The organism is Natronococcus pandeyae (assembly GCF_008122205.1).
Classification (GTDB): domain Archaea; phylum Halobacteriota; class Halobacteria; order Halobacteriales; family Natrialbaceae; genus Natronococcus; species Natronococcus pandeyae.
Genome location: NZ_PHNJ01000019.1, coordinates 1 through 57,553, shown reverse-complemented (window position 1 = coordinate 57,553; position 57,553 = coordinate 1). Strand labels below are relative to the sequence as shown.

General features: G+C 62.5%; 51 protein-coding genes and 4 pseudogenes (1 of these 55 cut by a window edge). 31 read left to right on the top strand and 24 right to left on the bottom strand.

Annotation, left to right across the window (positions count from 1 at the left end):
• On the bottom strand, positions 1–468 hold the beginning of the coding sequence (locus CV102_RS22895) for an aminomethyl transferase family protein (RefSeq protein ID WP_148860337.1). 918 nt of this gene lie to the left of the window's left edge; the window shows 468 of its 1,386 coding nt (coding positions 1–468); it begins with the start codon at positions 466–468; its stop codon lies beyond the left edge, outside the window.
• Positions 469–838: 370 nt separating this feature from the next.
• Between CV102_RS22895 and CV102_RS22890 the strand changes: the two genes are divergently transcribed.
• Together CV102_RS22890 and ilvA are read left to right on the top strand one after the other, a co-directional pair.
• On the top strand, positions 839–1,732 hold the full coding sequence (locus tag CV102_RS22890; RefSeq protein WP_148860336.1) for a bifunctional methylenetetrahydrofolate dehydrogenase/methenyltetrahydrofolate cyclohydrolase: 894 nt from the start codon (positions 839–841) through the stop codon (positions 1,730–1,732).
• Between the two features lie 4 nt (positions 1,733–1,736).
• On the top strand, positions 1,737–2,999 hold the full coding sequence (gene ilvA / locus CV102_RS22885; protein ID WP_148860335.1) for a threonine ammonia-lyase: 1,263 nt from the start codon (positions 1,737–1,739) through the stop codon (positions 2,997–2,999).
• A gap of 12 nt (positions 3,000–3,011) precedes the next feature.
• Here ilvA and CV102_RS22880 read toward each other — a convergent pair whose 3' ends face one another.
• A complete protein-coding gene (locus CV102_RS22880; RefSeq protein WP_148860334.1) occupies positions 3,012–3,368 on the bottom strand; it encodes a GRAM domain-containing protein in 357 nt (118 codons plus the stop codon).
• Positions 3,369–3,901: 533 nt separating this feature from the next.
• Between CV102_RS22880 and CV102_RS22875 the strand changes: the two genes are divergently transcribed.
• Complete coding sequence (locus tag CV102_RS22875) at positions 3,902–4,195, top strand: hypothetical protein (RefSeq protein WP_148860333.1); 294 nt, start codon at positions 3,902–3,904, stop codon at positions 4,193–4,195.
• A gap of 364 nt (positions 4,196–4,559) precedes the next feature.
• The gene (locus CV102_RS22870; protein WP_148860332.1) at positions 4,560–6,344 is read left to right on the top strand and encodes a BCCT family transporter; all 1,785 of its coding nucleotides are present in this window, start codon (positions 4,560–4,562) and stop codon (positions 6,342–6,344) included.
• Positions 6,345–6,413: 69 nt separating this feature from the next.
• Here the strand turns inward: CV102_RS22870 and CV102_RS22865 are convergent, their stop codons facing one another.
• Both CV102_RS22865 and CV102_RS26250 read right to left on the bottom strand, forming a co-directional pair.
• A complete protein-coding gene (locus tag CV102_RS22865) occupies positions 6,414–6,851 on the bottom strand; it encodes a universal stress protein (RefSeq protein ID WP_148860331.1) in 438 nt (145 codons plus the stop codon).
• Positions 6,852–7,053: 202 nt separating this feature from the next.
• Positions 7,054–7,206, bottom strand: a complete 153-nt coding sequence (locus CV102_RS26250; protein WP_187433088.1) for a hypothetical protein — start codon at positions 7,204–7,206, stop codon at positions 7,054–7,056.
• Between the two features lie 126 nt (positions 7,207–7,332).
• Between CV102_RS26250 and CV102_RS22860 the strand changes: the two genes are divergently transcribed.
• Positions 7,333–7,716: a hypothetical protein gene (locus CV102_RS22860; RefSeq protein ID WP_148860330.1), complete on the top strand. Its 384-nt coding sequence runs from the start codon at positions 7,333–7,335 to the stop codon at positions 7,714–7,716.
• Positions 7,717–7,736: 20 nt separating this feature from the next.
• Here the strand turns inward: CV102_RS22860 and CV102_RS22855 are convergent, their stop codons facing one another.
• Complete coding sequence (locus tag CV102_RS22855; protein ID WP_148860329.1) at positions 7,737–9,455, bottom strand: formate--tetrahydrofolate ligase; 1,719 nt, start codon at positions 9,453–9,455, stop codon at positions 7,737–7,739.
• Between the two features lie 340 nt (positions 9,456–9,795).
• On the opposite strand from CV102_RS22855, the gene folP reads away from it, so the two are divergent.
• The 4 genes from folP (at position 9,796) to CV102_RS22835 (ending at position 16,982) form a co-directional block, all read left to right on the top strand.
• Positions 9,796–12,261 (top strand): dihydropteroate synthase, encoded by a 2,466-nt coding sequence (gene folP / locus CV102_RS22850; RefSeq protein WP_148860328.1) that lies wholly within the window; start codon positions 9,796–9,798, stop codon positions 12,259–12,261.
• Positions 12,262–12,650: 389 nt separating this feature from the next.
• Entirely contained in the window at positions 12,651–15,185 is a 2,535-nt protein-coding gene (locus tag CV102_RS22845; RefSeq protein ID WP_148860327.1) for a GcvT family protein, read from the top strand.
• A 49-nt stretch (positions 15,186–15,234) separates the two neighbouring features.
• Positions 15,235–16,008: an electron transfer flavoprotein subunit beta/FixA family protein gene (locus tag CV102_RS22840; protein WP_148860326.1), complete on the top strand. Its 774-nt coding sequence runs from the start codon at positions 15,235–15,237 to the stop codon at positions 16,006–16,008.
• Positions 16,005–16,982 carry an electron transfer flavoprotein subunit alpha/FixB family protein gene (locus tag CV102_RS22835; RefSeq protein ID WP_148860325.1) on the top strand — a complete coding sequence of 326 codons (978 nt, stop codon included), beginning with the start codon at positions 16,005–16,007 and terminating at the stop codon, positions 16,980–16,982. The genes CV102_RS22840 and CV102_RS22835 overlap by 4 nt, the downstream gene beginning before the upstream one ends.
• A gap of 1,001 nt (positions 16,983–17,983) precedes the next feature.
• Here the strand turns inward: CV102_RS22835 and CV102_RS22830 are convergent.
• From CV102_RS22830 to CV102_RS22820, 3 genes are all read right to left on the bottom strand, one after another.
• A complete protein-coding gene (locus CV102_RS22830) occupies positions 17,984–18,199 on the bottom strand; it encodes a hypothetical protein (protein ID WP_148860324.1) in 216 nt (71 codons plus the stop codon).
• 177 nt (positions 18,200–18,376) lie between these two features.
• Positions 18,377–18,910: a YciE/YciF ferroxidase family protein gene (locus CV102_RS22825; RefSeq protein WP_148860323.1), complete on the bottom strand. Its 534-nt coding sequence runs from the start codon at positions 18,908–18,910 to the stop codon at positions 18,377–18,379.
• A gap of 84 nt (positions 18,911–18,994) precedes the next feature.
• Positions 18,995–19,900 carry an SDR family oxidoreductase gene (locus tag CV102_RS22820; RefSeq protein ID WP_148860322.1) on the bottom strand — a complete coding sequence of 302 codons (906 nt, stop codon included), beginning with the start codon at positions 19,898–19,900 and terminating at the stop codon, positions 18,995–18,997.
• A 361-nt stretch (positions 19,901–20,261) separates the two neighbouring features.
• On the opposite strand from CV102_RS22820, the gene CV102_RS22815 reads away from it, so the two are divergent.
• A complete protein-coding gene (locus tag CV102_RS22815; RefSeq protein WP_148860321.1) occupies positions 20,262–21,044 on the top strand; it encodes an HpcH/HpaI aldolase family protein in 783 nt (260 codons plus the stop codon).
• A 65-nt stretch (positions 21,045–21,109) separates the two neighbouring features.
• Positions 21,110–21,424, top strand: coding sequence for a hypothetical protein (locus CV102_RS22810; RefSeq protein ID WP_148860320.1), 315 nt, complete (start codon positions 21,110–21,112; stop codon positions 21,422–21,424).
• A 138-nt stretch (positions 21,425–21,562) separates the two neighbouring features.
• Here CV102_RS22810 and CV102_RS22805 read toward each other — a convergent pair whose 3' ends face one another.
• Together CV102_RS22805 and thrC are read right to left on the bottom strand one after the other, a co-directional pair.
• Positions 21,563–22,033 (bottom strand): nucleoside deaminase, encoded by a 471-nt coding sequence (locus CV102_RS22805; protein WP_148860319.1) that lies wholly within the window; start codon positions 22,031–22,033, stop codon positions 21,563–21,565.
• A gap of 721 nt (positions 22,034–22,754) precedes the next feature.
• The gene (gene thrC, locus CV102_RS22795; protein WP_148860318.1) at positions 22,755–23,933 is read right to left on the bottom strand and encodes a threonine synthase; all 1,179 of its coding nucleotides are present in this window, start codon (positions 23,931–23,933) and stop codon (positions 22,755–22,757) included.
• 95 nt (positions 23,934–24,028) lie between these two features.
• Here thrC and CV102_RS22790 point away from each other — a divergent pair, with 95 nt between their 5' ends.
• On the top strand, positions 24,029–24,454 hold the full coding sequence (locus CV102_RS22790; RefSeq protein WP_148860317.1) for a universal stress protein: 426 nt from the start codon (positions 24,029–24,031) through the stop codon (positions 24,452–24,454).
• Between the two features lie 44 nt (positions 24,455–24,498).
• Here the strand turns inward: CV102_RS22790 and CV102_RS22785 are convergent, their stop codons facing one another.
• From CV102_RS22785 to CV102_RS22770, 4 genes are all read right to left on the bottom strand, one after another.
• Positions 24,499–24,708 (bottom strand): hypothetical protein, encoded by a 210-nt coding sequence (locus CV102_RS22785; RefSeq protein ID WP_148860316.1) that lies wholly within the window; start codon positions 24,706–24,708, stop codon positions 24,499–24,501.
• Positions 24,709–24,892: 184 nt separating this feature from the next.
• On the bottom strand, positions 24,893–25,714 hold the full coding sequence (locus tag CV102_RS22780) for a fumarylacetoacetate hydrolase family protein (protein ID WP_148860315.1): 822 nt from the start codon (positions 25,712–25,714) through the stop codon (positions 24,893–24,895).
• Positions 25,711–26,058 (bottom strand): cupin domain-containing protein, encoded by a 348-nt coding sequence (locus tag CV102_RS22775; RefSeq protein ID WP_148860314.1) that lies wholly within the window; start codon positions 26,056–26,058, stop codon positions 25,711–25,713. The genes CV102_RS22780 and CV102_RS22775 overlap by 4 nt, the downstream gene beginning before the upstream one ends.
• Complete coding sequence (locus CV102_RS22770; protein ID WP_148860313.1) at positions 26,055–26,840, bottom strand: SDR family oxidoreductase; 786 nt, start codon at positions 26,838–26,840, stop codon at positions 26,055–26,057. The genes CV102_RS22775 and CV102_RS22770 overlap by 4 nt, the downstream gene beginning before the upstream one ends.
• A 422-nt stretch (positions 26,841–27,262) precedes the next feature.
• On the opposite strand from CV102_RS22770, the gene CV102_RS22765 reads away from it, so the two are divergent.
• On the top strand, positions 27,263–28,066 hold the full coding sequence (locus CV102_RS22765; protein ID WP_148860312.1) for an IclR family transcriptional regulator: 804 nt from the start codon (positions 27,263–27,265) through the stop codon (positions 28,064–28,066).
• A gap of 1 nt (position 28,067) precedes the next feature.
• On the opposite strand, the gene CV102_RS22760 is transcribed toward CV102_RS22765, so the two are convergent.
• Positions 28,068–29,366, bottom strand: a complete 1,299-nt coding sequence (locus CV102_RS22760; protein ID WP_148860311.1) for a DUF362 domain-containing protein — start codon at positions 29,364–29,366, stop codon at positions 28,068–28,070.
• Positions 29,367–29,491: 125 nt separating this feature from the next.
• Between CV102_RS22760 and CV102_RS22755 the strand changes: the two genes are divergently transcribed.
• From CV102_RS22755 to CV102_RS22745, 3 genes are read left to right on the top strand one after another with little or no spacing between them, the layout of a single operon-like run.
• Entirely contained in the window at positions 29,492–30,604 is a 1,113-nt protein-coding gene (locus CV102_RS22755; RefSeq protein ID WP_148860310.1) for a mandelate racemase/muconate lactonizing enzyme family protein, read from the top strand.
• A 23-nt stretch (positions 30,605–30,627) separates the two neighbouring features.
• Positions 30,628–31,845: a mandelate racemase/muconate lactonizing enzyme family protein gene (locus CV102_RS22750; RefSeq protein ID WP_148860309.1), complete on the top strand. Its 1,218-nt coding sequence runs from the start codon at positions 30,628–30,630 to the stop codon at positions 31,843–31,845.
• Positions 31,846–31,883: 38 nt separating this feature from the next.
• On the top strand, positions 31,884–33,104 hold the full coding sequence (locus CV102_RS22745) for an MFS transporter (protein WP_148860308.1): 1,221 nt from the start codon (positions 31,884–31,886) through the stop codon (positions 33,102–33,104).
• 128 nt (positions 33,105–33,232) lie between these two features.
• Here the strand turns inward: CV102_RS22745 and CV102_RS22740 are convergent, their stop codons facing one another.
• The 3 genes from CV102_RS22740 to CV102_RS22730 all read right to left on the bottom strand — a co-directional run bounded on the left by CV102_RS22740 (position 33,233) and on the right by CV102_RS22730 (position 37,843).
• The gene (locus tag CV102_RS22740; RefSeq protein WP_148860307.1) at positions 33,233–35,380 is read right to left on the bottom strand and encodes a TRAP transporter permease; all 2,148 of its coding nucleotides are present in this window, start codon (positions 35,378–35,380) and stop codon (positions 33,233–33,235) included.
• Positions 35,381–35,432: 52 nt separating this feature from the next.
• Positions 35,433–36,560, bottom strand: a complete 1,128-nt coding sequence (locus CV102_RS22735) for a TAXI family TRAP transporter solute-binding subunit (RefSeq protein ID WP_187433087.1) — start codon at positions 36,558–36,560, stop codon at positions 35,433–35,435.
• A gap of 101 nt (positions 36,561–36,661) precedes the next feature.
• Positions 36,662–37,843 (bottom strand): CaiB/BaiF CoA transferase family protein, encoded by a 1,182-nt coding sequence (locus tag CV102_RS22730; protein ID WP_148860306.1) that lies wholly within the window; start codon positions 37,841–37,843, stop codon positions 36,662–36,664.
• A gap of 627 nt (positions 37,844–38,470) precedes the next feature.
• On the opposite strand from CV102_RS22730, the gene CV102_RS22720 reads away from it, so the two are divergent.
• The gene (locus tag CV102_RS22720) at positions 38,471–39,016 is read left to right on the top strand and encodes a carboxymuconolactone decarboxylase family protein (protein WP_148860304.1); all 546 of its coding nucleotides are present in this window, start codon (positions 38,471–38,473) and stop codon (positions 39,014–39,016) included.
• Between the two features lie 906 nt (positions 39,017–39,922).
• Here CV102_RS22720 and CV102_RS22715 read toward each other — a convergent pair.
• A complete protein-coding gene (locus tag CV102_RS22715) occupies positions 39,923–40,891 on the bottom strand; it encodes an alpha-ketoacid dehydrogenase subunit beta (protein WP_148860303.1) in 969 nt (322 codons plus the stop codon).
• Positions 40,884–41,957 (bottom strand): pyruvate dehydrogenase (acetyl-transferring) E1 component subunit alpha, encoded by a 1,074-nt coding sequence (gene pdhA / locus CV102_RS22710; RefSeq protein WP_148860302.1) that lies wholly within the window; start codon positions 41,955–41,957, stop codon positions 40,884–40,886. The genes CV102_RS22715 and pdhA overlap by 8 nt, the downstream gene beginning before the upstream one ends.
• Positions 41,958–42,109: 152 nt before the next feature.
• Between pdhA and CV102_RS22705 the strand changes: the two genes are divergently transcribed.
• The 9 genes and pseudogenes from CV102_RS22705 (at position 42,110) to CV102_RS22665 (ending at position 51,768) form a co-directional block, all read left to right on the top strand.
• Complete coding sequence (locus tag CV102_RS22705; protein ID WP_148860301.1) at positions 42,110–42,277, top strand: FAD-dependent oxidoreductase; 168 nt, start codon at positions 42,110–42,112, stop codon at positions 42,275–42,277.
• A 65-nt stretch (positions 42,278–42,342) separates the two neighbouring features.
• Positions 42,343–43,209, top strand: coding sequence for a DMT family transporter (locus CV102_RS22700; protein ID WP_148860300.1), 867 nt, complete (start codon positions 42,343–42,345; stop codon positions 43,207–43,209).
• Between the two features lie 374 nt (positions 43,210–43,583).
• Complete coding sequence (locus CV102_RS22695) at positions 43,584–44,384, top strand: DUF3179 domain-containing protein (protein ID WP_148860299.1); 801 nt, start codon at positions 43,584–43,586, stop codon at positions 44,382–44,384.
• The gene (locus CV102_RS22690; RefSeq protein ID WP_148860298.1) at positions 44,381–44,953 is read left to right on the top strand and encodes a hypothetical protein; all 573 of its coding nucleotides are present in this window, start codon (positions 44,381–44,383) and stop codon (positions 44,951–44,953) included. The genes CV102_RS22695 and CV102_RS22690 overlap by 4 nt, the downstream gene beginning before the upstream one ends.
• Positions 44,954–45,198: 245 nt before the next feature.
• A complete protein-coding gene (locus tag CV102_RS22685) occupies positions 45,199–46,038 on the top strand; it encodes a prenyltransferase (protein WP_233710792.1) in 840 nt (279 codons plus the stop codon).
• Between the two features lie 89 nt (positions 46,039–46,127).
• A complete protein-coding gene (locus tag CV102_RS22680; protein WP_148860297.1) occupies positions 46,128–46,943 on the top strand; it encodes a DUF547 domain-containing protein in 816 nt (271 codons plus the stop codon).
• A 292-nt stretch (positions 46,944–47,235) separates the two neighbouring features.
• Positions 47,236–48,595 (top strand): annotated as a pseudogene (locus CV102_RS27305) (dihydrolipoyl dehydrogenase family protein).
• A 164-nt stretch (positions 48,596–48,759) separates the two neighbouring features.
• Entirely contained in the window at positions 48,760–49,527 is a 768-nt protein-coding gene (locus tag CV102_RS22670; RefSeq protein WP_148860296.1) for a response regulator, read from the top strand.
• A 135-nt stretch (positions 49,528–49,662) separates the two neighbouring features.
• Entirely contained in the window at positions 49,663–51,768 is a 2,106-nt protein-coding gene (locus tag CV102_RS22665; protein ID WP_148860295.1) for a PAS domain-containing sensor histidine kinase, read from the top strand.
• Positions 51,769–51,993: 225 nt separating this feature from the next.
• On the opposite strand, the gene CV102_RS22660 is transcribed toward CV102_RS22665, so the two are convergent.
• From CV102_RS22660 to CV102_RS22650, 3 genes and pseudogenes are all read right to left on the bottom strand, one after another.
• Complete coding sequence (locus CV102_RS22660; protein ID WP_148860294.1) at positions 51,994–53,031, bottom strand: patatin-like phospholipase family protein; 1,038 nt, start codon at positions 53,029–53,031, stop codon at positions 51,994–51,996.
• Complete coding sequence (locus tag CV102_RS22655; protein ID WP_148860293.1) at positions 53,024–53,887, bottom strand: SDR family oxidoreductase; 864 nt, start codon at positions 53,885–53,887, stop codon at positions 53,024–53,026. The genes CV102_RS22660 and CV102_RS22655 overlap by 8 nt, the downstream gene beginning before the upstream one ends.
• A gap of 128 nt (positions 53,888–54,015) precedes the next feature.
• Positions 54,016–54,442: pseudogene (locus tag CV102_RS22650) on the bottom strand (hypothetical protein); the annotation flags it as partial.
• A gap of 168 nt (positions 54,443–54,610) precedes the next feature.
• Between CV102_RS22650 and CV102_RS22645 the strand changes: the two are divergent.
• Both CV102_RS22645 and CV102_RS26860 read left to right on the top strand, forming a co-directional pair.
• A complete protein-coding gene (locus CV102_RS22645; RefSeq protein WP_148860292.1) occupies positions 54,611–55,105 on the top strand; it encodes a peroxiredoxin family protein in 495 nt (164 codons plus the stop codon).
• A 105-nt stretch (positions 55,106–55,210) separates the two neighbouring features.
• Positions 55,211–55,354, top strand: a pseudogene (locus CV102_RS26860) (hypothetical protein); the annotation flags it as partial.
• A gap of 66 nt (positions 55,355–55,420) precedes the next feature.
• Here the strand turns inward: CV102_RS26860 and CV102_RS26855 are convergent.
• Positions 55,421–55,684, bottom strand: a pseudogene (locus CV102_RS26855) (NAD(P)H-hydrate epimerase); the annotation flags it as partial.
• Between the two features lie 303 nt (positions 55,685–55,987).
• Here CV102_RS26855 and CV102_RS22635 point away from each other — a divergent pair.
• The 3 genes from CV102_RS22635 (at position 55,988) to CV102_RS22625 (ending at position 57,387) form a co-directional block, all read left to right on the top strand.
• Complete coding sequence (locus tag CV102_RS22635; RefSeq protein WP_233710790.1) at positions 55,988–56,455, top strand: hypothetical protein; 468 nt, start codon at positions 55,988–55,990, stop codon at positions 56,453–56,455.
• Between the two features lie 161 nt (positions 56,456–56,616).
• Positions 56,617–56,991, top strand: coding sequence for a peroxiredoxin family protein (locus CV102_RS22630; RefSeq protein WP_233710789.1), 375 nt, complete (start codon positions 56,617–56,619; stop codon positions 56,989–56,991).
• Positions 56,992–57,123: 132 nt separating this feature from the next.
• On the top strand, positions 57,124–57,387 hold the full coding sequence (locus CV102_RS22625) for a MarR family transcriptional regulator (RefSeq protein ID WP_148860289.1): 264 nt from the start codon (positions 57,124–57,126) through the stop codon (positions 57,385–57,387).
• The last annotated feature ends 166 nt before the right edge of the window (positions 57,388–57,553 follow it).

Below are 57,553 nucleotides of genomic sequence, written 5' to 3'. Positions count from 1 at the left end.
CAGCAGTACGGGATCGTTGAGGATGCCGCCGTCCTCGTTACAGAGGATGACGTACTTCCCGTGCATCGGTTCGATCTCGGTCGCGTCGCGGGTGATGACGTAGTTCGTCAGGGCCTCGGCGTCGGGGCCTTTCACCCGGATCTGGCGTTCGACGGCGACGTCCCACAGGGTCACGTGGTTGACCAGCGCGTCGTACTCCTCCATCATCCCGCCTTCTTCCGGTTTCAACATCCCGCGCGGGTGGTAGATCCGGTTGTAGACCGTCGCTCGCCAGGCGCCGTTCTCCACGAACGACTTGTGGAAGAACGGCGACTTCCGGACGCGCGTCGAGACGAGCATCTCGATCCCCGGATCGCCGGACTGGCGAAGGTTTCTCGGAAGGGTTCGGTCCGACTGATCGACGCTCGGATAGTTCGGGTGCTCCATACTGTTCTGACTGTCCTGCTCCGGTGGCTTGTTGCCAGACATTGGCACACACATAACCGCCGCAGACTATAAAAGTAGGAGTCAGCTGTCGTTACTGTATCCTCGATACCGGGGCGTAGGGGCGCCACAACGCCCGGAAACCGACGTTCCAATTTCGAAAACCGGTATCCGTGGATCGAGTTTCGTCCGACTACACATGATGGATCGGATATACGTTGTGGAGTTCGACCCGCGGGACCTCGAGATCCGCGCTCGATCCGGCAGGGACAGTGCATTGATAACGTTACACATTGCTAGCTCCCAGTATCGCCCAACGCGCACAGCCGGCCACGGGGCGGCGAGCGACACGGCGGTGAACGAGCATGATCTGCGACGCAACCAACACGGACGATACGAGAGCGGGTGAACGACCGTGACCCACGTCGTCGACGGCAACGCAGTGGCGAACCGAATTCGGGACGACCTCCGTAACTGCGTCGACGCCCTCGAGGACGAGGGCGTGACGCCAGGTCTCGCGACGGTGCTGATGAGCGAGGACGCTGCGAGCGAGACCTACGTCTCGATGAAACAGCGGGCCTGCGAGGACCTCGGTATCGAGGGAATCCACCGCGAACTCGATCCGGACGCCCCCGCCGACGAACTGCTCGAGATCGTCGCGGCGATGAACGAGGATCCCGACGTTCACGGCGTTCTCGTCCAGATGCCGGTTCCGGACCACGTCGACCGCGCGGCGGTGCTTCGAAGCGTCGATCCGCGCAAGGACGTCGACGGCTTTCACCCCGAGAACGTCGGGCGTCTCGTCGCCGGCAACCCGCGGTTCAAGCCGTGCACTCCCCACGGAATCCAGAAGCTCCTCGAGGCGGCGGACGTCGACACCGAGGGAAAGCACGCGGTCGTCGTCGGCCGATCGGACATCGTCGGCAAACCGATGGCGAACCTGCTCATCCAAAAAGCGCCGGGCGGAAACGCGACGACGACGGTCTGTCACTCCAGGACGGCGGATCTGGGGGCGAAGACCCGGGAAGCGGATATCGTGATCGCGGCCGCCGGCTACCCCGAACTGATCGACGGCTCGATGATCGACGAGGGCGCGACGGTGATCGACGTCGGCGTCAACCGCGTAGACGCAGATACCGAGAAGGGGTACGAACTCGTCGGCGACGTCGAGTTCGAGAGCGCGAAAGAGAAAGCCGACGTCATCACGCCGGTCCCGGGCGGCGTCGGCCCGATGACGATCGCGATGTTGCTGTACAACACGGTCGCAGCGGCCAGCAACCAGGCGGACGTTCCGGTCGAACTCCCGTGAGACGATGAACCGAGACGAACTTCCCGTCACGTTCGCCGACGTCGAAGCAGCCCGGGAGCGACTCGACGATCCGTCGGTCGTCAAGCGGACGCCGGTCGAGCGGAGCACGTCGCTCGAGGCGATGACCGGCGCAGCGGAAGTCGTGCTCAAACTCGAGCACCTCCAGTGGACGGGGTCGTTCAAGACCCGCGGGGCGTACAACAAGATCCAGCGCTGTCTCGAGGAGGGGGACCTCGAGCAGGTCGTCGCGGCGAGCGCCGGCAACCATGCTCAGGGCGTCGCCCTCGCCGCGACGAAACTCGGCGTCGACTCGACGATCGTCATGCCGACGGCCGCTCCCCAGACGAAGATCGACGCCACCCGTGGCTACGGCGGGACCGTCGAACTCGTCGGCAACGACTTCCAGGAAGCGACGGCCTTTGCGCGCGAGTTGGCCGCCGAGTCCGAGGCCGAGTTCGTCCACGCGTTCGACGATCCGGCGATCGTCGCCGGCCAGGGAACGCTCGGCCTCGAGATGGTCGAGGACGACCCCGAGATCGACACCGTCGTCGTGCCGATCGGTGGCGGCGGCCTCATTAGCGGGATCGCGACCGCGTTCGCCGAGCGTAGTCCGGAGACGCGGATCGTCGGCGTCCAGGCAGCGGAGGCGGCGACCGTTCCCGAGAGCCTCGACAAGGGCGCCCCGCAGACGCTCGAGTCGGTCGACACCATCGCCGACGGGATCGCGACGGGCGGCATCTCCGAGCTGACGCTCTCGATCATCGACCGACACGTCGACGAGGTCGTCACGGTGACGAACGGCGAGATCGCTGAGGCCGTCCTCGTGCTGCTGGAGCGAGCGAAACAGCTGGTCGAAGGGGCCGGTGCCGCCGCGGTCGCGGCGATCCGAAGCGACGCGCTCGACGTCGACGGTGAACGCGTGATGCCGTTGCTCTGTGGCGGCAACCTCGACATGACGATGCTCCGCGCGATACTCATTCACGCCCTGACGCACCGCGATCAGATCCTGCGACTGCGGGTCCACATCGACGACCGACCCGGGAAGATGGCGGAGCTCTCCGGCGTCATCGCCGACCACGGCGCTAACATCCAGACCGTTCGCCACGACCGCGCTCTCGAGGATCTGGACGTCGGCGAGGCCTACCTGATCTTCCAGGTCGAAACCAGCGGTGCGGGACACGCCCGAAACATCGTCGAGTCGATCGCCGACCACGGGTACGAGGTCGACGTGACGAATCGCGCGGCGGAGTCACCGCGAGACCGGTGATCTCGTCGGTCCTCAGAGCACGCGTCGAACGGTGTCGATTGCGTCCTCGAGTTCGCTGACGACGAACGACTCGTGGGTACCGTCTATCAGTTCGACGCGGAGGCTGTCGGCCGGAGGACCGTCGTCGCGATCGGCGGCGGCCACCCCGGTCACCCTCTCGACGTCCGCGACGTCGATACCGACCTTCTCCCCGCCGAGAACGGAGTCGACGAGGTGCGGACTGAACAGGAGTCGCTGGTCCGTCACGTAGAGTTTCCCTCCGAGCGGTCGCCGGTCGGATCGCAGATAGTTGACGTGGTAGGCGTCGACCGTCTCCTCGTCGGGGTTCCGGTCGTGGCTGGCGACCCACCACCCACCGATGGTTCCCATGCGTCGCGTTTCCACGCGGGAGGAGTAATAGATTTCTCAGGGTCCGTCCCCGGAATCTCGATCGACGCGCTCGCGTTCGAGACCGTCGCGGCCGGCTCCAATCCTCCGTGAATCGGGTGGCGATACTCGCCCGGAGTTCGCCGACCGGCGACGGACGACCGCGTTCGTCGTCGACGCGCGTCCGGATCAATCCGACGAGCGCGACGATCGAGATGACCCCGAACGAAGCGCCGGTCAACACCGCAGCCGTCCGGAGCGCCACGGCGCTCCCCGTGACCCGCCAAACTGTACTCCTCACTTGCTATAGTAGCCACTGACAGTCACTGCATACCTGATCGCACGATAGCTGTACGATCAGTGCGTAAATCGTTTCAGTTGTCACTATAGTGTTCGTTGCGTTGCTCCTCGAGGAGGGACTGAGCCTGCAAGAGTTAAAACCCGCCGCACGCCGCCGCTTTCGGCGGAGGCGGCCGAGGGAACGAGCGCAAGAGCCTTCACCGACGCCGTGCTACGTACTACCACTCGTGCTATCGATGGATCGCGGACGACCCTACTGTCACAACTGCGCGGCCGAACTGGAGGGAGACGAAACGGTCTGTCCCCACTGTTCGTTCGACCCTCGAGATACGGGGCTCCGAATCGCCCTCGCGATGCTTATCGGAACGGTACTGCTGGTCATGCTCACGGTCCTCTCGATTCCGCTCGTTCCCGTCGTCGGAGCGTATCTGGTGTTCGCGGCGTTTCTCCTCCTGGTGGCGTCCGGCGCCGTCTTCCTGCTCGCGTTCGCGGCCACCCCGTCCCGATTCAGCACGCTCTTCACCAGGTAATCGTCGAATTCACGGTCTGCTGCGATTGCAGTACCACCGATTTCCGTGGTGTCACTCGTGGCGCGTTCCTTCGCTTCCTTCTCGAGCTATCGTTCGACTCGTCAACGTACTATCACGTGAGTGACTATTCGAGTACAGAACTGGTCGGATTATACACAAAAAATGGTATTGCAGAGTACTGGTGGTAGAATTATCGGTTTCTCACTTGCAATATAGTGAGTAGGGAAACAATCAAGTCTCTGCACGAAGGGGTATCTTACTTGTGTGGTGTGTACACACGCATCACTCACGGCTACCGACCAAACCAGAGCCAAAACCATGACCACACGACGACTTACCGAGCGGCGTAACCGAGGGGTGGAGTATGGTAGATGACGACAACCCGTGGGGTGACCGACTGACGAAAGATTGGTTCGAGGCGGATACCGACGTAAAGCCGGGTGACACCAACGTCCAGGTGGCTGGCATGGACGTCCAGCCGCACGTATTCTTCATTTCTATCGGCGTGATCGCCGCGTTCATCCTCTTTACGTTGTTCTATCCGGGCGGCCTCATGGCGAACGCATTCGGAGAGGTGTTCGCGACTCCGGAGGGTGCCTTCGAGTGGTTACAGGGGGGGATCGCCGGTAACTTCGGCTGGTTCTACATCCTGTCTGTGAACCTGTTTATTGCCGTGGTCCTGTTCTTCGCGTTCAGCAGGTTCGGGAAGATCAGGCTCGGCGGCGTCGACGCCGAAAAGGAGTTCAGCGACATCTCGTGGATCGCGATGCTGTTCAGCGCGGGCATGGGGATCGGCCTCATGTTCTGGAGCGTCGGCGAACCGCTGTTCCACTTCGCCGATCCGCTGCTCGGCGCCGAAGGCGAGACGGCCGCCGGCGCGGAAGTCGGCATGGCGATCACGTACTTCCACTGGGGCTTCCACCCGTGGGCGATCTACGGACTCGTCGGCCTCGGCCTCGCGTTCTTCTCGTTCAACCGCGGCCTCCCGCTGACCTTCCGATCGGTCTTCTGGCCGGTCCTCGGCGATCGCATCTACGGCTGGCCGGGCCACGTCATCGACATCCTGACGGTGTTTGCGACGCTGTTCGGCATCGCGACCTCGCTGGGACTGGGCGCGATGCAGATCTCGGCTGGTATCTCGTTCCTGGGCGACGAGGTCGCCGGAACGGCAACTCCCGCGGGAACGGGAATGCAGGTCGCGATCATCGCGGTCATCACCGCGATCGCGCTCGCCTCCGTCTGGGCCGGACTTGACAAGGGCATCCGCCGGCTCAGCAACCTCAACGTTACGCTCATGCTCGTGATGTTGTTTACAGTCCTGATCGTCGGCCCGACGGTGTTCGTCCTCGGGCTGTTCCCCCAGGCACTGGGGACCTACCTGTCGAACTTCCCCGAACTGGCGCTGTGGGCGGACAGCTTCGGTGGTGCACCCTACGAGGGCTGGTTGGATAGCTGGACCGTCTTCTACTGGGCCTGGTGGATCGCGTGGTCGCCGTTCGTCGGGCTGTTCATCGCCCGCATTTCGCGCGGCCGGACCATCCGCGAGTTCGTCGCCGGCGTCCTGATCCTGCCGGCGCTCTTCTCGTTCTTCTGGATGGCGACCCTCGGCGGCACCGCGCTCCACTTCGAACTGTTCACCGAACAGGGCATCATGGGGACGGTCTTCGACGTCGGTGAAGAGGTCGCCATGTTCGAACTGTTCACGCTGCTCCCGTTCACGGTCTTGCTGTCCGTTCTGGCCGTGATCCTGGTGACGACGTTCTTCGTGACGTCTTCGGACTCCGGGTCGTTAGTCCTCGGTCACCTCTCGTCGGGCGGGAAACACGACGCTCCCAGGAACCAGCGGGTCGCCTGGGCGCTCGCCGAAGGTGCCATCGCGGCCGTGTTGCTGATCGGCGGCGGTCTCGGCGCGTTGCAGACGGCCTCGATCACTGCCGGCCTCCCGTTCGCGGTCGTCCTCTTGTTCCTCTGTTACAGCCTCTATCTTGGGCTGGAAAAGGAGTACAGGACGCTCGAGTCCGAGGAGTTCGCCGACTGGGTCGAGGACATCCAGGACGAACGGGACGTCGTCGTGAGAAAGTCCGGCTCCGGCGTCGTGACCAACATCGAGGAATCCGGCAGGCGGGGACGGACTGCCGACGACGACTGAGCCGACCACCCCCTTCTATTCAGTCGGACTGAATCGCTCGACTGATCGCCGCTCGAGCGACCCCGCTGCTCACACGTCGCGGTGTTGTACCGTCGTCACCGGTACGTTCGCCGTGCGAACGACCTTCTCCGTCGTGCTGCCGACGAGGTAGTCGTCGATGCCGCTCCGTCCCTGGACGCCCATGACGATGCAGTCGATGTTTTTCTCGTCGGCGTACTCGACGATCTCCTGGGCGACGCTGCCGGATCTGACGGCCCCCTCTCCGTCGAGCCCTTCCTCGACGGCCGCGTCGACCACCTCTTCGACGAGTCCCCTGCCGTACGTCCGATACTCGTCCATCTCTTCTGGATCGTGGCCGGCGGCGGTAAAGACGTAGTGGGCCTTTGTCTCGATCACGTAAAGTGCGTGAACGGTTGCATCGAACGCCGCGGCGAGTCCGATGCCGTGATCGACGGCGTCCTGCGCTCGCTCGCTCCCGTCTGTGGGGATAAGAATGTTCTCGTACATCTCGCTTCTCCAACGAGAGGTTCGCATAGCAGATCCAAATAATTTATTGTCACATTCATGGCTTCGATTCCGGAAGGGTCACCGAGTCCGGCCGATTCGAGGGCGGACGAGCGGCGACTTCCACGTCGAATTCACCAGGGCCGGGAACGAACGACCGGTAATCGAACCGTTCGCACGGTCGGCCGACCCGGCCGTGCCGGTCCTACTTTTGGGTCTCTCTAACGTAGAGGGCGACGCTGAGAGCGAGAAAACTCGTTCCGGCGAGCATGTACCGTCCGCGACTGAAGGCCACGAACGCGGTGACCGCCAGGACGAACGCGGCGATCAGCGCGACCGTCGGGATCCAGTTCGACATTCTTCGTTCGACTCGAGGCCGCCCACTGAGTTATATGTTATCACGATCCGCGCGAATTCGATCCCAAAAGCAGGGTTCGCCACCCGCCGTCAGTCGTCGGCTGCCGGTTTCGCGTCGGTCGCCTCGATGCCGACCTCGATCTCCGCGGCTGCAGGCTCGTACTCGGAAACGTTCACGCTCCCGTCCCCCGAAGACGCGAACAGGATGGATCTCTCCGCGGAAACGGTCGACGCGATGGCGGCCGGGTACGAGACGAGGAAACTCGAGCGCCTGACGGAACTGCGCGGCGTCGACGTCCCCGTGGCGACCGCGTTCCTGCAGTTTCTCGAGCCCGAACGGTACTCGGTGATGAGCGACCGCGAGTGGAGCGCGCTCCGGACGTACGGGGAACTCTCGCAGTCGTATCCGACGGCGCCGGGACCGGCGGCGTACGATCGGTACCTGGAAACCTGTCGAACCGTCGCCGACTGGTGTGGCTGGGACCTGCAGACGCTCTATCGGGCGCTGTGAGTGATCGAGGCGGAGGGCGGTTAGAAGAGCCCGGAGACGCTCCCATCGGAGTGAAGATCCATCTCGGCGGCAGCAGGCTCGGCGGGAAGACCGGGTAGCGTGAGGACGTCGGCGGTGAGAACCACGAGGAAGCCGGCACCCGCAGAGGGGTAGATCTCGTTTACCTCGAGCGTCCACCCCTCGGGTGCCCCCTTCTGGCTCGCGTCGTCGCTGAGCGAGTGGAACGTCTTCGACATACAGATCGGGACCTCGTCGAAACCGAGGTTCGTGAGTCGTTCGATGTCGTCTTCGGCGTCGCTGTGGTACTCGACGCCGTCGGCACCGTAGATTTCGGTGGCGACGGTTTCGATCTTCGACTTGATCGACGCGTCGACGTCGTAGAGCGGTTCGAACGTCGATTCGGACTCCGCGGCGTCGACCAGATTCTCGGCGAGATCGATGCCGCCCTCGCCACCGTCACTGAAGACGGTGGACTCGGCCACCCTGACCTCGAGTTCGTTCTCGCAGTGGTCGATGACCGCGTCGACCTCCGCGTCGGAATCGTCCGGGAAGCGGTTGAGGGCGACGACGACCGGGACGCCGAACTGCTGGAGGTTGCTGACGTGTGCGTCGAGGTTCTCGAATCCCTTTTCGACGGCGTCGACGTCTTCGGCCTCGAGTTCGTCGAGGTCGGGCGGCCACATCTCCTGGCCGTGGTACTTTAGCGCCCGCACTGACGCGACGAGCGTCACCGCGTCGGGCTCCATCTCGCCGAACCGGCAGACGATGTTCATGAACTTCTCGGCGCCCAGATCGGAGCCGAAGCCGGCCTCGGTGATGAGATAGTCGGAGAGGTGGGCGGCGACCTCGTCCGCGATCAGCGAGTTGGTCCCGTGGGCGATGTTCGCGAACGGGCCGCCGTGGACGAACGCGGGCGTTCCCTCGATGGTCTGGACGACGTTCGGTTTCAACGCGTCTTTCAGCAGGATCGCAGCGGGACCCGTCGCGCCGATGTCGTCGGCGGTGATCGGGTCACCGTCATCGTCGTAGGCGACGATGATGCGGGCGATCCGTTCTTTGAGGTCGTCGATCCCGTCGGCGAGACAGAGGACGGCCATCAGTTCTGACGCAGCCGTCAGAATGAACCCATCCTGGCGAGGGACGCCGGTGACGTCACCGCCGAGACCGATTACGGTCTCGCGGAGCACGCGATCGTTCATGTCGATCGCGCGCGGCCAGTTGACCCAGTTGACCGCGATGTCGAGTTCGTTCCCGTGTTTGATGTGGTTGTCCAGCATCGTCGCGATGAGGTTGTGCGCCGACGTGAGCGCGTGGAGGTCGCCGGTGAAGTGGAGGTTGATGTCCTCCATCGGGAGTACCTGGGAGTAGCCGCCGCCTGCAGCGCCACCTTTGACCCCGAAGACGGGACCGAGCGACGGCTCGCGGATGGCGACGAGCGCGTTCTTGTCGATCTGATTGAACGCCTGCCCGAGCCCGACCGTCGTCACTGTCTTGCCCTCGCCCAGCGGCGTTGGTGTCATCCCGGTAACTAGAACGAGTTTGCCGTCAGCCGTTCGTTCCTCGCGGATCCGCTCGATTGCCTCGAGTTTCACCTTCGCCTTGTGTTCGCCGAACAGTTGCAGGTCGTCCCGCAGAAGCCCGAACGGTTCGACGACGTCGGCGATGTGGCTCGTCTCCGCGGACTGTGCGATCTCGTAGTCGGTCGGTATCGACTGGTCGGTTTTCTCAGCGGCTGTCATATACAGATACGTTTTCGTGCCTGGTGTTAAGTGTTAACACACTTATAGCGTTCCGGATACGACGTGGGTACCGCGTCGAATCGCGGCGATAGTCGTCGTACGGTGCCCGGTAGCCACCGCCCTCCCCGAGTGCCGAAAGCGGCGGTCTCGCGGTGATACCGGCGACGGCCTGCGACGCCGACCGGCGTGAGTGGCGTCCTCGAATCGGTGTCCGTCCACGTTCGGACACCGTCGACAGAGCGGACACAGTCTCACGGCAGAACGTGTAAGAGATCGCACCGGTTGTGGATCGAAACCGGCCAGTAGGAACTTTATTGGCTGGCGTGTGATCCACTATGCCATGGAGTACCACGAAGCCGTCTCCAGGGTGGAACGACTGCGACGGCTCCGGCCGGAAATGGGGACGGAAACGACCGCTGCGATGCTTTCACACCTGGGGAATCCACACGAGGATCTGGTCGCCGTCCAGATCGCCGGATCGAACGGCAAGGGGAGTACGGCTCGAGTTCTCGACCGGATCTTCCGGGAAGAAGGGCACACGGTCGGCTGTTACACCTCTCCCGACCTGAACGACCGGCGCGAGCGCATCACGGTCGGGGGCCGGAAGATCCCGAAACACGAGGTGGTGCGGTTCGTCGAGACCGTCTGGCCCTTCGTCGTCGACCGGGCCGTCGAGGGGGCGGCGCCGACGTTCTTCGAAGTGTTCACCGCCATGGCCCTCTGGCACTTCGATCGTGAGGACGTCGACGTCGCCGTCCTCGAGGTCGGCATCGGCGGCCGCTACGACGCGACGAGCGTGGTCGATCCCGCGGCGGCCGCGGTCACCACCGTCAGCCTCGAGCACACCGACATCCTCGGCGACACGGTCGAAGAGATCGCCCGCGACAAGGCCCAGGTCGCGCCGGCGGACGCGCCGCTGGTGACCGGTGCGACGGGCGCGGCGCTGGACGCGATCCGAGAGGAAACCGACGTCGTGCGGGTCGGCCTCGAGGCGGAATCCGACCGCGATGGAGACTCGAGCGATCGATCGGCCGAAACGATCGACGTGGTGGCGGAAGAGACCGGGATGGTCTCGCCGACGACGTCGTCGATCTCGCTGGTCGGTCCCGACTGGGAGGTCCGGAGCCGAACGCCGCTACTCGGTCGCCACCAGGCAGTCAACGCGGGAATCGCCGCCACGCTCGCCAGACAGATCGCCGGCACGTCCGAACGAGACATCGCGGCGGGAATCCGCAACGTCCGGTGGCCAGGGCGGTTCGAAGTGATGGACGACGAGCCACTCGCGATTCTCGACGGGGCTCACAACCCCGACGCGTGTGCGACGGTCGCGACGCTTCTCGAGCGGTTCGAGTACGACGACCTCCACCTCGTGTTCGGTGCGTTACGCGACAAGGACCACCCGGAGATGTGTCGGATGCTCCCGGATCCCGACCGGGTCTACCTCGCCGCGGCGGACGTCGACCGCGCCCTCGGAACGGACGTGCTCGCCGAGACGTTCGACCGCGAGACGGACGCCGAGACCGATCGGTTCGGGTCGGTCCTCGTCGCACTCGATCGGGCACTCCGGACGGCCGAGCCGTCGGACTGCGTGCTCGTGACCGGATCGCTCTCCGTCGTCGGGGAAGCCCGCAACTGGTGGACGCGGACGCTGCGATCGGTCCGGACGCCCACCACGGAACGCGCTCGAGCGGTCATGCGGCGTGCGGACGTCCCTGCCTCGGAACGCCGGGATCGCGCGGATCGGTACCCCCACCGAACGCTTCGATTTCACGTCCGCCAGGCGGAGGCGTCCGAACTGCGCACGCTGATGGAGTCGCTCGGCGGCACCTGTGCGGTCGCCGGTATCGGTGCGACGGACCAGCACGTCGAAGTCGTGCTCGGTGGCACGCTCGCGCAGTTCAAGGATCTCGTCGCCACCCTTCGCGGGCGGGCGGTCGGCGGCCGTCGGCTGGCCGAACAGCTGACCGACGCGCTCGGCATCGGGGCCGACGGCTCGACCGGCGACTACCCGTGGAACGAGGGGACGGCGGTGATGGGTATCCTGAACGTGACGCCGGACAGCTTCCACGACGGCGGCGAGTACGACGCTGTCGGGGACGCCGTCGCTCGCGCCGAGGAGATGGTCGCGGCGGGGGCGGACGTCGTCGACGTCGGCGGCGAATCGACCCGACCGGGAGCCGAGCCGATTCCCGCCGAGACGGAACGCGAGCGCGTCCTCCCGGTTCTCGAGCGCCTCGACGGACTCGAGGCGACGGTCTCGATCGACACGCGCAAACCGTCGGTCGCAGAGGCCGCGCTCGACGCGGGCGCAGACATGGTCAACGACGTCACCGGGCTCGCGGACGCGGAGATGCGACGCATCGTCGCCGAACGGGAGGTGCCGGCCGTGCTCATGCACAGTCTCTCCGCCCCGGTCGACCCCGGTCGCCAGCACACCTACGACGACGTCGTCGACGACGTGCTCGAGCGACTCACGGAGCGGGTTCTCCTCGCCGAGCGCGCGGGGATCGATCGCTCGCGACTCGTGCTCGACCCCGGACTCGGCTTCGGAACGACCGCTGCCGAGAGTTTCGAGTTGCTCGATCGGATCGCGGAGTTCCGTGCGCTGGGGACGCCGCTGATGATCGGCCACTCCCACAAGTCGATGTTCGATCACGTGGCGCGCCGCGACGAGGATCGACTCGTGCCGACCGCTGCCGCGACGGCGCTGGCGGCCGAGCGCGGCGTCGATCTCGTTCGCGTCCACGACGTCGCCCCGAACGCCGCCGCGATTGCCACCGCCGAGCGGACCGTCGCCGACCGGTAGCTGTCACTGCGGATCGACGCGGGACTTCGATCGTTCAGCGCTGTGGCTTCGACTGGAGTCGGCCGTGCCGTTCGTCCCGACTCGAGCCCAGAACTACCGTTCGAGTGGCACAACCTCTATAATTAGAGACACGTTGTGGACGTCTCGTGAGCCGCGTCGGACGCCGTTCGGCTGAAATTTGAGGCTGCTACGGGCCGGTTCGCGAACCGCCTGCCACCACCGACCGGTGTTCGAATCGCTCGTCGTATAATATCTGTGTCAGATGTGCGGACGCTTAATATCCTGTGAGGTAGTACCAAACGACCGACGATGACACTGTACGGCACTGACTCGAGAGTAGGGATCGACTCGAGGAACGGACGGTCACGCGACGGAGGGACTGATCGCCGATGAGCGACGGGGAGTTGCCGTCGCGTGCGGAGACGGTCATAATCGGGGCAGGGATCGTCGGGAACAGCCTCGCGTATCACCTCGCGAAGCAGGGTCGGGACGATATCCTGTTGACGGACAAGGGGCCGCTCCCCGATCCGGGTGGCTCGACCGGTCACGCGTCGAACTTCCTGATGCCGGTCGAACACTCGAAGGAGATGACCCACCTCACTCGCCGGAGCATCGAACAGTACGACGACATGGACACGTTCACGAACAGCGGCGGGATCGAGGTGGCCCGGACCGACGAGCGGATGGACGAACTCGAGCGACGCGTCCAGTCGGCCAAATCGTGGGGTGAAGCCGGGCGACTGCTCACCGTCGAGGAAATCGAGGAGATGGTGCCCTACGTCAACACGGACATCATCAAGGGCGGCTTCTACAGCGAGGGTGCCGGCACCTGCGATCCGCTGCGGGCCGGCGAGGTCATGCGGGCGCGGGCGGACGACGCGATGGACGGCGGTCTGACGCTCTCGCCGAACACCGAGGTGCTCGACCTGCACGTCGAGAACGGCGCGATCCAGGCCGTCGAAACCGACCGCGGGACGGTCGAGGCCGGCGAAGTCGTGATCGCCGCGGGGCTGTGGAGTCCGAAGATCGCAGAGATGGCCGGCGTCGAGATTCCGCTGACCCCCGCCGTCCACCAGATGGTCAGCGTCGGCCCGATCTCGTTCTTCGAGGACTACGAGGGCGAGATTTCCTTCCCCGTCGTGCGGGACATGGATACTCAGATGTACGAGCGCCAGCACGGTAACGACCTCGAGGTCGGCTCCTACCAGCACCGGCCGATCCTCTGGGACGTCGAGGACATCCCCTCGATCGACGAGGCGCCGCTGTCGCCGACACAGCCGCCGCTGACCGACGACGCGTTCGAGCAGTCGATGGCCGACGCCCTCGAGATCGTTCCGGAACTGCTCGACGATCCCGAGGCCGGCATCCGCCACGAGATCGACGGGTTGCTGTCGGTCACGCCGGACGGAATGCCGCTGCTGGGCCCGCTCCAGGACGTCGAGGGGCTGTGGTCGTGTGCCGCGGTCTGGATCAAGGAGGCGCCGGCGATCGGTGAAGCCGTCGCCCAGTGGATGACCCGTGGCTGGTCGGACATCGACCTGCACGGCTCGGATATCAACCGGTTCTACGAGTACGGCACCTCCCGAGAGTTCGTCAAGAACCGCGCCCACGAGGGATTCCAGAAGATCTACGGCATCGTCCACCCGGCCGAGCAGTGGCAGAGCTCCCGGCCGCTGCGGACCAGTCCGTTCTACGACCGGCAGGACGCGCTCGACGCGCGGTTCTTCGAGGCCGCCGGCTGGGAACGGCCGCAGTGGTTCGAGTCCAACGAGGATCTCCTCGAGCGCTACGCCGACGAACTCGAGGGGCTGAAACGACCCAACGAGTGGGACTCGCGGTGGTGGTCGCCGATCATCCTGGCCGAACATCTGCACATGCGGGACAACGTGGCCATGGTCGGGGACATGGGCTTCGGCAAGTTCGACTTCGTCGGCTCGGACGTCGTCGACTACATGGAGCGGATGGTCGTCGGCCGGACCGACGTCGACGTCGGCAAGACGGTCTACACGCCGGTTCTCGCCGAGAACGGCGGGTTCGTCTCGGACCTGACGATCGCCCGGCTCGGGGACGAACAGTACCGCGTCATCACCGGCGGGGCGGCGGCCGGCGGCGACCGCGCCTGGTTCTCGGGCCACATCGGTGCCGACGAGGACGTGACGCTGATCGACCGCTCCGAGTCGCTGTGTACGCTCGGCGTCTGGGGTTCCGACGCCCGCGCGGTCGTCGATAGCGTGGCCGAGGAGGACATGTCCCACGAGGCGTTCCCGCCGTACACCGCCCAGGAGGTGACGATCGGCGAGGTCGACTGCTGGGCGATGCGCCTCTCCTACGTCGGCGAACGGGGCTGGGAGATCTACACGTCGATGGGCCAGGGCCAGCGCCTCTGGGATATCATCGCCGAGGCCGGCGAGGAGCACGACATCCGCCCCGTCGGCATGGGCGTCTACGGGACGACCGGCCGCATGGAGAAGGGGTATCGCCTCTACGGCCACGAACTCGAACTCGAGTACACCCCGGCGGAGGCCGGACTCACGTTCCACGGCGTCAAGGACGCCGACTTCGTCGGGAAGGAGGCCTACGCCGAAGCGCTCGAGGAAGACAACGCAGCCACGCTCTGTACCCTCTCGGTGGACGATCATACGTCCTCTGACGGCGAACGCCGGTTCATGCTTGGCAACGAGCCGGTGCTGAACAAGGACGGCGACGTGATCGTCGACGAGGAGGGGCGAGAGTCCTACGTCACCAGCGCGGGAACCGGCCCGAGCGTCGGCAAACACCTGCTGATGGCGTATCTCCCGCCGGAGTACGCCGACGAGGGGCAGGGACTGCACGTCGAGTACATGGGCGAACAGTACCCCGTGACCGTCGAGGTCGTCGGAAGCGAGCCGCTGTTCGATCCGGAGAACGAACGGATCCGCAGCTAGCACAGCCCACGAATCACACCGAGGCCGTCCGCGGCCTCCCATCCACACAATGAACGTACTGGCCTGTATCAAACGGGTACCGAACACCGGTGCAAAGATCGTACTGACGGACGACAATCAGCGAATCGACACGAGTAACCTCGGGTTTACCATGAGCCCACACGAGGAGTGCGCCGTCGAGGAAGCCATCCAGCAAGTCGAGAGCCACGGCGGGCAGACGCACGTCCTCACGCTCGGCCCCGAGGAGGCGACCGAACAGCTCCGGACGGCGCTCGCCATGCGAGTCGACGAGGCGACGCTGCTCGAGACCGACGGCGAGGAGTGGGGCCCGCGGGCGACCGCGTCGGCCATCGCGACCGCCATTCGCGACCTGCCCGACGAGGACACCGAGTTCGACCTGCTGCTGTTCGGCAACGAGTCGGCCGACATGGCCAACTACCAGGTCGGCGTCCGCGTCGCGGCCGAACTCGATCTCCCCTGCGTGACGGGAATCAAATCGCTCGAGGTCGAGGACGGCGTCGCGACTGCGAAACGCGAGATTTCTGGCGGCGAGGAGGTGTACGAGATCGACCTGCCGGCGGTCGTCGCGGTCAAGGAAGGGATCAACGAACCCAGATACGCCTCGATGCGCGCCAAGATGCAGGCGCGCCGCCAGGAGGTCGCCAACCTCGAGCCCGATCGGGCGGTGGCTCCGGGCACGTTCGAGAAAATCCGCCTGGAAGCCCCCGAAGCGGACGACTCCGACGCCGAGGTTCTCGGGGAGGGGGCCGACGCCGTCCCGGAGATCGTCGAACTACTCGAATCGGAGGTCGAAGTGCTATGATCCTCGGACTCGTCGAACACGAGAGCGGCGTTCCCGAGGAGACCTCCCTCGAGGCGCTCACGATGGCTCGCGAGTTAGCTGCGGGCGAGGAGACGGAACTCGGCGCCGTCGTCTTCGGTGAGGAGGGAGGCGCCTTAGAGGGCGAACTCGGCCCGTACGGCGTCGAGGAGATCTACCACGTCACGCACGACCGTCTCGACGGCTACGCACCGGCGGCGTGGGGTGAAAGCATCACCCAGCTCGTTTCGGAGCTCGGTGTGAGCACGGTCGCGGCCCCCGGAACCGATCGCGGGCACGAAGTGCTGGCCCACGCCGGTGCCGCACTCGACGCCCCGATGGCGACCGACTGCATCGCCGTCGACGTCGTCGACGAAGGAGAGACCTACGAGCTCCGACGCCACCGCTGGGGCGGCAGCCTCGTCGAGCACGCCCGACTCGAGGGCGAGACGAAGCTGGTGACCGCCGCCGAGCACGAGTACCCGATCGAGGAGGCCGCGTCGACGACCGAGCCGACGGTCAGCGAGTTCACGCCGTCGCTCGACGACGCCCACCTCCGGGTCCGCGTCGAGCGAGTCGAGACGGCGGACGAGGAAGGAATCCCGCTGGGCGAGGCCCGGGTCGTGGTCGGCGGCGGCCGCGGCGTCGGTGGCCCGGAGGACTACGACAAACTCGAAGAGCTGGCCGATCTGCTCGGTGGAACGGTCGGCGCCTCGCGGGCTGCAATCAACGAGGGCTGGCGACCCCACGACGATCAGATCGGGCTGACCGGTGCACAGATCAGCCCCGACATCTATATCGCCTGCGGGATCAGCGGCGCAGTCCAGCACATGGTCGGCTGTAAGGGGGCCGATACCATCCTCGCGATCAACACCGACTCCGAGGCCGCTATCGTCCAGAAAGCCGACTACGCCGTGATCGGCGACCTTCACGAGGTTGTTCCGGAACTGACCGAGGCGATACGAGAGACGACGTGACGGACGGCGTCGTCGACGGTGCTTACGGCACCGCCTGACGAAGTGATTCGACTGGCGCACAGTCTCCGAATGCGAGATTCGGCGCGACAATACCTGTCTCTTCAGCGATAAGTTGTGTCCGGTAGTTATTTACACACGTATGGGTGTAATTACTATGGGTAGGGTTTAGTTACCGCGCGATCGGCAGCGCAACGCTGGCACGAAATTCTCTGTTTATGACACTCTGTGTGGTTGTCGATACAGTCGATGGCTCTCTCGTCAGTTCACGTCGCTTTCAGATGCACGAACTTCGATCGAATCGATTCGGAGCCCGTAGCGTCTCCTTGATCACGACACGCACGTAGGGCTGTTCGAGAAGCCTCGATTTTGTATACAGATAGCGAATCGAATAGGTTCGGAAGTTGTCTGTGGTAGGGCATTTCCAGCCGAGAGACGCGAATTCGAACTGCGGATCAGTTTTCGTCGATTCATACGCGCTCGAACCGTTAGAGTGCCGCTCGAGACTATTATCATAGTGTCGATAACTTAAAATTCGCATAACTTCCCCAGTGGTTGCGAACGCGTTGTTGAGGACGAAATAACCGACAGAGCCGGTGTGAGTGACCGAATTCGAGCACTGACTCCGTCTGGACTGCTGAGACGATACGACGACGCTTTGGCCTGAGCCCCAGTAGTACAGAAATATCCGTTGACGTACGTATGCGGAAACCTCTCTCTATTCGATTATTTCGATCGATTCTCGGTCCGGGGATCGTCCCAAGACTGTCCTCTCGTCGGATACGCTGGCTACGAGATCGAGGGGGTAGACCATCGGGTCGCCAGGACGAGAGCCAGCAGCGCTGTCTGGATCGAAGCGATAATTATCCCGAGTGCCCATTCACTCTCGACAGAGTTACCCGATGGGAACGCTTGGCAAGAGCAACGACGCGCGTTTTGTGCCTCGGATAACTACCCACCGACAGGTGGCTCGAAATGGGCGATCAGATCCCGAGCGCATTCGGTCACTGCTGCAATCGACGACCGATGGTCGGCTGGACGATCGTCTCCCGTCTCGAGTCCCGTCGGTGGATCACGCCTGCACGAACCCGGGTGAAATCGAGGCGGGTTCCGAGATGAGTGATGAGTCGAACGACCGGAACAACGAGGCCAGCGACCGGAACGACGAGTCGAACGATCGGGACGACGATCGGAGACGTCGCGTATATCCGAAAGGGCACTGCCAGAACTGCGGGGAACCGCTCCGATTCGTGCCGTGTCTGAACTGTGCGGCGCTCCGCGAGCTAGAGGAGGAAGACGAATAGCCAACTCGTCTTGCAGTACCCTGCTCGATCGTCCCGGCGCGGATCGAGCCCGCTCGAGGGCTGTGCCCCGTAACCGATCACTCGACCCCTCGGTCAGCTCCGTTTCGAACCGGGTAGCCTGTCCCAGAGCGTCCTGCCGTCCGTCCCCTCGACGAGCGCCTGCAGCTTCCGGAGGGTCTTCGCTTCCTGCTCGAGGTTGCGCTCCAGCGGCTCGGTCACGTCCGCGCCGAGATTCGCCTGTTCGGCCGTCACGAGCAGCCCCTCGTAACTGGTAATTTCGAATCGCTCCGTCGCGATCGCCGCAGTGAGGTAGTAGGTGTTCAGGACGGCGTCGTCGCTCACGCCGGCGTCGAACCGTTCTCGCTCGGCCAGCAGGCCGTCGACGATCCGGTTGTCCCGTCTGGTCGGCTCTCGGCCGAGCGCGTCGAACGCCGCCTCGACGTGCTCGACTTGCGTCTCCGTCTCTGTCCGGTGGATGGCGAAGCCTTTGCTGAGGTTGTCGTTCGTGGCCGCCCCGGACATCTCCTCGAGGGCGTCGACCAGCTTCAACTCCATGTCGTAGACGCCCTCGAGTTCGGCGACGAACAGGTCACGGAAATCGCGAACTTCGGTCTGGTGGTCACTCACTGTAGTTCCGGCCGGACGTTCGGGGAGGAGCCACAAAGCCGTTTTTCCGGTAAAACGGACACTCTCGAACGACGACACTCGCGGCTACCGTCCGCTGGGCTCGGGGCGGTCCGCCCGGTGGTGTCGAGCGAACCACCACCCGAGTAACCGCTTTGCCGGGTACGTGGTTGCGACGCGGACGCCGAGGGAGAGCACCGGGGTCCGCCACGATTCGGGAAGGACGGCCGCGACGGTCGCGCCGACTTTCGCCGTCCAGCCGACGCTGTACCGTCGCTTCGGGGACTCGCTGGTCGCCGCCTCGAGTATCGTCTCGGCGACCGTCTCGGGCGTCGTGATCCCCAGGCCGCCGCTCTTGCTCGTGTGGAGCTGTTCGTGGAGCTCGTAGAGGTCGGTGTACGCCGTCCCGTGGTCGACGTCGACGAGTTCCTCGCGCATGCGGTCGTAGTGGTCCGTCGCCACGACCGTCGGCTCGACCACGACGACGTCGACGTCGTCTTCTTGTACCTCCTGGCGGACGGTCTGGCTGGCGGTCGCGAGCGCCGATTTCGAGCTGCTGTAGGCGCCCAGTCCGGCGATCGGAAAGCGATCCGTGATGCTCGTGACGTTGACGATCGTCCCGGAGCCCTGCTCGCGCATGTGCGGCAGGGCGGCGCGCATCAGCCGGTGTGGGCCGAAGACGTTGACGTCGTACTGTTCTCGAACCTTCTCGATCGGCACGTCCTCGATGGGTCCCGGCTGGCCGAAGCCGGCGTTGTTGACGAGACAGTCGAGACGGCCGCGCTCCTCGATTATTCGGTCGACCACCCGTTCGGCGTCCGCGCTCGAGGTCACGTCGAGGCGGGCCGTCGTCGCGCCGGCCGCCTCGAGTTCGGCGAGTTCGTCCGGGTCTCGCGCGGTCGCGTAGACGTCCCAGCCGTCGGCGAGAAACGCGCGGGCGGTCGCGCGTCCGATACCCGACGAACAGCCGGTGATGAGGATCGTCTTGCTCATTGGGGACGAGTACGCGCTGTACGCGGATAGGTTCGCGGCCGACGGCACGTCGGCGGCCTCTCGGATCGAACGGCTTTCGCCAGTTCTGCCGAACTCGAACAGGACGCCGCGGGAGTCACTGCGCGGTTTCGCGGCGGCAGTTCGGTGTCTCCCGACTCGTCACTCGAACTCGAGGGCGAGCGTCTCCGTCGGATTCGTTTCGACCGGGTCGGACTCCTCGGGACGGTTGGAATCCGGAGTCATAGCCGACGGTTGACGGGCTGGAAACGTGGCTGTACTGCCCGACCTGCTTGCCGACGGTGCGATCGGAGTCTCTGCGAAGACGCTCAAGATTGATATGCGAACCGTGTGAGTCATCGGTATGGAAGACGGACTACAGCAACTACTGAAACCTGGAGAACACGCAGTAGGGAACTGGATCTCTATCGGGCATCCGACGGTCGCGGAGATCTGCGCTCGCGGGTTCGATTTCGTGATCGTCGACACCGAACACACGGCCATGGAACTCGAGTCTCTCGGAAACGTCCTTCGAGCGGTCGATGCCCTCGACGAGGACGTTGAACCGCTCGTTCGTGTTCCCCGGAACGACCGCGCTCGGATAAAACGCGTTCTGGATCTAGGGGCCGCGGGACTGATGATCCCGATGATCGAAACCGCCGAACAGGCGGAACGGGCTGTCGAAGCGATGCGATACCCACCCGAAGGCGTCCGCGGGGCCGCGCCGGCACGAGCCTCTGACTACGGGCGGACCTTCGACGAGTACTTCGAGCGCGCGAACGAGGAACTGACGACCATCGTTCAGATAGAGACCAAACGCGGCGTCGAGGACGCCGAGGAGATCGTCTCCGTCGACGGAGTGGATGCGGTCATCGTCGGCCACGGGGATCTCTCGGCGTCGATGGACGTCTTCGGCGAGTGGAAGCACGAGCGATTCCGGGCGGCACTACAGTCGGTGCTGGAGGCAGCCCACGACGCCGGAACGCCCGTCGGAATGCTCGCGACCGATCCCGAGGGAATCCGTCGCCGGGTCGACGCCGGTGTCGATTTCGTGATCGTCGGTGCGGACATGTTCTACCTCGCCGACGGCAGCGAAGCCGCACGATCGGAGTTCGAGAAACTGACAGGGAGTGCCGATTCAAGCTGAACTGTGGTGTCAGGATTCCAGTGGAACCCCCGAACGACTATATTCGCCGACGGTGCCGTTCTCGTATGGTCGAGGCACACCTCCCAGAACTCGAGGGCGAGCGTATCCGGTACAACGACGATACCTGGGAGTTTACCGGCACGATCGACGTGAAACAGAACGGCGACCGAATCCACGCCGAGGCGAAAAAGCCCGAGCGGGTTCGCGGGAACACCGGAACGCTCAATTTCACGCTCGCCGATCCGCCAGGGTCTCTCAATCCGGGGAACCTCGGAGAGTTCAACTGTGAACTACAGGAGGAGGCGAACGGTTCTACACTCGTGATCGACCGAAATCACACGACCGATCGGTACAACCTCGATAGCATGAGCTACGCCTGACCCTGGTCGGTTCGTATCCGATTCCATCCGAGGGCTGCTGCTCGAGGCGAGAGCGGAGAGAGTTCCTGGCCGACCGACGAGTGGTACGTTTCCAGTCTTGCGTCGGTGGAACGCGGGTGTACTGACGAACCGTCGACTTCAATCGTGAGTCCCTGACCAGTCGTACTCTTCGTGGATCCGTCGTCCCTCCTCGTTCAGGACGGGGCCGACAACAGCGGTGATCCCGTCGAGTATCGTTGCTGATCGGACGGACGGACTACTCCCTGTAAACTCTGCAATCTCGTCTCCGTCGACGCTGTACACGACCCGGTCGAATCCAGCCCGTACCATCCCGCCAGCACACATCGGACACGGCTCCGTACTCGTGTACATGACCGTTTCCGCGCGGTCGTCGGACTCGAGTTTTCGACACGCACGGTACGCGAGGTGGAGTTCTGGGTGTCGACGGATATCGTTCTCCGTAACGACGCGGTTGGAGTCGGTCAGAACGACTGCGTCGTCGCGAACGAGCACGCTGCCGAACGGTCGATCACCGCGGTCGGCGGCCTCGCGAGCGAGTTCGAAGGCCCTTCGCATGTGCGAGTCGTGGTCGAAATCGTCGGGATTCATCTTGATCGTGTCTGTACGGGCGGCGGGAAGCGAAATAAGTAACCCCGGAGGATATTCAGCGAGTTACAGATAGGGCGCTCGATCGAACAGATACACGCGCTTATCGGCGATTCCGAGAACGAAGGCGTCGACGGCTAGCGAACTATCAGTTTCCTCGGCTCGACGCCGCTCGAGCACCTCCGCGTCGAGATGCTCGCGGTAAAACGTCGCGGCAGTCTCGGGATCCTCAACCTACATAGCTACGTGAAAGAACGATTTGGGATTCATAGCTACTATTCACCAGACTAACAGATCAATCCGGCTATTTCCGTACCTTCGATGCGTGAATCACAAAACGCCGCCGTGGCCGTCGCTCGGAGACGGTGAGCGAGTGCGTGTACTACTCCAGTCGCGATGACTGCATCGACCGATCACAGTACCGTTACACCCTCTCGGACTGTATAGACCGACGTCCAGCAGTGCTGGCCGTACCCTGCCGTCGGTCTTGGAAAGGCACGCTACTGCGGAAACGGCTGCGGCGGCTGCGGTCGTCCTCACAGGAATTTGCCGGAAAAACGAGGTCTCCGTCGCTGAATTTTTCGCCGTGAAGAAGGCATATTCTGCCGGCATTCTGTCGACGAGAACGCCGCTCTCGATCCGAGAAATAGGGAGACAGGTACGTTTTCGAATCTATATTTGAAACGATATGAAGGCAAATATGTTCGATTACAAACTGTTCCGGTCAGCGGCCGACGACGGTTGCGAGCTCTCGTTCGAGGTCGTCGAGATCGATCGTCCGGCTCCGGACCTCCGTATCGTATCGCTCTTTGTATCCAGATCCGGTGAGGATGGCGACCACGTTATCCTCCGTCTCGACGGCACTCGAGCGCGACAGGCGTCGAATTCCGGCGAGCGAAACGGCACTCGACGGTTCGACGGACACTCCCGCTTTCGTCGACAGTTGCCCCATCGCGTCGCGGATCTCGTCGTCTGGGACGGAGATAACCGCTCCGTCGGTGTCACGAGCAGCTGCGAGCGCTCGCGTCCCACTCGGGGGATCGCTGTTCGCGATCGATACCGCGATGGTCTCCTCGGAAGTTACCGGCGTTACTACCGGTTCGCCCTCTCGATAGGCCGTCGCGATGGGATCACATGACTCTGCTTGGACGAAGTAGAGCGCAGGCACGTCGTCAATCAGATCTGCGCGCTCGAGTTCGCGAATCGCCTTCCAGACGCCGCTCGCCTGTCCGCCGCTACTGATGGGGAGGACGACCGCGTCAGGTACGGTGGGTTGCATCTGTTCGAGAATCTCGTACGCGACCGTCTTCTGGCCGGCGACCCGAAGCGGCGTATCCGAGTTGACGAATGCGACGTCGGTCTCGAGCGAGAGCGTCTCCTCGTACAGTCGACCGTAGTCACCCTCGACGCGGAAGATGTGGGGTCCGTGTCGGGCGATCAGCTCGAGTCGCGCCGGTGGAGTCTCTGCCGGTACGAAGACCGTACACTCGAGTCCGGCGCTCGCGGCGTACGCGCTCGTGCTGAGTGCCATATTTCCGTGGGAGACGGTACCGACCCATTCGTACCCGGTCTCCGACGCGTGGCTGACGCCGACTGCGGTCCCGCGATCTTTGAAGCTTCCGGTCGGGTTCTGGGCTTCGTTTTTCACGTAGAGCGTACAGCCGGCGTACTCGTCCAATCGGTCCGCGCGGACGAGCGGTGTCGTTCCGGGGGGGATGCCGACCGGATCCGATACCGGAAGCATGTCCGCGTATCGCCACATTCCGTCGCTCCACTCGGCGTCGGGCCACTCGAAGTCGGTCGAATCGGTGTCGAACCAGAGAGGTTCCCCGCACTCACACCGCTTCCGAGCGTCGACCTCGTACGCGTTCCCACAGTCGTAACATCGAACCTGCTGGTTCATTCACGAGAGTTGTCTCGCCGGGACGGTAAAACGCTTTGCTCGAGTCGGTGCGAGCACGCCGTGATACTTAAGTAGATATCCAGACAAGACTCAGTATGTACCGAGTTTTACTTCCTGTCGATTCGGACGAACGACGAACCCAACAGGCGATAGAGGCGATCAGTTCCCTTCCCGGCGATCTCGGCGATCTCGAGGTGATTGCGTTGAATGTTTTCAAGGAATTCGAGGTGACCGACGAGGGTGGACGGATCAGTTCTGCGGACATTTACGACGAAAGCGAGTTTCCCGAGAGCGTCAAATCCGCGCTCGAGGCGCTCGAAGACACCGGTGTGGCGGTCACGACACGCCGAGAACACGGCGATCCGGCCGGGATCATCCTCGACGTGGCTGCGGACGTCGACGCCGACAATATCGTTATGTGCGGTCGCAAGCGAACACCCGCCGGCAAGGTACTGTTCGGAAGCGTGACGCAGTCGGTGTTGCTTTCGGCGGATCGACCTGTCACTATCACGACTGACTGACTCCATCCAGTGGCGTCCGAGGACAGGTGCTCTTTGACGGCGGCTCACCTGATGTAGAGAACGTACACGGTTATCGCGAGTCCGAGTGTGACGCTCCCGACGACGGCAACGAGCAGTCCGAGTAACCGGTCTACTCGTAAGAGGTATACGATGACCAGTGTGAACGCTGCGTACAGAAAGGCGAGGTAGATACCGAAGCGAAACCACTCGGTCCGCACCGAGATCCCCGTATCGCCGCTGTCATCTGGTTTCATCGGTGCAACTACCACGTAGTACTCATGTACGAGACGACGTGTAGTTTACTCACGGACGAGCGCTGTACGCTCTTTTCACCGCTGCTTACCGAATTCGTGTGCGCTCGAGTTGATGGATACGCTCGTACCGGCAGGCCGAACGGAAGCCGGTGGTCCCGATCCGCTGGCAAGGAGAACGGCACCGTTAGCGGACCACGGGAGCGTCGACGGCGCCGATCGTCTCGACCGTCGCGCGGACCTGATTGCCCGGTTCGATCGGTTCCGCACCGGGTGTCCCCGTACTGAACAGGTCGCCGGGACGCAGCGTCATCACCTCGGAGTGGAACGAGACGATCTCTCGAGGCGGGAACAGCATGTTTCGGATTTCGTTTTCCGCGGCGACCTCGTCGTCGACGATCGTCCGGACCGTGAGGTCCTCAAGCGTGAGTGGCTCCTCGGGGACCGCGATCGTCGGCCCGACGACGAGGAACGAATCAAAGCTCTTCGCTCGCGTCAGGAACCGCGGATTGCGCTGAAGAATATCCTCCGCGGTCATGTCGATGACCGGGAGATAGCCGGCGACCACGTCGTCAACCGTTTCTTCGGCGACGTTTCGACACTCACGGCCGATCAGTACCGCGAGCTCGGCTTCCGCCGTAACGCCGTCGCTCTGCTCGACGGGCGGGAGCCTGATCGGTCCTCCCGGGCCGGCGACAGTGTTTGCGGATTTCATGAAACTCGCCGGCTCGTCGGGCCGTTGCTCGTCCAGGTCGCCCGCGTGCTCTGCGTAGTTCAATCCGATACCCCAGAGCTTGCCGAACTGCGAAAGCGGCGGCCCGAACTGGACGGACTCCGGATCGATTCGCTGGGCAGGCGCTGCGTCTACGTCGGGTAGCGTACCGGCCGCGGCGCGCGGAAGCGCGTCTCGGACCCGCTCCAACTCGGGTGCAGCCGCTGCGAGCGGGACGAATCCGTCGTCGTCACCGAGGAGCGGGCGGCCCTCGGGGGTACGTGCGAGGAACTTCATTCGTCCCTGTGGGTCCAGAAGTCGAACGATCGGCCGGGTGCGAACACGTCCAATCCGACCGCCCGCTCGTCGCCGGTGTTTTCGACTTTGTGACTCTCCCAGGCTTCGAGCCACACGGAGTCGTACTTTTCGAGCGTGGTCTCGTCGTCTTCGGTCGCGACCGTGAGTTCGCCCTCGAGGCAGAGGCAGACTTGCTCGTTCTCGTGGTCGTGCATTGGTGAACTGTGGCCTGGCGGCTTTTCGAACCACTCGAAGGAGAACTCGTTGCTGCCGGCCATCGACACGCGCCGCCAGCCCTCGTCGGGTTCGTACGTTTCGGCGTCGTCGAAATCGACCTGTTTCATAGGTTTGCACCCGTGGAACCGCCGTCGATCAGGACGCTCTCGCCGTTGATGTACCCCGAGAGTGGTGAAGAGAGGAACGCAACGGTGTTACCCAGTTCCATCGGATCACCGACGCGTTCGAGCGGATTGCTCGCCCAGTCGTCGAGACCCTCCTCGTAGGAATCGTAGTCGCCACGCTCGACGGCCTGGTTGACGAGGTCCTCGATGCGCTCGGTCTCGTGCGGACCGGGGAGCACTGCGTTCGCTCGCACTTCGGGAGCGAACTCCCGTGAGAGCGTCTTTTCGAGGCCGATAACGCTCATTCGAACCGAGTTCGAGAGAACGAGGCTGTCGATCGCCTCTTTGACGCTTCGTGACGTAATGTTCACGATCGTTCCCTCACCGTCGCGCAGGTGGGGTTCGGCCTCGCGGGCGAGTCGAACGACGCTCATTACGAGGAGGTCGTAGGCCTCGTACCAGTCGTCGTCGTCGGTCTCGAGGAACGGTCCGGATGGCGGACCTCCAGCACTAGTCACGAGATGGTCGATGCCGCCGAACGCATCGACGGTCGCCTCTACGAGCGCTTCGATGTCGTCCTCGTTCGTGAGGTCTCCCTGCTGGGCGACGACTTCGCCCGTCGCGACGGCTTCGAGCTCGTCTTTCGTCTCTGCGAGTCGGTCCTCGTCCCGGCCGTTGATGACGACGTTTGCGCCCTCCTGTGCGAGTGCCTTTGCAGACGCCTTGCCGAGTCCGCTCGAGGAGGCCGTTACTAGCGCCGAATTCCCGTCAATCTGTAGGTCCATGTCGTCCGTATCCCTACAGGAAGAGATAAAAAAGGTTAGCTTTCCGGTAACCGAGGCCAAAACGATCTGCTCCAGCCGAGTCAACAGTTCCGCATTGCAGAATCGAAGAGTAGAATCGCTGTCGCGGGTGTATTGATCCCTGTCGTCTCGACACGTCCGATAGCGCACTTGTTCATACAGTATATTTACTACTGTACTGTTGTAAATCACCTGATCGGGTGTTAGTCCCATGACACCAACCGATTTCCACCATGTGGAATTAATACAATTAACGTTTATGACATACCGTTACACTTCTTTTCACACCGCTCTCGGTTGTAGAATGTAGCAGGCTGCTACGACCGGTTCGGAAGGAGGCGACGAAAGTTCCAGTTTCCGCACAGCGGAATCGATAAGTAGCCGGCGACCAGAGTGGACAGACAATGAACGCGAACAACGAGGGGGACGGTGACGGTATACAGAGTACAAAAACAAGTTTCGAGATCATCCACGCGCTCCAGGATATTGGTCCCGCTCGACTCTCCGAGATTGCGAGTCACCTTGATTTCGCCGAAAGCACGACGCACCGACATCTACGGACGCTTCAAGATCTCAGATACGTCTCCCGCGAGGGAGAGCGCTACCAGATTGGTCTTCGATTCTCCCGATTAGGGCGAGCTGCCCAGACGAGAGATCCGGCGTACGAAATGGCCAAGCCGCACATACAGACCATCGCCGAAAAGACCGAAGAGCGCGCACAGTTCGTCGCCGAGGACCACGGTCTCGGCATCTACCTCCACGTGGAGACCGGTGATCGAGGTGTTCACGTCGGGTTCGGTGTGGGTCGCCAGATCCACCTGCACGGGTCGTCTTCCGGAAAGGCGATTCTCGCAAACTATCCGAGAGAGTACGTCGACGAAATTTTCGATCGGTGGGAACTGCCGGCGCTCACCGAGAACACGATCACCGACCGTGAGGAACTGTACGAGGAACTCGAGGCGGTCCGCGAACGCGGTGTTGCGTTCAATCGCGAAGAACACGTCGAGGGCGTCAACGGTACCGCAGTACCGGTCAAGCGCGACGGGAAGGTTCTCGGCGCTCTTGCCGTTGCAGGCCCGTCTCATCGCTTGACCGGCGACTGGTTCGAGAAAGAACTGCCGAACATGATGCTCGCAACCGCTAACGAACTCGAGTTGAACCTGACTTACTCGACGCCCGGGAGCGCGGACGACCACCTCGTCGAGTGACCTATCTCGGGTCGAACGATGCGGTTCCGTCCTCGAAGACGAGTCGCTCCCGATCGATTACGGAAACACGATCCGAAATTTCCTCGAGTAACGCCTCTGAAACGCGAAACTCCGTGAGATGAGCCGTATCCTTGATCCAGGCGACGCGGACCGTTTCGGGATCGTACCCGCCGAGCGCGTTTAACGCGACTCGCAACGCGAGTTCGTCGTCCGGCGCAACGGGGGGAATCTTCGCTTTGGCGAGCGATCCGCTCGTCAGCGCGTTCGCGTACGTCTTCTGTAGGTCGAGCTGATCGGCCGCTGCTTGCCGAGTGACATCGGCCAGACCGATCCCGTTCCCGTTGCCTTGGGTCTTTTCAGTGAGTCCTCGCGCGTAGATCAGCTTGATCGAGGGACTGTCTGGGTCGGGCGCGTTGAGAACCCGGTACCTTCCGATCACGTTCGTATCCATTCCGGCGCCGGAAATCGCCTTGCCGAGTGTATCGACGACGAGCAGATCGAGATCATCGGTCGGTAGCGCCGGCATTTCCTCTCGCGCTCGCTCGAGAAGGGGGGGTTCGCGGTTCTCGAGCGAGTCGGCCGGAATCGCCTCGACGTGGCCGAGCTCCTCGTGAAAGTTCTCGACGAGCGCGAGGCCGCCGAGCAGCGGAACGGACTCCCTGATAACCTCGATTATCGATTCGATCGTCGGAACGTATCCCCGCTTTAGCGCCGTGGAGTGAAACGCCTGGGCACCTCGTTGTTTCCCGAAACCGACCGTGAGCATCTTGCAGAGACCGCTCTCGATCCGACCGGTAAAGTTCGTGTGCGGCTTGATCCGGTTGATAACTAAGACGGCGTCCGCCTCGAACGCCGCGGTGGAGAAGTATACCGGCGTCGTGGTTCCCTCGACGTCGGTTTCGCCGAGCTTCTCGACGTCCATCCGTGCGTCTATGGGTGCGCCGATAGCTTCCTCCGTAATACCGAGCGCCTCGAGGGTACCGAGCTGACCGCCAGGGGTCGCGCCGCCGTGGCTGCCCATCGCCGGCACGACGACCGGTTCGAATCCTCGATTCTCGACGTACGAGACCACCTCGGCGGTGATCTCGTCGATCCGGTGAATCCCCCTGCTGCCCACGCCAATTGCGACGGCTGCACCGTCCTCGAGATCGTCGAAGCGAAGATTGGGTAACTCTGCCCGCGTCGCCGCCAGCGGGTCGGTTAGCGTCTCCGTGGGAGGTTTGTAACTGACGCGTGCGAACGGCGGCGATTGCTGTGGTTCGATGAGTGAACTGATGTCACTCCGATCGGGGAACTCCATACGCGGATGTATTTCCCCCGAGTCATATACTATTCGACGTGTTCGAGTGCTCGCTTGACGCGGTTCCCTCGGGAGATAATTGCCGTAGAGTGAATGTTTTTTGTTGTCGTTTCACATGGATAGCTGTGGAAATTACAGAGATCGAGAGCATACCGGTAGCGATTCCGTTGGCGGAGCCGGTGTCGTTCTCGAACAGGACGCTCACATACCGTGACCACGCGATCACGTACGTCCGAACCGAGAGCGGACACGAGGGCGTCGGCTACTCGCTCGGATACGAAGGTGCGGAACTGATCTCCGAGGCGGTGGAGTCGTTGCTCGAACCGATGCTCGTCGGCGAGGACCCTCGGGACACCGAACGACTGTGGCGCAAGATGTTCGACGGAACAGTCCAGATCGGTCGTTCCGGGCTAGTCCTGCGAGCGATCTCGTCCGTAGACATCGCACTGTGGGATCTGAAGGCGAAGGCCGCGGCGCAACCGCTCTACAAACTTCTGGGCGGACACGCTGAGGAGGTCCCCACCTACGCGAGCGGCGGGTACTACCGCGACGAGAAGGGTCACGAGGGACTCCGCGAGGAGGTTCAGCGATACGTTTCCGAGGGACACGACACTGTCAAAATGAAAGTTGGGCGGCTGTCGATTCCCGAGGAAGTCGAGCGCGTCGCGGCCGTTCGTGACGAAATCGGTGGCGACCGGACGCTGTTACTCGACGCGAACGGCGCGTGGTCGAACGCAACGGAAGCTATCAGGGCGTGCCGCGAGTTCGAGCCGTACGATCCGTATTTCATCGAGGAACCCGTCATGATCGATAGCGTTGAGGCGATGATCGGCGTCAACGACGCCATTTCGTATCCCGTTGCGACGGGTGAACTCGAGGGGCCGCGGTACGATTTCGAGCGGTTGTACAGCGACGGAGCGGCGGACGTACTCCAGCCCGACGCCACGGTCTGTGGCGGCATCACCGAGTGGCTCAAGATCGCCCACTACGCGGCGGCGCTCGACGTTCCGATCGCCCCTCACTACAACTGGAATCTCCACGCGTCGCTGGTCGGATCGATCGAGAACTCCCTCTGGGTGGAGTACTTCTACCGCGACATGGACGTGAAAGTCTTCGACGACATCGTTGTAGACCCGCTCGAACCGAATGACAGCGGCACGATTCAGCTCCCGGACGATCCGGGACACGGCGTACGGCTAGACGAGAACGCAATCGAACGGTACAGACGGGCCGACTGATCGATACGAACCAAACGAAACTCATGAAAGACTTCTCTAACCAGATAACGAACCGAACCGAAGGCCGCGACGTCGAGATCACGGACATCAAAACCTGCGTCGTCGACGGAAACTTCGAGTGGAACCTGATCAAAGTAGAGACCGACGCTGGAGTCACTGGAATCGGCGAATCCTACCGCGGGGGTGGGGTTCCCGAACTCGTCGAGTACACGAAGCGATTCCTGATCGGCGAGAATCCGCTCGACGTCGAGCGGCTCTACCGACGGATCATTCAGGAGATGTCCGGCCACGGCGGGACGACGGGAAAGGTCGTCACCGCGGCCTCCGGCATCGAAATCGCGCTGTGGGATGCGGCCGGAAAGATTCTGGATCTGCCGGTCTACCAACTGCTCGGCGGGAAGTTCCGGGACGACGTCCGAATTTACTGCGATTGCCACGCCGGTGAGGCGTACGCGGTCGAGGACGGCTCCACCGAATACGCTGGCGCCGACGCCTACTCCCCGGAAGCGTACGCCAACGAGGCCCGCCGCGTCGTCGACATGGGCTTTACCGCGCTCAAATTCGATCTGGATCTCGAGATGGATAACGATCCAGATCCGTTCAACGGTCGCCTCACCAACGGGGCCATCGAACACAAGCGCGAGATCGTCGAAGCGGTTCGCGACGAGATCGGCTATGACATCGATCTCGCGTTCGACTGTCACTGGGACTACTCCGTTGAGAGCGCAAAGCGCCTCGCGTACAAACTCCGCGAGTACGATCTGATGTGGCTCGAGGACCTCATCCCCCCGGAGAATATGGATGCGCAGACCGAGGTCACCAAAGCGACGAAGACGCCCGTCGCGACCGGCGAAAACAGGTTCCGAGTACACGAACTCTCCGGACTGATCTACGACCACGGGGTCGATATCGTGACGCCGGACCCGACGACCGTCGGCGGACTCGGCGAGACGATGCGGATCGCCGATCGTGCAGAAGAGAACTATATGCCGATCTCACCGCACAACGTCTGTAGCCCGATCGGGACGATGGCCTGCGTCCACCTCGGCGCTGCGATTCCGAACTTCGACGTGCTCGAGTACCACGCGCTCGAGGTCGACTGGTGGGACGACCTGATCGAACGCGACGAGTCGCTTATCCAGGACGGCTACATCGAGGTGCCGGAGACGCCGGGAATCGGCGTCGAACTGGACGAGAGCGTTGCCGAAGACCACCGACTCGAAGGAACGACGGGGTTCTGAGCGTCTGTGCCTCTCGGTTTTCCGGACTCGAGTAACGCATGACCGACGGCGAACCGATCACCAGCGGCTCGCTCGAAAGCGACGCCGACGAACCGACGAGCAGCGGGAACCGGACCCACGTCCTCGCGGCAGTTTCGGGCGGGTTCGGAACGATCGCCGTCGGACTGCTCATCATGGCGCCGCTGTTGCCGGCGATTATCGCTGATCTAGCGATCACGCCGTTCCAGGCGGGGATCGGGCTCTCGGTTATGTGGGGCCTGAACGCGCTCGGACAGTATCCCGGCGGGCGAGTGTCGGATGTGACCAGTCGCAAGACAGTCCTCGTGTTCGGACTGGTCGGCTTCGTAATCGGGTTCGGGGTCGTGATGGCGTCGGCAACGTTCGTCGGGTATCTGGTCGGGATTGCCGTTCTGGGGCTGTGTTCGGGCGTGTATCCGGCGACCGGCTACACCCTGTTATCGGAACTGTACGCCGAGCGACGGGGCAAAGCGTTCGGCATCTACACCGCGTTCTGGGACGTCGGCGGCGGGCTATCTGCTGGATTCGCGACGGCGGCACTCGCGGCCGGCGAGTGGCGACTCGCTTTCCCGCCGGTTATCGGTCTCACGATCGTCGCAGCGTTCCTGATCCACTCTTGGAGCGACGAACCGCACAGCCTGTCACGGGTGCGGTTCGATGTCCGGGAAACGATAGGGCGCGTCGTCCTCGGCCGCAAGAGCAAGCAACTGATCGTCGCGTTCTGTCTGTTCTTTCTCACGTGGCAGGGGGCGGTCAGTTTCCTTCCGACCTTTCTCCAGCAAGAGAAGGGGCTGTCCGCAGGGACGGCCGCGACCGCGTTCGCATCGCTCTTTCTCGTCGGGATGGTAACGAAGCCGCTCTCGGGAAACCTCGGCGATCGGTTCGGTCGACTCCGGACGGCGATCTGTGCACTGACGATCGGCACGGCGGGGCTGGTCGCACTGACGATCGCGCAATCGACGTGGGCCTTGCTCGGGGCCGTCGTGCTCTTCGCGATCGGGCTCATGTCCGTGACGCCGCCGCTACTCGCGTACGTGATGGCGACGTTCCCGGATTCAAACGCGGGTGCGGATATCGGGAGCTTCAGGACGATCTACATGGGTATCGGGAGTCTCGGGCCGGCGTACGTCGGGTTCATCGCCGACCTGAGTACGTACGCCGTCGCCTTCGGGGGCCTACTCGTCTCGCTGCTGGCAAGTACCGTGCTCGTCTTTTCTGTTCTCTCCGTCTGTGACTCGTGACTCGCCTTCGAGTCCGGGTTGTCCTTTTCTCCGGCCGCTCGAGGTACTGGTGACGAGGCTACAACCAGCACTGCAACCGCGTTCACGGTGACGACCCGAGGGAGAGGTGTAGCCCGAACGTTCGGCGATCAGCGGTTAATCGCCGACGGCAGGTGGAGCTCGTAACCGTTCGCGATGTATTTCACGCTGGTGAAGACGGCCACGAACAGGCCGATACCGGCTGCCTGAAACATCCAGCCGGGGTAGACCATCACGAACGCGCCGAGCCAGAACAGCCCGAACCGGAGCGGCAGCCCGAATCGCCGTTTCAACTCGAACGGGTAGTTGAGCGCGAAGATGATCGTGATCGCGCCCAGCATGATGAGCGCACCGCTGAACAGGGAGTGAAGGTCGATCATCGGGGAGACGATCTCCGGGTGATAGATGAAGGAGATTGGCAGGACGAAAAGCGGAGCGGCGATCGTCATCGCCGTCGCACAGGACTTCCAGAAGTTCGAACCGGCGATCCCGGATGCGACCACGACCGCGATGGCGACCGGCGGTGTGACGCCGGCCATCACCGCGGCGTAAAAGACCATGAAGTGAGCGGCCAGTTCGGGAACTTCGAAGACGTTGATGAACGTCGGAGCGACCAGCGTCGAGACGATGACGTACGCCGCCACGGTCGGCATCCCGACTCCCATGATGATACAGACGGCCATCCCGAATATCACCGCGATGAGTAGGATCCCGCCTGAAAGCTGCATCAGCATGATCGCGATCCGCGACGGGACGCCGGTCGTCATCAGGAGGTCGACGACGCCGTTGACCGCTGCCAGGATAATCGCAATCGGCGCAAGGATGACGGCACCGCGACGGAAGCCGTGGACCACGTTCCCGACCTCCTCGAGGAAGGTGTGTACGGGTCGCTGTCGTCGGAGCCTGACCATAACGGAGGTGTACTGGCTTAGGACGGGGAGTCGACCGACTGCGGATAGTCGGGAGCGAACGGTACCCTTGGACCACCAGTCGGTAGTCCACCAACCGTCGACCGTGACCGTCTCCGTCTCCGTGCCGATTCTAGTCGCGTAGATCGACTGGAGAACCGGCGTCGTGATCCCGAGTATCACCATCGCGACGATCGTGTACAGCGCAGCAGTCATGACCGTGTACTGGAAGTACCCGAGCATGATGAGCAGGATGGCGAAGGGAACGCCGAACCGGACCCCCTGCACGATCTTGTCGGCTCGGGTCATCTCGTCCTCGAAGTAATCGTCGAAGTTCATTTCCTGATTGCCCATCTCGTTGATAGAGGTGTAGTGGACGGCGATCAGGATACTGAACACGAGGATCGCCGCGGGAATTAGTCCCGCGATGATGATGTCCCAGTACGCGATACCGAGTACGGACGCCATCACGAACGCCGATGCGCCCATCACTGGGGGGAGCACCTGACCGGAGGTTGAGGCGGTTCCCTCGATCCCTGCGGCGGTCCGTCCCGAGAGACCCGCGTCCATCATCGTCGGAATCGTAAAGGAACCGGTCATGCCGGCGTTCGCGGCGTAGCTCCCGTTGATGGAACCGATGACTGCACTCGAGATGACGGCCGTCTGGGCGACGCCTGATTCGATGTACTTTGCGGAGACGATCGCGATCCGCAAGATGAGGTTGAACGCCCCGAACGCGAACAGTAAGCCGGCGTACAGGAGAAACGGGGCGATCCACGCGGCCGTAAGCTGCGTCAGTGAGCCGTAGAAGCCGGCGAGGTCGGTGATCAACATCTGCAACATGTGGATCGTGTCCAGACCGCTGTGTCCGAACAGACCCGGCACGTAGTAGCCATACATGGCGTACAGTATCGCCCCGCCGATGAGCGCGAGGAAGACGTTTCCGTACGACCGCCACGTCAGGTAGAGGACCACGCCGATCACGAGCCAGGCCAGTCGATACTCGTGGTCGGGCGCCCACCCCTGTCGGCGGATATAGAACGCCTCGAAGTCGGTGTAGATATAGACGGTTGCGGTTATCATTACTGCACCGCAGGCTGCGAGGATCAACAGATCCAGAAGATCACCCTCTGCGACTGATTCTTTCGCCTCCGAGAGAATGTACACCGAGAGAATGGCACCGAGAAACAGGACACCGTACTGTGCTCGGCTAATTCCCTGGGTCCACGCCCACCAGAGGACGATCGCCCAAAGGAGGAGTGCACTGAGAGTAACGGCGTTGTCGAGCGCTTTTACTGTCAGTGAATCTGTCCCCGCCGTCGTTTCAGAACTACTGGTTTCGGTGCTCATTGATACGTAGTGTCGGGATCGAATTATAATATAGGGGAATGGACGAATCTACTCAGTCGAAGTATTCGCCGACTTGGTCGCGGTCGCCGACGACCCAGTTGTCGTCGTCCCAGACGCCCTCGTCCTGGTAGAACTCGGCAGCACCGGGGTGGAACGGGTAGTCGTCCAGCGCGCCCTGAGTGAGACCTTCGGCGTCCTCCGGCGTGAATCGTTCCTCAGCATTGCGGATGGTGTCGCCGTGTTCGGCTCCGACCCGGCACAGTTCGTACACCGCGTCGTCCGGCGTCTCGGGGTGGAGCGCGATCGTAACGTTGAGATCCCACGCGGCGATCTCGTCGGTGCCGATGTCCTGATCCCAGGCGAACGTCTCCGCCGGGTCGTCGTCGTAGATCGATAGCCCGGCGCCGGGGAACCCCTCGATCGACTCGATCAACGCGTCCGTGTGCTCGACGTAATGGACGTCGACACGAGCGTCGTACTCGACGACCCAACCCGTGTTCCCGACCCCCGGCGTCCCGTAGGCGATAGCGGCGTCGATCCGCTCTTCTTCCATCGCACCCGGAGCGTCGGAGACGTCCATATCGACGATATCCATCTCTTCGTATATGTCCGCGGTTGGATCCTGACTGAGCACGTCGAGGGTCGTCGCACGGGTCGAGAAACCCGGTTCGGCGGGATAGACGCTCGCACCTGCAAGGTCGTCGAAAGTTTCGATGTTGGTCCCGTCGCGGGCCATCATGTAGATACTGTAGGGGAACGCCAACATACCCTGCCACGGGAGTCGATCGACCGGATCCTCCTCGAACATGTCCAGACGCTGTCGAGCTTTGTTCATTGTATTGCCGTCGACGAACCCGGCGTCGAAGGCGTCCTCGGCCATCCGGTAGGTCGATCCGACGTATCCGGGGCTTTCGACCGTCGAGTAACTTAGGGTATCGCTTTCCTGGGTGACCCCCTGTTCTACTGCGAGGCCGACGTCCATCGTCCCACCGGACGACGTACCGACGTCGATGTGATAATCTCGGTCTTCGTCCGGTTCACCGTTTGCACCGTTGCCGTCATCGCCCAACGGATCTTCGTCGGGATCGACGTCGTCTCCGATGCACCCTGCAACACCCACTGTGCCCGTTACAACGGCCGCTTTCAGGAAGTTTCGTCTATTCGAACTGCGGTCTGGCATGGTAACAGTACACGATAGTGTGGAGATAGCATATGTACTTTTCGAAGAGTTCAGCATATCTACCGGTGTATTAGTATGTAATTAAATACTATGCAATTTTTTCATTCCCGATTGCTGAGAATCCGGGTAATTTCGGAGTCGGAGAGGACCTCTGACAGAACGACCTCGGTGTGTTCGCCGAGCTGAGGCGGTGTGTGGCCGGACCGCGTCGCCGCCTCGGAAAACTGGATCGGGCAGAGCGGGTACGGGAAATCGGCTCCGCCGATCGTGAGGTCGTCGAGAACGCCGCTTTCACGCAGGTGCTCGTTTTCGAAGAGTTGGTGCGTGTCCTGAACCGGCGCGCCTGGAAGCCCGTGTTCGCGAAACTGCGTAAACCACTCGTCGTTGGACCGCGCGCGGAACAACGGCGCCAGTTCCTCGATGAGTTCGCTACGGTTTTTGACTCGCTCGTCGTTCGTCGCGAACCGATCGTCGTCCACGAGTTCGGGTCTTCCGATGGCATCACAGAACGACTGCCACGTGTTGTCACTCGCGATTGCGACCGCGAACCAGCCGTCGGCCGTCTCGAACGCCCGGTAGGGTGCGAGCGTCGGGTGAGCCGTCCCCAGACGCGGGTAGGGCTCGTCCGTGACGAACGTCCGTCCGGCTCGCTCTGTGAGCCACGAGACCAGCCCCTCGAACATCGGCACCTCGACGTAGTCGCCTCCGCCTCCGTACAGCGACGTAACGACACCGACGACGGCGTACATTCCGGCGCAGATATCGCCGATGGGGATTCCCGGCCGTACCGGCGGTCCGTCCTCTTCGCCAGTGATGCTCATACTCCCACCGAGCGCCTGAGCGACCATGTCGAACGCGGGCAAGTCGCGATACGGACCCTCGAGGAAGCCGGAGATCGAGCAGTAGACGATATCCTCGTTGACCGACCGTAAGTCGTCGTAACCGAGCCCCCACTTCTTCATCGTGCCGGGACGGTAGTTCTCGACGACGACATCTGCCACCTCCGCGAGAGATTTGAACGCTGCTGCCCCCTCTGCGGTCGACAGGTCGAGTTCGACGCTACGCTTTCCCCGATTCAGCGACGAAAAATACGCGGTAATCCCGGAGTCGCCGACGTCGGGTCCGGTAGTTCGCGTGATGTCGCCGTACTGCGGCCGTTCGATCTTGACCACCTCTGCGCCGAGATCGGCCAGGAGTTGCGTCGCGAAGGGGCCGGCGAGCATCTGCGTACAGTCGAGCACTCGAACGCCCTCGAGTGGCGTACCTTTTGTACTATTAGCCATCGACTGTCCCCCATCTCATCGCACCAAAGTATAATTTGTCCCTCGCCCGTGTACACGGTAAAGCGGCAGCCTCCCATTCGATCGTCGAAACCGTCTCCCGGACCGACGGAAACCGGTCCACTCGAGAAGTTAGACTCCCTGTATGTAGACCCAGTAGATCCAGTGAGACAGCACCGCCAGTAGGACGATCGCCAGCACGACCTCGATCGTGCGAACGATGTAGGGGGTGTAACTTCGAACCCTGCTCATGAGGCGATCGTACATATCGTTAATTTGAGAAATATAGGTTACCACCCGATCCGTAAGCGCCTGATTCGGGGTGTTTTCTGGAGACATGGTTGGGCTTCACAATCAATCGTATTAAATGTCACCCTGCCAGTCGAGCGCGTTCGGGGAGACGATTGGGTAGTGAGCGAAATCAAATTGGTTTTTCCGTCCGATGGCCACGACATCGATTGGATTAGCTGGCTCCAGCGGTATGCGAAGCTTCGGAACCACGTTTTCGCGGTTTTCGGTTCGGCGTCTCTGAAACGACATTTTGACTGATGGATCCGTTTCCCACGCCGCACGTTACAAAGACGGATTTGCGACAGTAAACGTTATACGACTGTCGGGTTCTCATTTATCATGGCACGAGTTCCGTACGTCACGCAGGACGAACTCGACCCGGAGTATCGGGACCACATTGTTTCGTCACTTCAGCCCGGAAAAACGCTCAACGTGTACAGCGCCATCGGCAACAATCAGTCGGTTCTCGACGGACTCCGGGAGTTCCTCGGTGCGCTCTGGAACCACTCCGGTCTTACTGACCGTCAGCGAGAGATCGTGATTTTGACTACCTCGTCCGAGATCGACTCCACCTACGAGTGGCACCAGCACGTCAACATCGCCACCGATGCGGGGCTCGAACCCGCAGAGATCGATGCGATCGCCCGCGACGATCGGCGGTCGTTATCCGAAGTGGAACGGGCGCTCGTCGCGTACACTCGTGCCGTCGTTCGCGGTCGCGTAACCGACGCACTCCACGACGCGGTCGTCGAATACGTCGGCGAGGAGACCGCGGTCGGCGCGGCGGCCGTCGCCGCCGGCTACCTCGCACTCGGCAGACTCATTGACGCGTTCGCCGTCGAAATCGAAGCGGGTGATACGTTCGCCGGCTGGGAACTCGAGTAGCGACGATCGCTATCGCGACGGTCGAGACTTTTCCGATTGGGAAGACCGCAACGGCGATTGATCGATCGCCGGTGTAGACCCCGCTATCCCTCGAGGGAAGCGATGCCGATCGGACAGCCTACTAGCGACGGAACGAAGCGAGAATCGATGATCGTTGTACCGGGATCGGACCACTGGAAACGATTCATCTGCCACCGACCGAGGCGGGGAAGATCGCGATCACGATTTTTCTGTGCGAGTGGCTGATCGGCAGTGATGGCCGCGATATATTCGGTACTAGATTTCAATCAAATATTCTTTATATTCTTCTACCTACCGAAATGCTATTGTTATAATTTACCGGATAAGATATAGATGAAAGTACCGGATTATCTGTGACAGCATCGCCATCCCGTATATTGGGATACTTAAGAGCTGGACCATTCCTTTTGCCTGATCAATCCGCTCGTATCGTTATCGGCCGACGATAGCCGTGTTTTCACTTCCAGACGCCTGAAATCCGAATCGATTCCAAGCGAACGAACATCTAAATATCTATTTCAAATATATAGTGATACTATGATACATATGCGGTGTCGGGATAGGTCGTTCTCGTGGCTAACTAAACTGACCGAGAACGTAGTACCGGTGCTTCATCTCTCTCGAGCACTGTCGGGCGACGCGAGGACGTCTGCTCTGTAACTACTTCCCCTTCAACCGTGCTGGTCGTGTCATCTCACTCGTCGGGAGCAAGCTTACCGGTTAATACGGTTCGCGTCCAGGCTGGGTAACCGTCGCGTGTGTCTCCCGTTACGTGACATCTCTCAGTGCAGTCTCTGCGTGCCTACAGCGGAGTTACCACTCGTCGTCTCCCGAACCCTCCAAAACTCGAGTCCCTCGATCGACTCGATATCGAAAGGAGGGCCCTCAGTTGAACTCGAGGGCGTTTCGAATCCCGTCCTCGATGCGCTCCGCGTCGGGCAGATACGCGTCCTCGCGGGCGAACATCGGCACAGGGACGTCGTAGCCGGTCACCCGTTCGACGGGGGCCTCGAGGTAGAGGAACGCTTCCTCGTTGACTCGAGACGTGATCTCGCCGGCCATGCCGCCGGTCCGCGGCGCCTCGTGGACGACGACACACCGGCCCGTCTTTTTCACCGACTCGGTGATCGTCTCGGTGTCCAGCGGGTAGAGCGTCCGCGGGTCGACTACCTCGACGCTCGCGTCGACGTCCTCGACGGCGTCGAGCGTCTCGCGGAGCATCGACCCCCAGGCGATCACCGTGACGTCGTCGCCGGGTTCGACCACGCGGGCCTCGCCGAGCGGAATCTCGTGGTCGTCGGGCACTTCCTCGCGGAACGAGCGGTACAGCCGTGTCGGTTCCATGAAGACGACGGGATCCGGGCTGCGAATCGCCGACGTGAGCAGCCCCTTCGTCTCGGCCGGCGAAGAGGGGAAAACGACCTGCAGGCCGGGGATGTGAGCGAAGCCGGCCTCGAAGCTCTCGGAGTGCAGTTCCAGGGCGTGGATGCCGCCACCGTACGGCATTCGGATCGTCATGGGACAGGTGATCGTCCCGCGAGTGCGACTCCGGATCCGTGCGACGTGCTGGGCGAGCTGGTGGAACCCCTGGTAGAGGAAGCTCTGGAACTGGATCTCGGGGACGGGTCGCATCCCGGTGGCCGCGAGGCCGACGCCCGTTCCGATGATGCCAGCCTCCGCGACGGGCGTGTCGAACACTCGGTCCGGATAGTCGTCGGCCAGTCCCTGGGTCGCCCGGAACACCCCGCCGGCGCTGGCGACGTCTTCGCCGTAGACGACGACGCCGTCGTCGCGCTCGAGTTCCTCGCGGAGCGTCTCCCGAACGGCCTCGATAATCCGGAGGCGCTCACTCATCGGCCTCACCTCCGAAGGCCTCGAACTGGCGCTCGAGTTCGGGCGGCATCTCGTCGTAGACGTGTTCGAACATATCCGCCTGATCGATCTCCTCGCGCCCCGCCTTCGCCCGATCGATCGCCTCGCCGATTTCGGACTCGACGCGATTCTCGATGGTCGCCTTCGTCTCCTCGTCGAGGATGCCCCGGTTCTCGAGGTAGACCTGGAAGCGGACGATCGGGTCGCGGGCCTCCCACTCCGCTTCCTCTTCGGACTCGCGGTAGACGGAGGGGTCGTCCGAGGTCGTGTGCATCGAGCGCCGGTAGGTGAGCGCTTCGACCATGACGGGATCCCCGTTTCGAGCGCTCTCGATGGCGTCCTGGACGACGCGGTAGACGGCCAGAACGTCGTTACCGTCGACCTGAATTCCTTCGATACCCGCTGCGATGGCTTTCTGGGCGAGGGTCTCTGCGTCGGTCTGTTTCTCGAGTCGCGTCGAGATGGCGTACCGGTTGTTCTGACAGACGAACACCGTCTGGGCGTCGTAGACGCCGGCGAGGTTGAGCGCCTCGTAGACGTCCCCTTCGCTGGTCGCACCGTCGCCGAAGTAGGTGACCGCGACGTTCGACCGGTCCTGCAGTGCCTCACCCCAGCCGACGCCGACGGCGTGTAGTGGTTGACTTCCGACGGGAATTGCCGGTGGCAGCGCCCCCTTACCGCTCGGAATCTCGGCACCCTCCTCCATCCCCATCGCGTACTGGAGGATCTTGTGGGGCGGCGTCCCGCGGGTCAGGAGTGCGGGCTGCTCGCGGAACGACGGGACGATCCAGTCGTCCTCGGCCATGGCGAACGCGCTCCCGACCTGTGCCGCCTCCTGACCGATCGCGGGCGCGTACGTGCCGAGTTCGCCGCGACGCTGCAGCGAGACGGCGCGCTCGTCGAGGCGTCGCGACCGCTTCATCTGCTCGTACAACTCCAGTAACTGCTCGTCGCTCAACGAGGGAACCAGCTCCTCGTCGACCGACTCGTCCTCGGAGAGGACCTGTACCGATTCGATACTGAACTGCGCACTCTCCTCTTCAGGCATACCACTCGTACTTGTCGAAGAGGCTTAATACGTCGCCCTCGCCGACATCGGTAGGAACCGCCGCTAATGTGAGCGCAGGCCTCCCGATCCTGTCACTCGTCTCGTAGGTCTGGACCGCCGGCCGGTAGAACACCGGGTGCTGAGGGGGAGTCGTGCCACCGGGCGTCCTCTCGCGATACGCTGCTGCGCTCCGGAACCCCGCCGGACGGCTCCACTGGGCGGGGACGAAAACGGCCACGCAGTGGAACGGCTACGTGGAGGGCGTCGTCGCGTCCGCACACCGGGTCGTCGACGAGGTCGTCGAACGCCATCGCGAGTAGTCCCCTTCGCTGCGGACGACGTTTCGAGACAGAGGACTTTTCACGAATTGTGACAGCCACACAGTATGGACGACGAAACGGTTGGGATCGCGCTCGTGCTCCTCTCTGCGATCGGGTTCGGCACGCTCGGCATCTTCGGCGTCCTCGCCGCCGAGGAGGGGCTCTCGATCCCGACGGTTCTCGCGCTGCGATTCGGCCTCGCGACCGTCGTCGTCTGGGCGGTTCTCTGGTTGCAGGGACGGTTTCGGGTTCTCACCGGTCGACTGCTCGCTATCGCGTTCGCGCTCGGCGGGATCGGCTACGCCACGCAGAGCGGACTCTACTTCCTGGGACTCGAGTTCATGACAGCCGGGATGGTCGCGATCGTCCTCTACACCTACCCGGCGTTCGTCGTCTGTCTCGTCGCGATCACGAACCCGGATCGGGTGACGAAGATCGTGTTACTCGCGCTCGCGCTGTCGATCGGCGGCGTCGCGCTCATCACCGGGGCGGATCCAGCGGGCGTCGACCCTCGAGGTGTCGCGATCGTGCTCGGTGCGGCGCTCGCGTACTCGTTCTACATTCTCGTGAGTCAGCGGGCGCTCACGACGGTCGACCCCGAGGTGCTGACGGCGTTCGTCCTGCCCGCTGCGGCCGTGACCTTCGTCGGGTTCGGCGCCGGGACGAATACGCTCGCGATGCCCGGCAACGCGAGCGCGTGGGGCGTCGCACTCGCCATCGCGATTTTCGCGACGGTGGTGCCCGTCCTCACCTTCTTCGCCGGTATCGAGAAGATCGGCGCGAGTCGAGCGAGCATCATCAGCACCGCCGAACCCGGCGTCACGGTCGCGCTGGGTGCGCTCGTGCTTGGAGAGCCGGTGACGATCGTCACGATCGTCGGCGGGACGCTCGTCGTCCTGGGCGTCATCCTCATCCAGCGCGAGGACGCCTGACGAACGCTCTCACCGACGCTCGTCTGCGCGGTTTCGACGTTCGAATCCTCCCGCACCCGAGCGATGACTTCGTCGTCCCAGCCGACCTGTGCGGACTGCAGATTCCGCGAGGCGGCCGAGAAGCGATGCGACGGCCCGCCGTTCCGCCTCGTCACCGACTCGAGTTCGTCGAGTCGAATCTCCGCCGACGCTTCGAGACTGGACGATTCGACGCAGTCGAGTTCGTGCGTGGTGGACCGGTCGTGCGTCTCGAGATGCGCCGCGAGTTCGCCCCTTCTCTACAGACTCCGAGACGCAGAGTGACCGTCGGCTGAGCACGCAAGTGGTCTTCGCTCCACTAGCCGACTTCCGACTGTAGCGTTTCGAACCTCACCATTTCGGAAGAACGTCGTTCAACCGAACTAAACGGCGAGTCGAAAGCCTATCCTCAGTACGATCTCGCCTGGCACGAGATCGTGAACGACGTTGTCGGCGGGGGGTCGGTTGCGGTAACGTACTGTCCGCTGACCGGAACGGCACAGGGGTTCTACCGCGGCGAGAGCGAATTCGGCGTCTTCGGCCGACTGATCAACAGCGATCTCGTCATGTTCGACCGCGGGACAGAGACGTGGTGGCCCCAGTTGCTCGCGTGGGGGATCCGCGGTTCACACGAAGCGGAGTACCTCAAGGAGTCTCAGGTAATCTGGACGACGTGGGAGCGATGGCGTGATCTCCATCCAGAGACGGTCGTTCTCACGGAGGACACCGGCCACGTTCGCAATTACGGAGACGATCCCTACGGTCAATACAACCCCTCGAGCGGGTACTACGACGACGAGAACACGCTGTTCAGCCCGCTGACGACCGACGACCAGTTCGGCAAGAAGGATGTCGTCATCGGAGCCCGGACTGCGGACGGCGCGATGGCCGTTCCGAAAGAGACGCTACGCGAGCGCACGGTCGTCGAAGGGACGATGAGTGACGTTCCGTACGTTACCGTCTACGACGAAACGCTCGACACGGGCTACGTGTATCGCAATCCTGGCGGCGAGTCGGTCGAGTACGAGGATGGGACTTTCACAGTCGACGACGACGAGCACGATCCAGACGGGCTTCCGCTCGAACGTGAAATCGGCTTCGACGCGATGTGGTTCGCCTGGTACGGGTACTACCCGTCGACTGAGGTCTACGAATGAGCACAGTGGGTCGTTTCGAACTGAATCCGAAGCGTCGGCTCGACGAGACGTTGACTGCGACGGTGCTCGTCTTTCGTCGGTACGACTCGCTGGCAATTGCAGCCGTCGTCGCGATCGGCTACCTCGCAGCGTCTCTTTGGGCCGTTGGTGATCCCGCCGTTCGACCCGACGTGGCGGCGAACCTGATCGTCGTCTACGACCCGCTGGTTCGGATGTTCGACCGAACCGGCCCTGCGTCGTTCGAAGCCGTCGCGCTCGTCGACACCGGCGTCGTACAGATCCTGGTGTCGCCGGTCAACCTGGCGATCGGAGTCTCGATTGCCGCACTCGTCGGCATCAACCTCGGACTGACCTATCTCGCAGTGGTGCAGCCGGCGGCCTGTGGAATCGGTACGGGATCGGGTCTGGTTTCCTCGTTGCCGGCGTTGCTGTCTGGAACGGTCTGCTGTGGGCCCGTCGTTCTAATCGCGCTCGGGAGACAGGCGAGTGGCTTTCTGTTGACGATGTTCGCGTGGCTGCTCCCGGTGGGAATCGTACTGATGCTCCTGAACCTCGTGTACGTCGCCTGAACGATCGACGGTGCTGGTGCGTCGCCGTGAGAGACCGGGACGAAGCGGAGCTTTCGAGAGTCGGCGGCGATCAACAGGACTACCGTCGATCCGCTCGTAGTCGTCGCGTGATCGACTCGGAGACTGTCCCGGTAACCCTGGACTCGAAGATCGCCGACCGGATGCCGAGAGTCTGGACACTCTGGACGGCCGCTCGTCCGAGTCAACTCGCGCTTATCGTACTGGTCTATTCATTCGGGATTGGGATGGCAACTGCAGGACCGCCGCGTATTTCGAGCGATTCGGCTCCCGTCGATCCAGGTTCGGTCTCGTTTCTCGAGACGGCTCTCGTCGGTGTGGTCGCACTGCTTCCCGTCGCAGTAGCTATCCACTACGCCAACGAGTACGCTGACAGCGATACTGACGCACTGGCGGATCGGACGCCGTTTTCGGGCGGTAGCGGTGCGCTCGTTCGGACGGGGCTCCCAGATTCGTTCCTGCGATCGGCGACGCTCGTTACGATCGTAATCGCGGCGCTCATCGCTGTGAGTGTCACTGCTATCGTCGGACTCTCGCTCGGAGCCCTTGCGATTCTCGTGGCGATACTACTTCTCGGGCTGGCGTACTCGCTGCCGCCGGTCGCGTTCGTACGGCGCGGCGTTGGCGAGGTCGTGAACGCGGTGCTAGGCGGACTGTTACTCCCACTGTACGGCGTTACCGTCGTCGCATCGCCGCGACCTGCTGCTGTACTCGCGGTCGTCCCGTTCACGTTACTGATCGGCTGTAACCTCTTCGCGACGCACTGGCCGGATCGAGTCGCAGATGCGGCGGTCGGCAAACGGACACTCGCCGTTCGGTGGTCTCCGACGCGGATCAGGCGTGGTTTTACGGTCCTCTCGGTCACCGCTATACTGGCAACCGGTCTCCTGTGGATAACCGGTGTGTTTCCGAACGCCGTCGCAGTCGCACATCTCGCTCCGATTCCGTTTCTTCTCTGGGGAAGAATCGTTCTAGCGCGGCAGCATTCGCCGTTCCCGGCGGTTCTCGCGATGGTCGTTCTCGCGGTGACGGGAACGGTTGCCTGGTGGTGGGTCGGAATCAGTTGATACTGTCTCGACCGTCGTGTACACCTCGGTTCCGCACGTCTCACGCCGAACCGCACAACGACTTTGTACTGCGATAACGGTGATGGGGTATGGCTGATTCGCCGACGAAGGATCGAACCGCCGAGAGGCGCTGTCACGGCACCTCTGGTGGAGCTCCGTCCCCACCGGAGTCCACCAAAAACCAGTCCGACGAGTCACCGCCTGCGGAACTCTCGCCGACCTCAGCAGCGCGTTGCCTCCTCGAGAGCGTCAGATACGAGGAGTCACCTGACCCGTTCTTGGACGCCATTGCCGAGGCTACCGATGCCGACCTCAATCGGGTTCGAACCGATCCGCGAGCAGGTCTTGCTTTCTGGCTCAACGTCTACAACGCAGCCGCCCAACTCCTGCTAGAACGTCGTCCGGCCCTCTTCGAGTCACGCGTACGGTTCTTCCGTGCCCGTGCGGTGACAGTCGCCACCGTCGAACTCAGCCTCGACGATATCGAACACGGAATCCTTCGTGGCGGCCGGTCGAAGTACGGGCTCGGCTACCTCCCACGGATCGAACGAACCGGGCTCGGCGCCTCCGCCGAACTCGAGTTGGATCCACGGATCCACTTCGCGCTCAACTGCGGAGCCGCGAGCTGTCCGGCCGTTCTTGCGTACGACCCTGATACCGTCGACGAGACGCTCGACTACGCGACGCGATCGTATCTCGAAGAGACAGTCGAGTACGACGCCGAACACGATCGGGTACGGGTTCCACGGCTGTCTCTGTGGTTCATCGGTGATTTCGGCGGACGATCCGGAATCCGTGAGTTCTTGCGGGAGTTCGAGCAGATCCCGCCGGAATCGTCACCCTCGCTTCGGTTTTCGAAATACGACTGGACGAAAGAAGCCAGACAGTTCGGAAAATACTACTAGCTATCGACTCCGGAACTGTTCGAAGACCGGCCTCTCACCACTTTCACCGTTCGTTTCTCGCTTCACTCCGAACACACATCATCGAACGCAGCCGGTGCAGAGACCGTTCGCGGAAGCGGCAACAGGATCCGAATCCGACCAACGGGATCCGAATCCCACGAGTGATCTCGAAGACGGTCCGCTCCAATTCTGCTACCGGTGTGTGACCAGTGATCGATGTTCCATCGGTTATGCCCTGCGAACGAACATCCCCAATCGCTATATGCGTCTGCCCAGTGTCGGTCTCGCTGAAATGACGGACTTTGACGTACTCGTTATGGGGCGGAACGGCTAACAACGTCGCTGGGGCGGCAGCGGACCACGAACTCGAGACGGCGCTCGTCGAACCCGGTCCACTTGGCGGAACCTGTCTCAACCGGGGGTGCAACCCCTCGAAGATGCTTATCCAGGCTGCAAACGCGGTGAATCACGTTCGAGACGCTGCACGGTTCCACGTCGACGCCACCGTCGAGGGTATCGACTGGGAAACCGTCGTCGACGAGATGGACGGTTTGCTCGGCGGTATCGCCGAGGACATGAAGCAGCGCTACCGCGAGAACGAACACCTCACGCTCTTCGAAGAACAAACTGCGTTCGTCGACGACCGAACGGTCGAACTCGACGGCCGAGAAGTGACTGCCGGGAAGATCGTCGTTGCGACCGGCAGCCGGCCCGTCGTCCCGCCGATCGACGGCCTCGAAGAGATCGACTATCTGACGAGTAAGGGGGCGCTGTACCTGACTGAACCGCCGGAGAGTCTCGTCGTCCTCGGCGGTGGCTACATTGCAGTCGAACTCGGCTACGTCTTCGAATCGATCGGGACGGACGTCACCATTATCGAGATGATGGACTCGCTCGTTCCCCGCGAAGACGGCGACATCGCGGTGGCGTTCACCGAGGTCGCGAGCGATCGTCACGACGTTTACACTGGCCATCGCGTAACGGCCGTCGAGGCAGTCGGTGACGGTCACCGCGTTCACGCCGAGACCGAAGCCGGCGAGTCGATCGCCGTCGACGGTGAGGAAGTCCTCGTCGCGCTTGGCTGACGGCCGAATACCGGCGCGCTGAACCTCGAGGCCGCCGGGATCGAGGTCGACGACCGCGGGTTCGTCGAGACGAACGATTACCTCGAGACGAGCGCCGAAAACGTCTGGGCACAGGGTGACGTCGCCGGGAACGCCCTGTTCAAACACTCCGGAGATTACGAGACGCGCCACACGATCGACAACGTCGTCGGCGACCAGCGTCGAGCGCTCGATCTCACCGCGATGCCGCACACGATCTTTACCGACCCCCAAATTGCAGGCGTCGGCGCCACCGAAGCGGAACTCGAAGATGAGGGCCGCGAGTTCGTCGTCGGCCGGGCGAACTACGCCGACTCGGCGATGGGCCGGGCGAAGAAACTCGAGGGCGGCTTCGTGAAGGTTCTCGCGGCGCCCGACGGCGAAATTCTGGGCTGTCACGTCATCGGATACGAGGCATCGATGCTGGTACACGAGGCCGTCGTCGCGATGCGGACGGATGCGACCGCCGACGACGTAGCCGACACGATCCACGCCCACCCGACCTTGGGGAAGGTCGTTGAAGCGGCCTTTCAGGATCTCTCGACGTAACTCGAGGGGCTCGCGAACGGTACAACCGACCACCGAGGGAACTTCGCCGAGTGCCGGGCGGCCAGCGTTCGGGATAGCGTCCGTAAAACCGGACTATCAGCGAATTTTGTAAGGTATGTTAAACGTAAATAATCCTTATGTTTGTGTGGGTTTCCCTACCATGTATGAAAGACGGTGTTACCGACTCAAGCGGTCAGGGTCGTGTTGATCTTCCGAGCGACGGCCTGTTCGACGTGCTCTCCGCCTCAGTCCGGCGGACCGTGCTGTTTCACCTCCGCCAACACAGGGCTGCGACTGTCGACGAACTCGTCGACGTGATCGTCGAGATCGACGATTCGACGGGGAGTAATCACGACGACGTGAACGCGTCGTTGTTTCACAATCATCTTCCGAAACTCGTGGACAAAGGCCTCGTTACGTTCGACCCGGAGCGACGGATCGTCGAGTCGAGGAATCTTCACGGCGAGATCGGCGAGTGGCTCGACCTGGCAGTTCGCCACCAGATCCGATTCGAGAGCGCCCTCGAAACCGCCGATGGGGCCGGCGAGAACGGAGATATCCGGGTGTTACTCGTCGACGACGAACCGGGGCTCCCCGAAGCGATCGGTAGCTACATCGAGCGGGAGAACGACGAGATCACGGTCGCTACCGCGACGAGCGCCCTCGAGGCGGTAACGACACTCGAAGACGAGACGTTCGACTGCATCGTGAGCGACTATCAGATGCCGGCCATCAGCGGTCTCGACTTCCTGAAAGTCGTCCGCGAGCAGGACGACGCCATTCCGTTCATCGTTTTTACTGCCAAAGGGAGTGAGACGGTCGCCAGTCAGGCGATCACGACCGGCGTTACCGACTACGTCCAGAAGGGACCGACCAGCGACCGGTACGACGAACTGGCCGACCGAATTCGGAAGGTCGTTACCGGGGAGTAATCCGTCGCGCACTTGCTCGAGTGCACTGGAAAATCGACCCGATCCAGTACGTCTCGTGGAGTGTAGAAATGTACGACCAGTAAAAGACGACGCTGATTCAGCGCACCGAGAACCCCCTCAGACGAAACCGAAGTAATGGCCGATACCCCGTCGGAGTACGAACGATTAACTGAACGCATTTCTGACGCGTACTGCGCGGTGGATACCGAGTGGCAAATCACGTACTGGAACCGTCGGATGAGCGAGTGGACCGGCGTCTCGGCGGCGGACGTCGAAGGCGACGTTCTTTGGGACGTCGTTCCGGCGCTGTGCGGGTCAGCGATCGAATCACGCTGTCGTAGCGCCATGCAGACGGGAGAGTCGCAGTCGTTCGAAGCGGAGCTTTCCGGTCCGCTTCCGCGCTGGGTCGAAGTGAACAGCTACGCCGACGACGACGGGCTGTCGATCATCTGTCGTGAAATCACCGAACGAAAGGTACACGAAGAGCAGGCCGAACTCGCGGAAACGCTGTTCGAGAACACGCAGGACGCGCTCTTTCTGATCGATCTCGACGGAGACGAATTCCGGTTGGAACGGGTGAATCCCGCCTACGAGAGCAACTCCGGGCTCACGAACGACGAACTCCGCGGTCGTCGGCTGCAGGATGTCTTCGGCGACGAGGAGGGCGCCACGATCCTCGAGAACTACCGCGAGTGCGTCGCCCGGCGCGAACCCATGGAGTACGAAGAACGAGTATCGGTCCCCGACGAGGGCCCCTACTGGGAGACGCGACTCGCTCCCGTCATCGTCGACGGAGCGATCGAAAAGCTCGTCGGAGCGACGCGCAACATTACCGAGCGCAAAGAGCGCGAACGGCGGTACAATGCGATCTTCAACCAGACGTACCAGTTTATCGGCCTGATGGACCCAGACGGGACGCTCCTGGAGGCCAACGAGTCCGCCCTGGAATTCGGCGGCCTCGACCGCGACGACGTCGTCGGACGCCCGATCTGGGAGACGTACTGGTGGCAACTCGACGATGGAACGCGACGGGAGTTGCGGGACGCCGTCGCAGCGGCGGCCGACGGCGAGTTCGTCCGCTACGACGTCGAGGTACAGGGGGCAACGGAGACGGCCATCATCGACTTCTCGATCCGGCCGATCGACGACGACAGCGGCGAGGTCGCCCTGCTCGTGACGGAGGGACGGAACATCACGGAGCACAAACGACAGGCGGAGAAACTCGAGCAAAAACGGGAGTTTTTGAGGCAGATCCAAACGGTCGCGGCTATCGGCGGCTGGGAAGTCGACCTCCGAACGGGGACGTCTCGGTGGACAGAAGAGGTCTACCGCATCCACGGCATGCCCCGGTCGTACGAACCGACGGTCGAGGAGGGGATCGATTTCTATCATCCCCGGGACAGGGCGACGATCGAGGAGGCGTTCGAGCGGTTGACGAGAGAGGGTGAGGCCTACGACCTGGAGTTGCAGATCGTCACGAACGCCGACGAGGTTCGCTGGGTTCGAACCCTGGGAACGCCGTGGTACGACGGAAGTGGCGAAATAATCGGCGCTCGCGGGACGTTTCAGGATATCACCGAACGCAAAGAGCGCGAACGCGAACTCGAACGGACCAACGAACATCTCGAGGAGTTCGCCTCCGTCGTGAGTCACGATCTGCGCAACCCGTTGACGGTCGCGCAGGTAACGCTCGAACTTGCCCGCCAGAGCGGGACGGTGGAGAACTTCGATCGTATCGAGGCGGCTCATATGCGGATGAACGCGCTCATCGACGACCTGCTGACGCTCGCACGCCAGGGCCAGTCGGTCACGGAGGCCCAACCGATAGCGCTCGATTCCCTGATCGAATCGGCCTTCGAGACGATCCCGGGCGACTTCGCAACCATCGAACTCGCGATAGACGAGTACCGCATCGAAGCGAACGAGGCACGTCTTCGGCAACTAGTCGAAAACCTCCTCTCGAACGCGGTGACCCACGGTGGCGACGACGTGACGATCCGAGTCGGCCTGCTCGACGACGGAGTCGGCTTCTACATCGCGGACGACGGGCCAGGGATCGACCCGGCGATCCGCGAGGACGTCTTCGATTGGGGCTACTCGACCGCCAACCAGGGAACTGGTTTCGGTCTCGCCATCGTCGCGAGTATCGCGGACGCCCACGGCTGGACGGTCGAGGCCACCGAAAGCGCCGAAGGGGGTGCCCAATTCGACGTGTACACCGGACAGCACGACCCGGGGTGAGTGATCTTCGAACCGTACGACGACCTGCGGGAGAGAGCTGTTCGTCCACATCAGCGGCCACGATCCGAAGCGGCCGTTCGAAGCGTAACAGCACTCGATACTCCGTTCGATCATCGTACGATCGTGACACCGAAAAACGATCAACGATCGTAAACGGCGGTCGTACTTTCCCGCATTTCGTCGATTTCAAGGGGTGTACGTCGTGATACGAGTCTCTTCGATTCGTTATCCGGTCGGTGGTGTGTGGTGGGGTTCCGGCGCGGTATACTCGGTCTCGTCGGGCGGACCGGCTTCGAGAAACGAGGCCGCGCGAGTTTCGCCGAGGCTCATCAGCTCACGGATAAACGACGGGCTGCGATCGACCTTCGTCGAGCAGTGGTACGTCTCGTCCATCGTGATCCGGCGGACGGCCGTCTTCGCAAAGTCGCTCTCGGGAAGGTGGCCGGCGTCGATCCACTCGTTGACCCGTTTGATGACGTTCAGTTCCTGATTCAGTGAGATGTTGCCGGCGAGTTCGTTCCGTCTGTCGGCGATCTCCTCGAGCGACGTTGGTTCGCCCTCGGTCTCCTGGGGATTGATCTGGATGACCCACAGTTCGTCCGGCTTGCGATCGGCGTCGATCGACATGAGATCGTCGATCGGCGGGTTCTGCGAGAAGAGGCCGTCCCAGTGGAGGTGGCCGTCTATCTCGACGGCCTCGAAGAGGGTCGGGACGGCGGCCGAGGCGAGCACCGCCTTCGGCGTGACCGCTTCGTCGACGAACGTCTCGAAGACGCCCGCGTTGACGTCGACCGTGCCGACGACGAGTTTCGGGGCGTCTCGGGTGCAGAGGTCGGGGATCTCCTCGAACTCGATGTGTTGCTCGAGCGCGTCCCTGATCCGATCCTTCCCCAGGTCCGAGCCGGGGGCCTGGTACGGGCTGACCCGGGGAATCGGCAGTCCACTGCTCTCGAGACGCGACAGGCCAGTGATCCAGTCGTTGACGAACCGGTCGGCAACGTCGGTCGCCGAGAGGTCTTGCCACAGTGTGTCGAGGAGTTCGATCGCACGTGCTTCGTCGGCCGTGACGAGGCCGTACCACGCGGTGAGTGCGTTGAACGCACCGCCGGAGGTGCCGCTAATCCCGACCAGTTCGTACTCGTCGGGCCACTCGCGAAGCAACCGTTTCAGCACGCCACCGGTGAACGCGGTGTGACTGCCACCGCCCTGACAGGCGATGGCGACGTTCGTCCGTGCATCCGAGTTACGGTCGGGTTCACTCATACGTCGTGGTGTAGCCGCCGTCCCAGAGCAGGTCGCCGCCGTTGAGGTGGCGGGCGTGACTCGAGAAGCCGAAAACGAACAGGTTCGCCACCTCGGCGGGGGTCATCAGCTCCGTCGTTCGCGCCTGGCCCAGCATCACGTCCTCGATCACCTCCTGTTCGGCAATCCCGCGTTCCTCGGCCGTGTCTTGGATCTGGTCAGCCATCAGCGGCGTCAGCACGTAGCCGACGCTCACCGAGAACCCTCGAAGCGACCCGCCGCCTTCGGCTGCGATCGCTCGAGTCAATCCCATAAGGCCGTGTTTCAACGCGATATACGCGGGTTTGTCCTGCGTTGCGTAGTGGCCGTGCACCGAGGACATGTTGCCGATGGCGCCGACGCCGTCGTCGGTCGCCTCGACGTGGGGGATCACGTGCTTCGACAGCAAGAACGGCGACCGAAGCATGAGGTCGTGCATGAAGTCGTACGTGTCCATCGGGAAGTCGGCGATCGACGCGATGTGTTGCATCCCGGCGATGTTCGCGGCGTAGCGCACCGTCCCCAGATCGGCGGCTTCCTCGACGGCCGCCGCGACGGCGGCGTCGTCGGTGAGATCGCCCTTGATCGGGACGACTCGTCCCTCGGCATCGAGCGACTGGGCGACGTCGACGGTTTCGTCGAGGCCGTCCTCGTCGATGTCGACGGCGGCGACAGTTAGTCCGTTGCTCGCGAGGGCGACGCTCGTCGCCCGTCCGATCCCCGATCCACCGCCGGTGACGATCGCGACTGTGTCGGCGGTGAAGCGATCGTCCGGAACGCGAAGAAAGTCGTCGGCCGTCAGTTCTGGTGGTGTCAGTTCGGTGGTGTCGTTCGGCATAAGAGAGGTACGGAAAGAAGCGAAATATACCCAACCCGGTCGTGCAGTGATCTTCCCCAACGCGTAGCAGGCGTCCGTCGACGGCCCCTGTTCGCTCGATTGCGTCCAGCTCGAGTGATCGAACGCGATCACAGCAGAAACGTCGTCACGAGAACGATTCCTCCCGCGACGCCGAAGACCGCGCCGAGACCGACCTCTATCAAATCGCTCGGGACGTACTTGTCCACGGGTGTGCCGATCGTCCCACCGATTAGCGTTGCGGTTGGGGCGCTAAGCCCCCGTCCTCAAGGAGCGAACGGAGTGAGCGAGCAGGACGGGGTAGTTCACAACGCCCGGAATCGACCAGGCGACGACGTACCAGACGGGGGTCGCACTCAGCGCGTGGACGGCCGCCCCGGCGATTGCGGTGACGCCGAGGACGAAAATCGAGGTCGCGATCGCAACACGAGGCGGGACGCGACACCGAATCACGAACTGCGTCGTCACGATTTCGGGAAGGACGGCGCTGATGAGTCCGGTGACGAATCCGCCGGTCGTCGTCAGCGCCACTCCGGGTGATCATCACATCCACGCTACGAACGAGTATCAGAACGTCACGGGAAGAAAATCGAGCACCTCTCGAACTTTCTCGGGTAAATCACGGAACGCTCGAGCGTCCGCCGGCGTGTGACCGCGGAACACCAGGGCCGAACGGTTTTGCTGTAACAGCCCTACGATTGAAGCATGGTAACGCATGGTTTGGATTTCTCACTGCCGAACGTATCGGCGGGACCGGACCCGTTCTCGCTGTCCGCACTCTCCGACGATATCGCGTTCGTCGTGTTGTTTTTCCAGCGCGATTTCTACTGCACGAACTGCCGGAGTCAGGTCCAGGACCTCTCCGACCGAATCGAGGCGTTTCACGACCGAAATGCCGAAGTCGTCTCGATCGTTCCCGAACCGGTCGATCGCGTCGAGGAGTGGCAGTCGCGGTACGACCTTCCGTATCCCCTTCTGGCGGATCCCGACGCCGCAGTCGGTGACGCATACGACCAACCCGTCCGGTTCGGGATTCTCGGGGACCTCAGCGATTTCTTCGGACGGATGCCCGCAGTCCTCGTCCTCGACCGCCGGGGCGAGGAACCGGAGATCGCCGCCACGCACAGGGGCCGATCGACGTTCGATCGGCCCGAGATCGACGAGTTGCTGGCGGAACTAGACGAACTTCGGGAGGGGTGACGGACGGGCTCGAGTTTTCGCCCGAACGGACGCCGGTTCAGCTCACTACTCGTGTGAAACGGTGAGGAACCAGTAACCGACCAACATCCTGGATCGCTTAGGCTTATGAGGCGATCGTCCCTTCGTCACACAATGTCCGTTCGGACCGAACTATCCGACGCAGCCGAACCGGTCGTCGAAATCGAGGGGGGATCCGAATTCGACGAGATACTCGCGACCGAACTCGACGTTCTCGTCGACTTCTACGCCGACTGGTGCGGTCCGTGTCAACTGATGGAACCCACGATCGAGTCGGTCTTGGAAATCGACGACGAGCGCCGGCGTCTCGAGGGCCGATACGTCGGTTCGAATCGAGACGTCCATGCGGTCGAGCAGTTCGTACTGGCTCGCGACGGCGCCCTCGAGTTCCGCCGGCTGGCGATCGACGACTACGGAAATCGGAATTCCGCGGTTGGCGAGGTGGCGGGCGCACGCGAGGCCGCCACCGCCGTTGCCACCCCCGCCGGCCAGGACGACGATCGATCCGTCCTCGGCGAGAGCCAGTGCTTCACGGGCGAGTCCGCGACCGGCTTGTCCCATCATCTGGAGCAGGGATAACCCGTACTCTTCGACGGCGACGCGGTCGACGTCGTGCATCTCTTCGGCGGTGACCGCAGGGACGTCGATGCCCGTCGCCGTTCGAAACGCGTCCGGATCTATACCCGCCGTACGTCGACGCGGGCGAAGGACCTTTCGAGGGGCGCCTCGAAGCCGTCGGGGGCCGGCGTTACCGCAACGTAATCCCATTACGTCTAGCTCAGCGTACAGTTATGGGGTACCATCGCATACCTGGTTACTGAAGGTAACCCAATTATGGCTACTGAAACACAGACGACAACCTCGGTGAGTACCGTTACGTCCACGGACTGGGCTGCAGGCGCGATCGGTGGCTTCGTTGGCAGCATCTTCTTCGGACTGATCATGCAGTACGTGATCCCGGCGCCGATGCTCGAGATGGCGATCCCCGCGATGTACGGCATCGAGGGCCCCGCGCTGGCCGCCGGCTGGGCGATCCACCAGTTCCACGGCGTCGTCCTCGGGCTGACGTACGTCGCGCTCGTCCAGTTCGGACCGCTCCGTGAACCCGCGAAACGTGTCGGGAGCGCGATCTGGCTCGGGATCGGCTACGGCGTCGTGACCACCGTCGTACTCGCCGTTCTCGTGATGCCGGTCTGGTTGACGATCGTCGGATTCCCCATGGCGCCGTCGTTCCCGAACGTCGCGGTTCCGGACACGTTCGTGAGCCTGATCGGACACGCCGTCTATGCCGTCCCGGTCGCGCTCGCGTACGCCCTGATCGCTCGAGACTAGTCCCGAGATTTATTCACTCCACACACGATGCCTGAACTCACAGATTTCGAACTTCCGAACGCAGCGACCGGTCCCGATCCGTTTCGACTGAGTACCGACGCCGCGGCTCCCGATCGCGACGCGATCGTCCTGCTGTTTCAGCGGGATTATCACTGTCCGAAGTGCCGAGAACAGGTCCAGACGGTCGCCTCGAGATACGACAACTTCGCGGGCCGTCGAGCGGCGTCGTCTCGGTCCTTCCCGAATCGATCGACCGAGCACGACAGTGGCACGAACAGTACGACCTTCCGTTTCCACTCCTGGCCGACGAATCGAAGGCGACGAGCGACCAGTACGATCAGCCCGTTCGGTTCGGGGCCGTGGGTTCGTTCCACGACATAGTCGGTCGGATGCCCGAAGCGATCCTCATCGACGCGGCCGGCGAGCAGCCAACGATCGAATACGTCCACCGTGGAAAACTGCCGGCTGATCGTCCAACCGTCGACGACCTTCTCGGCCGAATCGACAAACTCGTGGCTGCTCGAGCGGAACGGTAACCTGTTCCGAACCAAGGCGTTTCGAATCGATTATCGACGACTGAAGTAGTATCGGCATGGGGGCTCTCGGTCGTGCACGAACGGTGCACCACCAGCAAAAGGGTATGTGGCTAAATCATCAAGGAGTCCAGTATGACTCAGGCCCCGGATCGACTCTACGACCTCCCGCCGAGTGCGAAACTCGTGTTGAAGGTCCTCGAGGTCGAGGGTACGATGACCCAAGAGCAGATTGCGACCGAATCCCGCCTGAGCAAACGGACGGTTCGATACGCACTCGAGAAGCTTCGTAATGCCGATGTCGTTCGGAAACGGGTCTACTTCCGCGATGCGAGGAAATCACTCTACTCGGTTTCTGACGCAATAGCGACCGACGAACTGGCGGCCACTAGCGACTGAGTTTCGTCCACGTTACGAGGTAATGTGGACGTTCGCAAGTGTTTATACGCTGAACAGGCGCAATACCACGTCCTAAAGGACGTGGATAGGCGCCGTCGATTGATGCAACAATCCACCGGCTGTGCATGGCAGGATATTCCACGCGAATCGGTAGTATTACGTTTTC

Bases quoted from the DNA above. Each gene is read 5' to 3' on its own strand.
- ilvA (WP_148860335.1), top strand. From the start codon at position 1,737: ATGAACCGAGACGAACTTCCCGTCACGTTCGCCGACGTCGAAGCAGCC.
- CV102_RS22880 (WP_148860334.1), bottom strand. From the start codon at position 3,368: ATGGGAACCATCGGTGGGTGGTGGGTCGCCAGCCACGACCGGAACCCC.
- CV102_RS22875 (WP_148860333.1), top strand. From the start codon at position 3,902: ATGGATCGCGGACGACCCTACTGTCACAACTGCGCGGCCGAACTGGAG.
- CV102_RS22870 (WP_148860332.1), top strand. From the start codon at position 4,560: ATGGTAGATGACGACAACCCGTGGGGTGACCGACTGACGAAAGATTGG.
- CV102_RS22865 (WP_148860331.1), bottom strand. From the start codon at position 6,851: ATGTACGAGAACATTCTTATCCCCACAGACGGGAGCGAGCGAGCGCAG.
- CV102_RS26250 (WP_187433088.1), bottom strand. From the start codon at position 7,206: ATGTCGAACTGGATCCCGACGGTCGCGCTGATCGCCGCGTTCGTCCTG.
- CV102_RS22860 (WP_148860330.1), top strand. From the start codon at position 7,333: ATGCCGACCTCGATCTCCGCGGCTGCAGGCTCGTACTCGGAAACGTTC.
- CV102_RS22855 (WP_148860329.1), bottom strand. From the start codon at position 9,455: ATGACAGCCGCTGAGAAAACCGACCAGTCGATACCGACCGACTACGAG.
- folP (WP_148860328.1), top strand. From the start codon at position 9,796: ATGGAGTACCACGAAGCCGTCTCCAGGGTGGAACGACTGCGACGGCTC.
- CV102_RS22845 (WP_148860327.1), top strand. From the start codon at position 12,651: ATGAGCGACGGGGAGTTGCCGTCGCGTGCGGAGACGGTCATAATCGGG.
- CV102_RS22840 (WP_148860326.1), top strand. From the start codon at position 15,235: ATGAACGTACTGGCCTGTATCAAACGGGTACCGAACACCGGTGCAAAG.
- CV102_RS22835 (WP_148860325.1), top strand. From the start codon at position 16,005: ATGATCCTCGGACTCGTCGAACACGAGAGCGGCGTTCCCGAGGAGACC.
- CV102_RS22820 (WP_148860322.1), bottom strand. From the start codon at position 19,900: ATGAGCAAGACGATCCTCATCACCGGCTGTTCGTCGGGTATCGGACGC.
- CV102_RS22815 (WP_148860321.1), top strand. From the start codon at position 20,262: ATGGAAGACGGACTACAGCAACTACTGAAACCTGGAGAACACGCAGTA.
- CV102_RS22810 (WP_148860320.1), top strand. From the start codon at position 21,110: ATGGTCGAGGCACACCTCCCAGAACTCGAGGGCGAGCGTATCCGGTAC.
- CV102_RS22805 (WP_148860319.1), bottom strand. From the start codon at position 22,033: ATGAATCCCGACGATTTCGACCACGACTCGCACATGCGAAGGGCCTTC.
- thrC (WP_148860318.1), bottom strand. From the start codon at position 23,933: ATGAACCAGCAGGTTCGATGTTACGACTGTGGGAACGCGTACGAGGTC.
- CV102_RS22790 (WP_148860317.1), top strand. From the start codon at position 24,029: ATGTACCGAGTTTTACTTCCTGTCGATTCGGACGAACGACGAACCCAA.
- CV102_RS22785 (WP_148860316.1), bottom strand. From the start codon at position 24,708: ATGAAACCAGATGACAGCGGCGATACGGGGATCTCGGTGCGGACCGAG.
- CV102_RS22780 (WP_148860315.1), bottom strand. From the start codon at position 25,714: ATGAAGTTCCTCGCACGTACCCCCGAGGGCCGCCCGCTCCTCGGTGAC.
- CV102_RS22775 (WP_148860314.1), bottom strand. From the start codon at position 26,058: ATGAAACAGGTCGATTTCGACGACGCCGAAACGTACGAACCCGACGAG.
- CV102_RS22770 (WP_148860313.1), bottom strand. From the start codon at position 26,840: ATGGACCTACAGATTGACGGGAATTCGGCGCTAGTAACGGCCTCCTCG.
- CV102_RS22765 (WP_148860312.1), top strand. From the start codon at position 27,263: ATGAACGCGAACAACGAGGGGGACGGTGACGGTATACAGAGTACAAAA.
- CV102_RS22760 (WP_148860311.1), bottom strand. From the start codon at position 29,366: ATGGAGTTCCCCGATCGGAGTGACATCAGTTCACTCATCGAACCACAG.
- CV102_RS22750 (WP_148860309.1), top strand. From the start codon at position 30,628: ATGAAAGACTTCTCTAACCAGATAACGAACCGAACCGAAGGCCGCGAC.
- CV102_RS22745 (WP_148860308.1), top strand. From the start codon at position 31,884: ATGACCGACGGCGAACCGATCACCAGCGGCTCGCTCGAAAGCGACGCC.
- CV102_RS22740 (WP_148860307.1), bottom strand. From the start codon at position 35,380: ATGAGCACCGAAACCAGTAGTTCTGAAACGACGGCGGGGACAGATTCA.
- CV102_RS22735 (WP_187433087.1), bottom strand. From the start codon at position 36,560: ATGCCAGACCGCAGTTCGAATAGACGAAACTTCCTGAAAGCGGCCGTT.
- CV102_RS22730 (WP_148860306.1), bottom strand. From the start codon at position 37,843: ATGGCTAATAGTACAAAAGGTACGCCACTCGAGGGCGTTCGAGTGCTC.
- CV102_RS22720 (WP_148860304.1), top strand. From the start codon at position 38,471: ATGGCACGAGTTCCGTACGTCACGCAGGACGAACTCGACCCGGAGTAT.
- CV102_RS22715 (WP_148860303.1), bottom strand. From the start codon at position 40,891: ATGAGTGAGCGCCTCCGGATTATCGAGGCCGTTCGGGAGACGCTCCGC.
- pdhA (WP_148860302.1), bottom strand. From the start codon at position 41,957: ATGCCTGAAGAGGAGAGTGCGCAGTTCAGTATCGAATCGGTACAGGTC.
- CV102_RS22700 (WP_148860300.1), top strand. From the start codon at position 42,343: ATGGACGACGAAACGGTTGGGATCGCGCTCGTGCTCCTCTCTGCGATC.
- CV102_RS22690 (WP_148860298.1), top strand. From the start codon at position 44,381: ATGAGCACAGTGGGTCGTTTCGAACTGAATCCGAAGCGTCGGCTCGAC.
- CV102_RS22685 (WP_233710792.1), top strand. From the start codon at position 45,199: ATGGCAACTGCAGGACCGCCGCGTATTTCGAGCGATTCGGCTCCCGTC.
- CV102_RS22680 (WP_148860297.1), top strand. From the start codon at position 46,128: ATGGCTGATTCGCCGACGAAGGATCGAACCGCCGAGAGGCGCTGTCAC.
- CV102_RS22670 (WP_148860296.1), top strand. From the start codon at position 48,760: ATGAAAGACGGTGTTACCGACTCAAGCGGTCAGGGTCGTGTTGATCTT.
- CV102_RS22665 (WP_148860295.1), top strand. From the start codon at position 49,663: ATGGCCGATACCCCGTCGGAGTACGAACGATTAACTGAACGCATTTCT.
- CV102_RS22660 (WP_148860294.1), bottom strand. From the start codon at position 53,031: ATGAGTGAACCCGACCGTAACTCGGATGCACGGACGAACGTCGCCATC.
- CV102_RS22655 (WP_148860293.1), bottom strand. From the start codon at position 53,887: ATGCCGAACGACACCACCGAACTGACACCACCAGAACTGACGGCCGAC.
- CV102_RS22645 (WP_148860292.1), top strand. From the start codon at position 54,611: ATGGTAACGCATGGTTTGGATTTCTCACTGCCGAACGTATCGGCGGGA.
- CV102_RS22625 (WP_148860289.1), top strand. From the start codon at position 57,124: ATGACTCAGGCCCCGGATCGACTCTACGACCTCCCGCCGAGTGCGAAA.